At 69.1% G+C, this 54,869-nt stretch carries 57 protein-coding genes and 1 pseudogene (1 of these 58 running past the window's edge); 32 read left to right on the top strand and 26 right to left on the bottom strand.

Features of this window, described 5'->3' with window-relative positions; genetic code table 11:
- The 4 genes in view from ASG63_RS11540 to ASG63_RS11525 are tightly spaced (at most 4 nt apart) and all read left to right on the top strand, a layout consistent with a single transcriptional unit that may run on beyond the window.
- Positions 1–250, top strand: partial view of a DoxX family membrane protein gene (locus tag ASG63_RS11540; RefSeq protein ID WP_056216168.1) — the 3' portion only. 245 nt of this gene lie to the left of the window's left edge; only the last 250 of its 495 coding nucleotides appear in the window; its start codon lies beyond the left edge, outside the window; the stop codon is at positions 248–250.
- A complete protein-coding gene (locus ASG63_RS11535) occupies positions 247–705 on the top strand; it encodes a hypothetical protein (protein ID WP_056216166.1) in 459 nt (152 codons plus the stop codon). Before ASG63_RS11540 ends, ASG63_RS11535 begins: the two co-directional genes overlap by 4 nt.
- A 4-nt stretch (positions 706–709) precedes the next feature.
- A complete protein-coding gene (locus tag ASG63_RS11530) occupies positions 710–1,630 on the top strand; it encodes an SMP-30/gluconolactonase/LRE family protein (RefSeq protein ID WP_056216163.1) in 921 nt (306 codons plus the stop codon).
- Entirely contained in the window at positions 1,627–2,472 is an 846-nt protein-coding gene (locus tag ASG63_RS11525) for a VOC family protein (RefSeq protein ID WP_156394165.1), read from the top strand. The genes ASG63_RS11530 and ASG63_RS11525 overlap by 4 nt, the downstream gene beginning before the upstream one ends.
- Before the next feature lie 62 nt (positions 2,473–2,534).
- On the opposite strand, the gene ASG63_RS11520 is transcribed toward ASG63_RS11525, so the two are convergent.
- Together ASG63_RS11520 and ASG63_RS11515 are read right to left on the bottom strand one after the other, a co-directional pair.
- A complete protein-coding gene (locus ASG63_RS11520) occupies positions 2,535–2,747 on the bottom strand; it encodes a hypothetical protein (protein WP_244479879.1) in 213 nt (70 codons plus the stop codon).
- A 62-nt stretch (positions 2,748–2,809) separates the two neighbouring features.
- On the bottom strand, positions 2,810–3,553 hold the full coding sequence (locus tag ASG63_RS11515; protein WP_056216157.1) for a Crp/Fnr family transcriptional regulator: 744 nt from the start codon (positions 3,551–3,553) through the stop codon (positions 2,810–2,812).
- Positions 3,554–4,015: 462 nt separating this feature from the next.
- Here ASG63_RS11515 and ASG63_RS25240 point away from each other — a divergent pair, with 462 nt between their 5' ends.
- From ASG63_RS25240 to soxA, 9 genes are all read left to right on the top strand, one after another.
- Positions 4,016–4,189 (top strand): hypothetical protein, encoded by a 174-nt coding sequence (locus ASG63_RS25240; RefSeq protein ID WP_156394164.1) that lies wholly within the window; start codon positions 4,016–4,018, stop codon positions 4,187–4,189.
- 625 nt (positions 4,190–4,814) lie between these two features.
- Positions 4,815–5,276, top strand: a complete 462-nt coding sequence (locus tag ASG63_RS11510) for a (2Fe-2S)-binding protein (protein WP_056216155.1) — start codon at positions 4,815–4,817, stop codon at positions 5,274–5,276.
- A 10-nt stretch (positions 5,277–5,286) separates the two neighbouring features.
- On the top strand, positions 5,287–7,473 hold the full coding sequence (locus ASG63_RS11505; RefSeq protein ID WP_056216153.1) for a xanthine dehydrogenase family protein molybdopterin-binding subunit: 2,187 nt from the start codon (positions 5,287–5,289) through the stop codon (positions 7,471–7,473).
- A gap of 119 nt (positions 7,474–7,592) precedes the next feature.
- Positions 7,593–7,784 carry a c-type cytochrome gene (locus ASG63_RS26435; RefSeq protein WP_244479878.1) on the top strand — a complete coding sequence of 64 codons (192 nt, stop codon included), beginning with the start codon at positions 7,593–7,595 and terminating at the stop codon, positions 7,782–7,784.
- Complete coding sequence (locus ASG63_RS11495; RefSeq protein WP_056216149.1) at positions 7,781–9,031, top strand: NAD(P)/FAD-dependent oxidoreductase; 1,251 nt, start codon at positions 7,781–7,783, stop codon at positions 9,029–9,031. Before ASG63_RS26435 ends, ASG63_RS11495 begins: the two co-directional genes overlap by 4 nt.
- Positions 9,032–9,036: 5 nt before the next feature.
- Positions 9,037–9,522: a sulfur oxidation c-type cytochrome SoxX gene (gene soxX / locus ASG63_RS11490; protein ID WP_443189790.1), complete on the top strand. Its 486-nt coding sequence runs from the start codon at positions 9,037–9,039 to the stop codon at positions 9,520–9,522.
- Between the two features lie 8 nt (positions 9,523–9,530).
- Complete coding sequence (locus tag ASG63_RS11485) at positions 9,531–9,995, top strand: SoxY-related AACIE arm protein (RefSeq protein WP_056216147.1); 465 nt, start codon at positions 9,531–9,533, stop codon at positions 9,993–9,995.
- A gap of 6 nt (positions 9,996–10,001) precedes the next feature.
- Positions 10,002–10,322 carry a thiosulfate oxidation carrier complex protein SoxZ gene (soxZ, locus tag ASG63_RS11480; protein WP_056216145.1) on the top strand — a complete coding sequence of 107 codons (321 nt, stop codon included), beginning with the start codon at positions 10,002–10,004 and terminating at the stop codon, positions 10,320–10,322.
- Positions 10,323–10,339: 17 nt separating this feature from the next.
- Positions 10,340–11,092 carry a sulfur oxidation c-type cytochrome SoxA gene (gene soxA, locus ASG63_RS11475; RefSeq protein WP_056216190.1) on the top strand — a complete coding sequence of 251 codons (753 nt, stop codon included), beginning with the start codon at positions 10,340–10,342 and terminating at the stop codon, positions 11,090–11,092.
- Between the two features lie 3 nt (positions 11,093–11,095).
- Here the strand turns inward: soxA and chrA are convergent, their stop codons facing one another.
- Positions 11,096–12,355, bottom strand: a complete 1,260-nt coding sequence (chrA, locus tag ASG63_RS11470) for a chromate efflux transporter (protein ID WP_056216142.1) — start codon at positions 12,353–12,355, stop codon at positions 11,096–11,098.
- 308 nt (positions 12,356–12,663) lie between these two features.
- Between chrA and ASG63_RS11465 the strand changes: the two genes are divergently transcribed.
- The 5 genes from ASG63_RS11465 (at position 12,664) to ASG63_RS11445 (ending at position 19,933) form a co-directional block, all read left to right on the top strand.
- Complete coding sequence (locus ASG63_RS11465) at positions 12,664–14,007, top strand: flagellin N-terminal helical domain-containing protein (RefSeq protein ID WP_082487493.1); 1,344 nt, start codon at positions 12,664–12,666, stop codon at positions 14,005–14,007.
- A gap of 1,476 nt (positions 14,008–15,483) precedes the next feature.
- On the top strand, positions 15,484–16,470 hold the full coding sequence (locus ASG63_RS11460) for a helix-turn-helix domain-containing protein (RefSeq protein ID WP_082559269.1): 987 nt from the start codon (positions 15,484–15,486) through the stop codon (positions 16,468–16,470).
- 420 nt (positions 16,471–16,890) lie between these two features.
- Positions 16,891–17,574, top strand: a complete 684-nt coding sequence (locus tag ASG63_RS11455) for a TadE/TadG family type IV pilus assembly protein (RefSeq protein WP_244479877.1) — start codon at positions 16,891–16,893, stop codon at positions 17,572–17,574.
- A 1-nt stretch (position 17,575) separates the two neighbouring features.
- Positions 17,576–18,253 carry a TadE/TadG family type IV pilus assembly protein gene (locus tag ASG63_RS11450; RefSeq protein WP_082514059.1) on the top strand — a complete coding sequence of 226 codons (678 nt, stop codon included), beginning with the start codon at positions 17,576–17,578 and terminating at the stop codon, positions 18,251–18,253.
- A 24-nt stretch (positions 18,254–18,277) separates the two neighbouring features.
- A complete protein-coding gene (locus tag ASG63_RS11445; RefSeq protein WP_244479876.1) occupies positions 18,278–19,933 on the top strand; it encodes a TadE/TadG family type IV pilus assembly protein in 1,656 nt (551 codons plus the stop codon).
- Positions 19,934–19,992: 59 nt separating this feature from the next.
- Here the strand turns inward: ASG63_RS11445 and ASG63_RS11440 are convergent, their stop codons facing one another.
- The 13 genes from ASG63_RS11440 to ASG63_RS11385 form a co-directional block, all read right to left on the bottom strand.
- Positions 19,993–20,784 (bottom strand): FadR/GntR family transcriptional regulator, encoded by a 792-nt coding sequence (locus ASG63_RS11440; RefSeq protein WP_056216136.1) that lies wholly within the window; start codon positions 20,782–20,784, stop codon positions 19,993–19,995.
- Positions 20,781–22,283: a M81 family metallopeptidase gene (locus ASG63_RS11435; protein ID WP_056216134.1), complete on the bottom strand. Its 1,503-nt coding sequence runs from the start codon at positions 22,281–22,283 to the stop codon at positions 20,781–20,783. The genes ASG63_RS11440 and ASG63_RS11435 overlap by 4 nt, the downstream gene beginning before the upstream one ends.
- A gap of 23 nt (positions 22,284–22,306) precedes the next feature.
- A complete protein-coding gene (locus ASG63_RS11430) occupies positions 22,307–23,554 on the bottom strand; it encodes a Zn-dependent hydrolase (protein WP_056216132.1) in 1,248 nt (415 codons plus the stop codon).
- A 23-nt stretch (positions 23,555–23,577) separates the two neighbouring features.
- On the bottom strand, positions 23,578–24,291 hold the full coding sequence (locus ASG63_RS11425; RefSeq protein WP_056216130.1) for an ABC transporter ATP-binding protein: 714 nt from the start codon (positions 24,289–24,291) through the stop codon (positions 23,578–23,580).
- Complete coding sequence (locus tag ASG63_RS11420) at positions 24,288–25,076, bottom strand: ABC transporter ATP-binding protein (protein WP_056216128.1); 789 nt, start codon at positions 25,074–25,076, stop codon at positions 24,288–24,290. The genes ASG63_RS11425 and ASG63_RS11420 overlap by 4 nt, the downstream gene beginning before the upstream one ends.
- Entirely contained in the window at positions 25,073–26,128 is a 1,056-nt protein-coding gene (locus ASG63_RS11415) for a branched-chain amino acid ABC transporter permease (RefSeq protein ID WP_082514061.1), read from the bottom strand. The genes ASG63_RS11420 and ASG63_RS11415 overlap by 4 nt, the downstream gene beginning before the upstream one ends.
- Positions 26,129–26,141: 13 nt before the next feature.
- The gene (locus ASG63_RS11410) at positions 26,142–26,996 is read right to left on the bottom strand and encodes a branched-chain amino acid ABC transporter permease (RefSeq protein WP_082559268.1); all 855 of its coding nucleotides are present in this window, start codon (positions 26,994–26,996) and stop codon (positions 26,142–26,144) included.
- 152 nt (positions 26,997–27,148) lie between these two features.
- Positions 27,149–28,366, bottom strand: a complete 1,218-nt coding sequence (locus tag ASG63_RS11405) for an ABC transporter substrate-binding protein (RefSeq protein ID WP_056216126.1) — start codon at positions 28,364–28,366, stop codon at positions 27,149–27,151.
- 394 nt (positions 28,367–28,760) lie between these two features.
- On the bottom strand, positions 28,761–29,111 hold the full coding sequence (locus tag ASG63_RS11400; RefSeq protein WP_056216124.1) for a hypothetical protein: 351 nt from the start codon (positions 29,109–29,111) through the stop codon (positions 28,761–28,763).
- Positions 29,112–29,156: 45 nt separating this feature from the next.
- The gene (locus tag ASG63_RS11395) at positions 29,157–29,972 is read right to left on the bottom strand and encodes a transglutaminase-like domain-containing protein (RefSeq protein WP_056216122.1); all 816 of its coding nucleotides are present in this window, start codon (positions 29,970–29,972) and stop codon (positions 29,157–29,159) included.
- An 83-nt stretch (positions 29,973–30,055) separates the two neighbouring features.
- Positions 30,056–30,319, bottom strand: coding sequence for a hypothetical protein (locus tag ASG63_RS11390; RefSeq protein WP_056216120.1), 264 nt, complete (start codon positions 30,317–30,319; stop codon positions 30,056–30,058).
- Between the two features lie 385 nt (positions 30,320–30,704).
- Entirely contained in the window at positions 30,705–30,878 is a 174-nt protein-coding gene (locus tag ASG63_RS25950) for a hypothetical protein (RefSeq protein WP_200917584.1), read from the bottom strand.
- A gap of 11 nt (positions 30,879–30,889) precedes the next feature.
- Positions 30,890–31,102, bottom strand: coding sequence for a hypothetical protein (locus tag ASG63_RS11385; RefSeq protein WP_244472697.1), 213 nt, complete (start codon positions 31,100–31,102; stop codon positions 30,890–30,892).
- Positions 31,103–31,538: 436 nt separating this feature from the next.
- Between ASG63_RS11385 and ASG63_RS11380 the strand changes: the two genes are divergently transcribed.
- Entirely contained in the window at positions 31,539–34,682 is a 3,144-nt protein-coding gene (locus ASG63_RS11380; RefSeq protein ID WP_082559267.1) for a polysaccharide deacetylase family protein, read from the top strand.
- Between the two features lie 157 nt (positions 34,683–34,839).
- Complete coding sequence (locus ASG63_RS11375) at positions 34,840–35,223, top strand: hypothetical protein (protein ID WP_056216114.1); 384 nt, start codon at positions 34,840–34,842, stop codon at positions 35,221–35,223.
- Here ASG63_RS11375 and ASG63_RS11370 read toward each other — a convergent pair.
- Positions 35,204–36,517 (bottom strand): MFS transporter, encoded by a 1,314-nt coding sequence (locus ASG63_RS11370; protein ID WP_056216112.1) that lies wholly within the window; start codon positions 36,515–36,517, stop codon positions 35,204–35,206. The genes ASG63_RS11375 and ASG63_RS11370 overlap by 20 nt on opposite strands.
- A 70-nt stretch (positions 36,518–36,587) precedes the next feature.
- A complete protein-coding gene (locus ASG63_RS11365; RefSeq protein WP_056216111.1) occupies positions 36,588–37,610 on the bottom strand; it encodes a helix-turn-helix domain-containing protein in 1,023 nt (340 codons plus the stop codon).
- Positions 37,611–38,054: 444 nt separating this feature from the next.
- On the opposite strand from ASG63_RS11365, the gene ASG63_RS11360 reads away from it, so the two are divergent.
- Positions 38,055–38,270: a hypothetical protein gene (locus tag ASG63_RS11360; protein WP_056216109.1), complete on the top strand. Its 216-nt coding sequence runs from the start codon at positions 38,055–38,057 to the stop codon at positions 38,268–38,270.
- A complete protein-coding gene (locus ASG63_RS11355) occupies positions 38,267–39,058 on the top strand; it encodes a hypothetical protein (RefSeq protein WP_244472698.1) in 792 nt (263 codons plus the stop codon). Before ASG63_RS11360 ends, ASG63_RS11355 begins: the two co-directional genes overlap by 4 nt.
- Positions 39,059–39,080: 22 nt before the next feature.
- On the opposite strand, the gene ASG63_RS11350 is transcribed toward ASG63_RS11355, so the two are convergent.
- From ASG63_RS11350 to ASG63_RS11340, 3 genes are all read right to left on the bottom strand, one after another.
- Complete coding sequence (locus ASG63_RS11350) at positions 39,081–39,650, bottom strand: hypothetical protein (protein ID WP_056216106.1); 570 nt, start codon at positions 39,648–39,650, stop codon at positions 39,081–39,083.
- Between the two features lie 379 nt (positions 39,651–40,029).
- Positions 40,030–40,317 (bottom strand): hypothetical protein, encoded by a 288-nt coding sequence (locus tag ASG63_RS11345; RefSeq protein WP_443189789.1) that lies wholly within the window; start codon positions 40,315–40,317, stop codon positions 40,030–40,032.
- Between the two features lie 71 nt (positions 40,318–40,388).
- Entirely contained in the window at positions 40,389–40,640 is a 252-nt protein-coding gene (locus ASG63_RS11340; protein ID WP_056216104.1) for a hypothetical protein, read from the bottom strand.
- A 255-nt stretch (positions 40,641–40,895) separates the two neighbouring features.
- On the opposite strand from ASG63_RS11340, the gene ASG63_RS11335 reads away from it, so the two are divergent.
- Positions 40,896–41,621, top strand: a complete 726-nt coding sequence (locus ASG63_RS11335; RefSeq protein WP_082501400.1) for a YoaK family protein — start codon at positions 40,896–40,898, stop codon at positions 41,619–41,621.
- A gap of 20 nt (positions 41,622–41,641) precedes the next feature.
- On the opposite strand, the gene ASG63_RS11330 is transcribed toward ASG63_RS11335, so the two are convergent.
- The gene (locus tag ASG63_RS11330; RefSeq protein ID WP_156394163.1) at positions 41,642–43,546 is read right to left on the bottom strand and encodes a hypothetical protein; all 1,905 of its coding nucleotides are present in this window, start codon (positions 43,544–43,546) and stop codon (positions 41,642–41,644) included.
- 59 nt (positions 43,547–43,605) lie between these two features.
- The gene (locus tag ASG63_RS11325; RefSeq protein ID WP_056216099.1) at positions 43,606–45,108 is read right to left on the bottom strand and encodes an NAD(P)/FAD-dependent oxidoreductase; all 1,503 of its coding nucleotides are present in this window, start codon (positions 45,106–45,108) and stop codon (positions 43,606–43,608) included.
- A 161-nt stretch (positions 45,109–45,269) separates the two neighbouring features.
- On the opposite strand from ASG63_RS11325, the gene ASG63_RS11320 reads away from it, so the two are divergent.
- Complete coding sequence (locus ASG63_RS11320) at positions 45,270–46,031, top strand: DUF3750 domain-containing protein (protein ID WP_056216097.1); 762 nt, start codon at positions 45,270–45,272, stop codon at positions 46,029–46,031.
- 74 nt (positions 46,032–46,105) lie between these two features.
- On the top strand, positions 46,106–46,288 hold the full coding sequence (locus ASG63_RS11315) for a hypothetical protein (RefSeq protein WP_056216177.1): 183 nt from the start codon (positions 46,106–46,108) through the stop codon (positions 46,286–46,288).
- Positions 46,289–46,313: 25 nt separating this feature from the next.
- On the opposite strand, the gene ASG63_RS11310 is transcribed toward ASG63_RS11315, so the two are convergent.
- Positions 46,314–46,493: a hypothetical protein gene (locus tag ASG63_RS11310; protein ID WP_056216095.1), complete on the bottom strand. Its 180-nt coding sequence runs from the start codon at positions 46,491–46,493 to the stop codon at positions 46,314–46,316.
- Between the two features lie 455 nt (positions 46,494–46,948).
- Here ASG63_RS11310 and ASG63_RS25235 point away from each other — a divergent pair, with 455 nt between their 5' ends.
- From ASG63_RS25235 to ASG63_RS11295, 4 genes are all read left to right on the top strand, one after another.
- Positions 46,949–47,155: a hypothetical protein gene (locus tag ASG63_RS25235; RefSeq protein ID WP_156389756.1), complete on the top strand. Its 207-nt coding sequence runs from the start codon at positions 46,949–46,951 to the stop codon at positions 47,153–47,155.
- A gap of 61 nt (positions 47,156–47,216) precedes the next feature.
- A complete protein-coding gene (locus tag ASG63_RS25230) occupies positions 47,217–47,438 on the top strand; it encodes a hypothetical protein (protein ID WP_056216093.1) in 222 nt (73 codons plus the stop codon).
- Positions 47,439–47,491: 53 nt separating this feature from the next.
- Positions 47,492–47,809: a hypothetical protein gene (locus tag ASG63_RS25225; protein WP_082514081.1), complete on the top strand. Its 318-nt coding sequence runs from the start codon at positions 47,492–47,494 to the stop codon at positions 47,807–47,809.
- A gap of 945 nt (positions 47,810–48,754) precedes the next feature.
- Positions 48,755–49,021, top strand: coding sequence for a hypothetical protein (locus ASG63_RS11295; protein WP_244479875.1), 267 nt, complete (start codon positions 48,755–48,757; stop codon positions 49,019–49,021).
- A 109-nt stretch (positions 49,022–49,130) separates the two neighbouring features.
- Here the strand turns inward: ASG63_RS11295 and ASG63_RS11290 are convergent, their stop codons facing one another.
- Positions 49,131–49,412: a hypothetical protein gene (locus ASG63_RS11290; RefSeq protein WP_056216088.1), complete on the bottom strand. Its 282-nt coding sequence runs from the start codon at positions 49,410–49,412 to the stop codon at positions 49,131–49,133.
- Positions 49,413–49,956: 544 nt separating this feature from the next.
- On the opposite strand from ASG63_RS11290, the gene ASG63_RS11285 reads away from it, so the two are divergent.
- Positions 49,957–52,566: a bifunctional diguanylate cyclase/phosphodiesterase gene (locus ASG63_RS11285; RefSeq protein WP_162248642.1), complete on the top strand. Its 2,610-nt coding sequence runs from the start codon at positions 49,957–49,959 to the stop codon at positions 52,564–52,566.
- 85 nt (positions 52,567–52,651) lie between these two features.
- On the opposite strand, the pseudogene ASG63_RS24150 reads toward ASG63_RS11285, so the two are convergent.
- Positions 52,652–52,911, bottom strand: a pseudogene (locus ASG63_RS24150) (IS481 family transposase); the annotation flags it as partial.
- Between the two features lie 71 nt (positions 52,912–52,982).
- Here ASG63_RS24150 and ASG63_RS24145 point away from each other — a divergent pair.
- The gene (locus ASG63_RS24145) at positions 52,983–53,630 is read left to right on the top strand and encodes a transglutaminase-like cysteine peptidase (protein ID WP_162248641.1); all 648 of its coding nucleotides are present in this window, start codon (positions 52,983–52,985) and stop codon (positions 53,628–53,630) included.
- A 130-nt stretch (positions 53,631–53,760) separates the two neighbouring features.
- Complete coding sequence (locus ASG63_RS11280) at positions 53,761–54,816, top strand: right-handed parallel beta-helix repeat-containing protein (RefSeq protein ID WP_156394161.1); 1,056 nt, start codon at positions 53,761–53,763, stop codon at positions 54,814–54,816.
- Positions 54,817–54,869 lie beyond the last annotated feature (53 nt).

The raw sequence follows: 54,869 nt of genomic DNA, 5'->3' as shown, positions 1-54,869 counted from the left end.
CTATTGCGGCGTCACGGCGCTCCTGTGGAAGCAGTTCTGGCGCCCGGGCGACTTCTGGGCCGGCGGCGACAGCAAGGGCCGGGGCCTGTTCTGGGACTTCCTCAAGAACGTCGCCCTCGCCGGCGGGTTTCTGCTCATCACCTTCGGCACCGGGGCCGACACGGTGCGGCTCTTCCTGGCCGACCCGCTGGCCTCCTCGCAGCCCTACCGCACCACCCCCGTTTCCACCCCCGTCAGGACGAGCCCATGAGCGACGAGACCGCCCCCGAAAAACCCCGCGTGCCCTACTGGCACCTCTGGACCGACGCAGAGGGCGTCAGCCACCAGACCCGCTGCGCCCTGACCGATTTCGACATGAAGTCGATGCAGCCGCCGGCCGATCCGCAATGGCAGGGCACCAAGACCCATGACGGCGCCACCGTGATGGTCACGGTGCAGCCGGTGGGCTGGACCGGCGCCTGGCACGAGAACCCGAAGCCCCAATGGATCATCCCGCTCTCGGGGCGCTGGTTCGTCGAATCCATGGACGGCACCCGGGTCGAGATGGGGCCCGGCGAGATCTCCTTCGGGGAGGACCAGAACACGAAGGCGGTGGACGGGCGCCAGGGGCACCTCTCCGGCACGGTCGGGCCTGAACCCGCCGTGCTGATGGTGGTGCAGTTCGATGCGCCGCCCACCGTCGCCACCCCGTGCCGGTTCCGGTAGCCCCATGGCGTCCACGCGCGAAGATCCGGGGTTCGAGGTCGTCGATCCGCGCTTTGCCGGATACCTGCTGGGCAATGCCGAACTGGAGGAGATCGCCACCGGCTTCCGCTGGATCGAGGGGCCGGTCTGGTTCGGGGATGCCGACTGCCTGCTGTTCCAGGACCTGCCGCGCGACCGCACCCTGCGCTGGAGCGAGGCGGAGGGGCTCTCGGTCTACCGGGCGCCCTCGCACTTCGCCAACGGCCAGACCCGCGACCGCCAGGGCCGGCTGATCGCCTGCTCGCACCGGAACCGCTGCCTCACCCGCACCGAATACGACGGCGCCGTCACCACCCTCGCCACCCACCATGCCGGGCGCCGCCTCAACGCCCCCAACGACGTGGTGGTGGCCTCCGACGGCGGGATCTGGTTCACCGACCCGGTCTACGGCATCGCCACTGACTACGAGGGTGGGCGCCAGGATTCCGAGCAGCCGCCGGCCCTCTACCGCCTGGACCCGGATTCGGGCGCCGTGCGCGCCATGGCCACCGATTTCGACGGGCCGAACGGGCTCGCCTTTTCCCCCGACGAGCGGAGGCTCTACGTGGCCGAGACCGGCGACCAGAGCCGGCCGAACCCGCGCCAGTACATCCGCGTCTTCGACGTCGGCTCCGACTTCGCGCTGTCGGGGGGCGGGGTCTTCCACACCGTCGCCCCCGGCTACTGCGACGGGATGCGGGTCGACGAGGACGGCAACGTCTGGAGCAGCGCCGCCGACGGCGTCCACTGCATCGATCCCTCCGGCCACCTGATGGGCAAGATCTTCGTGCCCCACCGGGTCTCGAACCTGACCTTCGGCGGCCGGATGAAGAACCGCCTGTTCATCGGCGGCTCGCACACCCTCTACGCGATCTTCCTCAACCGGCGCGGCGCGCAGACCCCATGACGGGGGACGTAAAGCCGGATAGCGGGGCCGGACCGCTGCGCCTGGACCGGATTCGCCTCGTCAGCGCCGATCCTGAAACGCTGGCGCGGTATTTCACGGCGGCGCTCGGGTTTTCCCGCGTGACCTCGACACGACCTCTGGTCGACCGGCGAACCACTTTTGGCGAAACCGTCGTGTCCCTCCGGCTCGGCGCGCAGGCCGTCGACCTCGTCGGGTTCGACCGTCCGGGGCGGCCCTATCCCGACGCCGTGCCGGGCTGGAGCCCCCTGTTCCAGCACATCGCCATCGTGGTCTCGGACATGGCGGCCGCGGTCTCACGCCTGTCGGCGACGCCGGGCTGGCGCCCGATCTCCACGGCCGGGCCGGAGCGCCTGCCGGCGGCCTCGGGCGGCGTCACCGCCTTCAAGTTCCGCGACCCCGAGGGGCATCCCCTTGAATTCCTTGCGTTTCCCCCCGGGCAGGTACCGGAGGCCTGGCGCAGCGGCGGCCCCGATCCCTGCCTCGGCCTCGATCATTCGGCGATCTCGGTGACGGATACCGCCGCGAGCCTCGCCTTCTACGCGGGCCTCGGCTTCAGGGCGGCGTCGCGCTCCACCAATGTCGGTCCCGCGCAGGCCCGCCTCGACGACGTGCCGGACCCGCACGTCACCGTGACGGGCCTGAGGCCGCCGGGGGCACCGACACCGCACGTCGAACTCCTTGACTATGCAGGGGAATTTTCCCGCGGCGGTCACGTCTGCGACGACCGCGACATCGCCGCCACCGTCCTGGTCTTCGCCGGCGCCGATGGCGCGCCCCGCCACCTCCGGGACCCGGACGGCCATCGGCTTCGGCTGACCTGAGATCCTCGTCCGGAGCGGCCCGCCCGTGGGGCGCAGCGCCGAATGCGCCCGGAACCGGAAATTCACCGCCTGCGGACCCCGTCGCGCACGCCCTCGCCGGACGGCGTGTCCGCCTGCGTCGCGATCCAGGCCAGCGCTGCAGCCAGATCGCGGAAAGGCGCCGGCCTCGGAGAACCGAGGTTGCCGAAACCCACCTCCAGGAACCAGTGTCCGGCCTCCGGGCCATGGTCGGCCGAGAGTTGGATCAGGATCGCGACGAGGAGCCCCTCGTCCATGACCAGCCGGCCTTCCTCGTCGCTGCTCCCTGTCCGGATCCGGATGGACTGGAGGCTCAGCGTCATGGGCCGGGTGGCCGCTTCTGATGCAGGTAGGCCGGGTCGAATTCCGCGCGGTTCGTCAGTGCGTCCCAGTCGTGGATGACGAGGCGCTGCCCCTGAAGGGTCAGCAGTCCCTGGCCGCGCAGATCCTGTAGGACGCGGTTGACGTGGACGTTCGAGACGCCGATCGCATCGGCGATGTCACCTTGGGTGAGGGGCATCTCGCAGGCGAAGTCCCGCGCCAGTCCCATGCCGTGCAGCTTCAAGTAGATCTCGCAGAACAGGTGCGTGATCCGGCCGAGCGTCGAGCGGCGTCCGATATTGGTCATCCACTCCCGGAAGATCGCCGCGTCCACGAGGGTATCCCGCCAGAGGGCGGCCGTGATGCCGGGATGGTTGCGGGTGAGGTCGAGCATCGCCTCGTGCGGGATGAAGGCCAGGGTGCAGGCCGTCAGGGTGCTGAGGCTATGATCCATCACCGGCAGGTGCAGGCTCTGCAGGTCGGGGATGTCCCCGGGGATGTGGACCGACAGGATCTGCCGCTTGCCCTCGTCGAGGAGCTTGTAGCGGAAGGCCCACCCTTCGAGCAGGAGGCAGCATTGCTTGGGATGGTCGCCGTCGCGCACGATGTCCTGATGGGCGCTCAGTTGCCGGCGCGTGACCGGCAGGCGTTCGATCGCCCGACGCTCGAGGTCCGAGACGGTGATGATCGTCTCCAATTTTCGAACGAGCAGGCTGAGATCGGTGCCGGCGGCAAGGCTCATTGCGCAAGTGCCTTTCTCGGGCAGGTTTGGCGTGGGCAGGAGTGACGCATCGGAACTCCGTAGACCGGCCGGACCGCGCAATCCTCACCTACTAACATGAAGACAGGTGGGGAGGTGCCCGCGTTGGCCGGGTCTGCCCGCGGGTATCGACCTCGCCCTCTCGCCAGGGGGTGTTCCCGAATGGGCCTGCTTTAACAAGGCGAACGCCGGCGCATTAACAAATATCAGTGACAGGCCTGACTACGCCGATCAGTCTGAAAGTATCACGCGGATGTGAATGGGCCCTTCGCTGGTGGAAGCGATCCCCGATCTTACCGAAGAACGTGGCGGGGGCGTGAGAGACCCGCGCCGCTTCGTTCAAGTCCAGATCGGCCACACCCCCTGGGGGCATGCGACCCTGCCCCTGCAAATCCGTCTGGCTCGCGGATTCTCATGTCGCATGACCGGGTGGGCAGGGATGAGATGCCCGTCACCCACGCATTCCTGGCCCAGACCCTGGGATCCCAGCGCCTCGGCACGACCCTCAGCGTGCAGGCGCTCGAGGCGCTCGTCGCCAGCAGCAACGGACCGCCCGAGGGCGAATATCACCGGCTCATTCCGCAGGGACCGGACCCGGAGCGCGGCGCCGGGATCTGAGCCGGTGTGTCCCGTCGGATGCGCGCGGCCTGACGCGGGTCTGAAAGGCGGGGCTGGGCGGTTGCAGCTGTTGAGACTCGAGCCGCCCAGCCCCTATCGGAGCGCGGACCTTGGGAAGGAGGCACTTCGATCGGGGGGGGAATCTGCATTCTGATGGAACGCGATCACCCACGATTACGTCGCACCACGTGATGTCCGCGGAGCGCCTTTTAGAAAGTCGGAGCCGACGCAGGCACGTGCGGCCACATCTTCAGTACGTCGGCATCACGGCTACCGGATTCAAGCGCATCGAAGTCCGGGCCTCATGGAGGACCCGCCTCTCGCCAAAACTCAGTCGTTATTCTGGACGAAGTCCCATGCGAATGGTTGGGAGGCGGTCCGAATTGAGGCAAGATCTCATGAATATTCAAAGATAAATTTGAATAACAGAAATGCATGAAGATAATCGGTCGCGGGGCGGATTTGGAAGATTCCATGGCAGGGGCCGACCTGCACACGGTTCGCGACGAGAAATGCCTGTGGACTTGGTCGACCACGGCACCGTACAACCATTCCAAAGACGGGGCCGCCGCCGCGGACATCCGGCGGAGCACGACTCACGACTGGGCAACACGGCAGGAAACGCATGATCCGTTTGAATTTGAACGGCGCCATCCGCGAGGTCGAGGCCGAACCCGACACGCCGCTCCTCTGGGTCATCCGCGAGCAGGCCGGCCTCACTGGCACCAAGTACGGCTGCGGCATCGCACAGTGCGGCGCCTGCACGGTGCATATCGACGGCACGGCGGTGCGCTCCTGTTCGATGCCGGTCTCCAGCGTCACCCCTGACCAGAAGATCGTGACGATCGAGGGCCTGTCGAAGGATCGCTCGCACCCGGTGCAGAAGGCCTGGGCCGAACTCGACGTGCCGCAATGCGGCTTCTGCCAGTCTGGAATGATCATGGCGTCGGCGGCGCTGCTGGCGCAGAACCCGCACCCGAGCGAGGCGCAGATCCGCTCCGAGATCACCAACATCTGCCGCTGCGGCACCTACAACCGCGTCCTGGCCGGCATCAAGCTCGCCGCCGATGGCGGCCAGGCCGGTTGAGGAGACAGCCATGAATGCCCTCGCGAACAAGCCTTCCCGACGCGCTTTCGTGGCCGGCGCCGTTGCCGCCGGCGGCCTCAGCCTCGGATTTCACGTGCCCTTCCCCGAGGCTGCCGCGCAGGAGGCTCCGCCGGCGCTCACGCCCGAGGTCAATGCCTGGGTGGTGATCAAGCCGGACGAGACTGTGGTGATCCGCATCGCCCGATCCGAGATGGGCCAGGGCACTCTCACGGGCCTCGCCCAGCTCGTCGCCGAGGAGCTCGGCTGCGACTGGAGCAAGGTGGTCACCGAGTATCCCACGCCGGGCCAGAACGTCGCCCGCGGCCGGGTCTGGGGCGATTTCGGCACGGGCGGCAGCCGCGGCATCCGCGAGTCCCAGGACTATGTTCGCAAGGGGGGAGCCGCCGCCCGCATCATGCTGGTCGAGGCCGCCGCCCAGGGTTGGGGCGTCGCTCCTTCGGAGTGCCGGGTCGAGAAGGGCGTGATCAGCCATGGGGGCTCCGGCCGCACCACCACCTTCGGTGCGGTGGCGATGGCGGCAGCCAAGGTCACGCCGCCGAAGGACATCGTCCTCAAGGATCCGAAGGACTGGACCATCGCCGGCAAGCCGGTGAAGCGCCTCGATACCGTCGAGAAGACCGACGGCAGCCAGATCTACGGCATCGATCTCACCATGCCTGGCCTGCTGAACGCGGCAATCCGCGACTGCCCCGTCTTCGGCGGCACCGTGAAGAGCTTCGACGCCAAGGCTGTCGAGGGTATGCCCGGGGTCAAGAAGGTCGTCGCGGTGGGCGATACCGGCGTGGCGGTCATCGCCGACACCTTCTGGCGTGCCAAGACCGCCGTGGAGGCCCTGCCGATCGTCTGGGACGAGAGCCCGAACGGCCAGGTTTCGAGCGAGACCATCGCGGCGACCCTGCGCGACGGCCTGGACGCCGAGGACGCCTATGTGGGCAACAAGGGCGGCGACGTCGCGACCGCCCTGAAGGGCGCGGCCCGGGTCGTGGAGGCGACCTACGGCGTCCCCTTCCAGAACCACGCCACCATGGAGCCGATGAACGCCACGGTGCGCTGGACCCCGGAGCGCTGCGAGGCCTGGGCACCGACCCAGAACGGCGAGGCGGCGCTCGCCGCCGTGGCCGAGGCCGCCGGCCTCTCGGCGAAACAGTGCGACGTCTACAAGCTCCTGCTTGGCGGCGGCTTCGGCCGGCGCGGCGCCACCCACGACTGGCTGCGCCAGGCCGTCCTCATCGCGAAGGAGATGCCCGGGACCCCGATCAAGCTGATCTGGACCCGCGAGGAGGACATGACCCACGGGCGCTACCACCCGATCACCCAATGCCGGATGCGCGCCGGGCTGGACGACGCCGGCAACGTCACCGGGCTGCACATGCGCATCTCGGGGCAATCGATCCTGGTCTCGGTGGCGCCGAACCGGATGGTGGACGGCAAGGATCCGGTGGTGTTCCAGGGGCTCAATGCCGGCGGCGCGGAGGCCGCGATCGGCTACGCGATCCCGAACATTTTGGTCGACCACGCCATGCGCAACCCGCACGTCCCGCCGGGCTTCTGGCGCGGCGTGAACATGAACCCGAATGCGATCTACCTCGAATGCTTCATGGACGAGCTCGCCCATGCGGTGGGACAGGATCCCCTGGCCTTCCGGCTGAAGCTGATGGAGCAGCACCCCAAGCACCGGGCGGTGCTGCAGGCGGTGGCGGACAAGGCCGGCTGGGGCACGAAGCCCCCCGCAGGCGTCCACCGGGGTCTCGCCCAGATGATGGGCTTCGGCTCGTACGTGGCAGCGGTGGCCGAGGTCTCCGTCGGCGAGGATGGGACGGTCAAGGTTCACCGCATCGTCGCGGCCACCGATCCGGGCCATGCCCTCAACCCACAGCAGATCGACGCCCAGATCGCGGGTTCCTTCGTGTACGGCCTGTCCGCGGCGCTCTACCAGGAATGCACCGTCAAGGACGGCCGCATCGAGCAGACGAACTTCGACACCTACCCCGTGATGCGGCTTCAGGAGATGCCCGTGGTCGAGACGATCGTGATGCCGTCGGGCGGCTTCTGGGGTGGGGTCGGCGAGCCCACCATCGCGGTGGCGGCCCCCGCTGTGCTGAACGCGATCTATGCGGCCACCGGCAAGCGCGTGCGCCAGATGCCGGTGAAGAACACGGACCTGCGCCGGGCGTGATGCGCCCGGCTGTGCTCGCGGCCTGGCTGCTCGCCGGGTCCGTCGGGATGGTCCTGGCGAGGGAGCGCCCGCCGCCGGGGGCTTCCTCTTGCGCCGGGTGTCACGCCGAAGGGGCCGCGATGGGGGCGATCGACGGTCGCCCGGAGGCCGAAATCGCGGCGGCGCTCGCCCAGTACCGTTCGGGCGTGCGACCCGCTAGCGTGATGAGCCGCATCGCCAGGGGTTTCTCGGAGGAGGAGTCCCGAGCGATCGCCGCCTACCTGTCGCGGCAGCGTCCGGCCGCCCCCGAGACGATCCAGGAGCGGCCATGAGCCGGACGCGCCGGGCGTTCCTCGCCACCGGGGCAGCCTTCGCTTTGGGGCGGCCGGCTCTGGCTCAGGCCGCGCCGAAGGTCGTGGTGATCGGCGGCGGCTTCGGCGGCGCCACCGCCGCACGCGCGCTCCACGGCGGCGGCCTCGACGTGACCCTGGTCGAGGTGAATTCGACCTACGTCTCCTGCCCGTTCAGCAACGAGGTCATCGCCGGGCTCCAGCCGATGGCGGCGCAGCGGTTCGGCTACGAGGGCCTTGCCCGTGCCGGCATCCGCGTCGTGCACGCCGCTGCCACCGGCATCGACGCGGATGCACGCCGGGTGACGCTCGCAGACGGCACCGCACGCCCCTATGACCGGCTCGTGCTCTCGCCGGGGATCGACCTGCGCTTCGACGCCATTCCCGGCTACGACGCGGCGGCGGCCGAGCGCATGCCCCATGCCTGGAAGGCGGGCGAGCAGACGCTGCTCCTCGCCCGGCAGCTCGCCGCGATGCCCGAGGGCGGCACCGTGGTGCTGGCGGTGCCGGGCAATCCCTATCGCTGCCCGCCCGGCCCCTACGAGCGCGCGAGCCTGATCGCCCATGTGCTCAAGACCACCAAGCCCCGCGCGAAGCTGATCCTCCTCGACGCCAAGGACACCTTCTCGAAGCAGCGCCTGTTTCAGTCGGGCTGGAAGGCCCTCTACCCGACGCAACTCGAATACGTCCCCCTGGCGGAGGGCGGACAGGTCACTGCCGTCGACCCGGACGCCATGATCGTCCACACCGACTTCTCGGACTACAAGGCCGACGTGGCCTGCATCATCCCGCCCCAGCGGGCGGGGCGGATCGCCGCCGTCGCTGGCGTCGCCGACCGCAGCGGCTGGTGCCCGATCGATCCCGTTACCTTCGAATCCCGGCTGGTGCCCGGCATCCACGTCATCGGCGACGCGGCCATCGCCGGGGCGATGCCGAAATCCGCTTTCTCCGCCAACGCCCAGGCCAAGGTCTGCGCCGACGCGGTGATCGACCTCCTGGCTGGCCGCGCACCCGAGACGCCGAAGCTGATCAACACCTGCTACAGCCTGGTGGCGCCCGGCTACGGCATCTCGATCGCGGGCGTCTACCACCCGGCGGGCGGCGTCCTCGCCGACGTGGAGGGGGCCGGCGGCATCAGCCCGGTCGACGCGTCGATGGCCCTGCGCAAGCAGGAGGCCCTCCACGCCGCCGACTGGTACCGCACCATCACCCGGCAGGTCTTCGGGTGAGGCGCGTGCCCAGATGGGTCTGGATCGGCTGCACGATCCTGGCCGCGCGGACCGCAGCCGCGGCGGGAGCCGAACCGGGCGCGGAGCCCCTGCGGCCCGTCACCGTCGTCGACCGCGCCATTCCCGCCAGCCTGACCGGCGTGCCGGGGGATCCCGCGCGGGGCCGGGCCCTTGTGACCGACCGCACCAAGGGGCTCTGCCTGCTCTGCCACGCCGGGCCGTTCCCCGAGGAGCCGTTTCCCGGCAATCTCGGCCCCGACCTCGTGGGCGTCGGCGACCGGCTCGCGCCCGGAGCCCTGCGCCTGCGCCTCGTGGACGGCCGGGTCTTGAACCCGGACACCATCATGCCCTCCTATTACAGCCTCGCGGGCACCACGCGGGTCGGCGCAGCCTGGCGCGGTCGGCCGGTGCTGGCATCCCAGGAGATCGAGGACATCGTCGCCTTCCTTGCGACGCTACGCGAAACCCCTTCGGAGAGGCCGGCGCCGTGAGCCCGCACATGTCCCACCACCCGAGCCGACGCGGCCTCCTCGCCCTTGGACCCGGCCTCGCCGCGACCGTCGCCCTGCGCCCGGTGGCGGCCGGGGCCGCGATCCGCACCGAGAGCACGGCCGAGGCCATCCGGCGCTTCGCAGGCGAGGCCGAGATCCTCCCGGGGCGCGTCCGCCTCGACCTGCCGCCGCTGGTCGAGAACGGCAACGCGGTGACGATCACCGTGGCGGTGGACAGCCCCATGACGCCGGAAGACCATGTCCGCCGCATCGCGGTGTTCAACGACAGGAATCCGCAGCCGAATGTCATCACCGTATACCTAGGGTCGCGTGGAGGTCGCGCTGCGATCACGACCCGAATCCGCCTCGCCGACACGCAACGCATCACCGCCATCGCGGAGACCAGCGACGGGCGCTACTGGTCGACCACGGCCGACGCCATCGTCACCCTCGCCGCCTGCCTGGAGGGCTGAGCCGCCATGGCCCGCACCCTGATCAACGTGCCGAAATCCGCCCAGGTCGGCGAGGTCGTCACGATCAAGACCCTGATCTCGCACCCGATGGAGACCGGCTTCCGGCCGGGGGCCGACGGGCGCATCCGCCCGCGGGACATCATCACGGAGTTCGCCTGCCTCTACGACGGCGAGACGGTGTTCCGGGCCGAGCTGTTTCCGGCCACCGCCGCCAACCCCTACCTGACCTTCAGCCTGCGGGCGACGCGGACGGGCACGCTCACCTTCACCTGGCGCGGCGACAACGGTTTCTCGCAGACCGAGACCGCGACCCTGACGGTGACGTGAGGCGGTTCGCGCTCCTGATGGTCGCGGTCCTGTCGGCGGGGCCGGGGCGGGCGGACGGGAGTCCCGCCGCCGCGCGGCGCTCGGGCTTCGACACCATGAGCCCCGACATCCAGGCGATGCAGCGCGACGGCATGGCCAACCCGGCCCTGCTCTGGCTCGCGGACGGCGCCGACCTCTGGGGCAAGCCGCCGGCCCCGGGCCGGGCCGCCTGCGCCGGCTGCCACGGCGAGGCCGGGACCACGATGCGCGGCGTCGCCGCCCGCTACCCGGCCTGGGACGCCGAGACCGCGGCCCCCCTCGACCTCGAGGGCCGGATCAATGCCTGCCGGCGGCGCCACCAGGGCGCGGAGCCCTATCCGTACGAGAGCCGTGAGCTCCTCGGGCTCGCCGCCTACGTCGCCGCCCAGTCCGCGGGCCTGCCGATCACGGCCCCGGACGATCCCCGCCTCGGTCCCGCCCGGGCGGCCGGCAAGGCGCTGTTCACGCAGCGCATGGGCCAGCTCGGCCTGTCCTGCGCCGCCTGCCACGACGACAACCCCGGGCGCCGCCTCGGCGCGGCCCTGATCCCGCAGGGCCACCCCACCGGCTATCCGCTCTACCGCCTGGAATGGCAGGGGGTCGGGTCCGTGCAGCGGCGCCTGCGCAACTGCATGACGGGAATGCGGGCCGAGCCCTTCGCCTACGGCGGGGAGGAGTTCGTCGCCCTGGAGCGCTACCTCATGGACCGGGCCGCGCCCCTGCCGGTGGAGACCCCGGCGGTGCGCCCGTAGGGGTCAGCTGAGTCGGGCCAGCACGAGCCCGCCGGCCGCGGTGAGCAGGACGACGATCCAGGGGGGCGCCCGCCCTGCGGTGAGCAGCACGAAGGCCAGGACCGCGAGGGCGAAGTCGCGGGCATCGCCCACGGCGCTGACCCAGACGGGATCGTAGAGGGCGGCTCCCAGGATGCCGACCACGGCGGCGTTGGTGCCGCGCATCGCCGCCTGGGCGCGGGGACGGGCGCGCAGGCCGTCCCAGTAGGGCAGGGCGCCGTAGACCAGGAGCAGGCCCGGCAGGAAGATCGCCACCAGGGCGATGACCGCCCCGGGCAGGCCGTGCGGCACCGGGCCGACCGCCGCGCCGAGATAGGCCGCCACGGTGAAGAGCGGCCCCGGCACCGCCTGGGCGGCGCCGTAGCCGGCGAGGAACCGGGCCGGATCGATCCAGCCGGGGCCGACCACCTCCGCCTGCAGCAGCGGCAGCACCACGTGGCCGCCGCCGAACACCAGGGCGCCCGCGCGGTAGAAGGCGTCGAACAGGGCGAGCCCCTGGCCTGCCGGACCCGCGGCGCCGCTCGGGGCGAGCAGGGCCGGCCCCACGAGGGTCGGCCCCACGAGCAGCCCCGCGAACAGGATCAGCGCCACCGCGCCCGCCCGGCGCGAGACCGGCACCGCGAGGCGGCCGACGGTGGCGGCGGGCGCACCCCGGCACAGGATCAGCCCGGCCGCGGCCCCGAGGGCGATCACCAGCACCTGTCCGACGGCGCCAGGCAGGAAGACGACCCCCATCAGCGCCGCGACGGCGATCCCGGCGCGGGGCCGGTCGGGGGTGAGCGTGCGGGCCATGCCCCAGACCGCCTGGGCCACCACCGCCACGGCCACGAGCTTGAGGCCGTGCAGCACGGCCTCCGCCCAGGGGCCTGTCAGGGCGCCGGCCCCGAGGGCGAAGGCGAGGAGCACCAGCGCGGAGGGCAGCGTGAAGGCCGCCCAGGCGGCGAGCCCGCCGAGGAGGCCGCCGGCCCGCAGCAGCCCGAGGGAGAAGCCGACCTGACTGGAGGCCGGCCCCGGCAGGAACTGGCACAGGGCGACGAGGTCGGCATAGCCCGCCTCGTCGATCCAGCGCCGGCGCTGCACCAGCTCGTCCCGGAAGTAGCCGAGATGCGCGATCGGACCGCCGAAGGACGTCAGGCCGAGCTTGAGGAACACGCCGAACACCTCGGCGGCCCGGCCGGGACCCGGACGCGTCTTGGGGAATGGAGGCTGTGCCTGCCCGTTCACGCGGTGATCCTCATCGTCGACACGTCTGCAGCACCCATCCCGCTCTCGATCGACCATGGACCGGTTCGGCGGGCGGATACCATCCGGCGCGGCCCAAGTCGCGGCGATTCCCACCGGCCGGCCCGTCCCCGGGGCGCGGCGCACCGGCGGACCGCAGGCGCGCCGCGCGGGAAACGCCCAAACGAGGCGCAGAGCAATCAAGTCTCGCTATAGTACGCATCGTCCTAAGTAAAGTACGGATCATCAACTAATCAATTGACTGGAAGGTCTGTACTTACAAATTCATAAACCAATTCCGGTCGAGATTGATGTGCCTAGACGGCATCGATGGCTCCAAACCTGGATTGCATCTCATGGACTATTCTGTTGGTCTAACTCAGGCTGCGCGTGACAATGTGCTCTCTCTGCAGAACACCGCGTCGCTGATGTCTACCAATCAGGAGCGCCTGACGACTCGAAAGAGCGTCAACAGCGCCCTGGATGATCCGGTCAAGTATTTCACCGCGCAGGCGCTCACGGATCGCGCCGGCTCCCTGACGAGCCTGCTCGCAGGCATGTCCAACGGCATCCAGACCATCAAGCAGGCGTCGAATGGCCTCGACACGATCAGCACCTACGTGAAGTCGATGCAGGCGGTGGTGCAGCAGGCCCAGAGCAGCGCCGCGCAGAACCTGCCCAAGATTTCCGGGACCGCCGTCCTCGGTGCTCCGAACTTGGCCACTGCCGCGGGCATGAGCGTCCGTGACTACTCCCTCGGCATGACCCTGATCGCTCCGGTCGCCCCGGCCAAGGCCGGTGCCAACGGAAACGTCGGGCTGGCGACGACCGTCAACACCCTGCAGATTTCGGCTGGCAACGCGAGCTACAGCTACACGATCACGGCGTCCGACACGGTCGCCGACCTCGTCAGCCAGATCAACAAGTCGGGCCTCGCCACCGCGTCGGTGGACAACCAGGGTTTGATGCAGGTGGTCGGCGAGGGATCCGATCCTCTCACCATCAATCTCGGTGCCGCCGCGACGCCGCCGGCGACCGGCTTCACCGCCAACACGACGGCGACGACGCGGATCTTCGGTGCGAAGTCGAATGCCGTCGTCGGCGGCCTCACCTCGGCGGCCCGCTCGGCTCTGGTCGAGCAGTTCAACACCTTGCGCACCCAGATCGACTCCGCAGCCAAGGATTCCGGCTTCAGTGGCATCAATCTGCTCAACGGCGACAAGACCTCGGTCGTCTTCAACGAGTTGACCGGGCCGGACCAGTCAAAGCTCGTCGTGCAAGGCACGGTGACCAACTCAGCAAACCTAGGGATCGGTCTGATGCAGGATATAGCCACGTCCGCCGGTGGGTCGAACTTCGGCATCCAGAACAATGCGGACCTCACGAAAGCGGCGGACGCGCTGACCGGTGCGCTCAACACCCTGAAGACCCAATCGAACGTGCTCTCCTCGAACATGTCGATCATCCAGACCCGCCAGGACTTCACCAAAAGCATGACCAACATCCTCGCGACCGGCGCCTCCAACCTGACGGCGGCGGATATGAACGAGGAGGTTGCCAACTCGCAGGCCCTGCAGCTTCAGCAGTCGCTCGGCGTCTCGGCGCTGTCCCTCGCCAATCAGGCGAACCAGAGCATCCTGCAGCTCCTGCGCTAAGCGGACCCGGCAACTCGGCGCGGTTCGATTGACCGCGCCGAGTTGCGCCCGGGGTTCGCGCATGCCGGTGCGACCGCGGCCCCTCTCCCAGCATGATCCGGCCGGCCATGGCTCTCGCTTCCGAACTGTCCAGATGGCTTGCCGCAGGGGCAGCGCTGACGGGTGCCATCGTGATGATGACGCAGTCCGCCCCCTCGTGGGACGGTGTGCGGATCGGGCTCGTGTGTCTCGTCTCATGGGCGATCTTCACGACAATCGGGTTTGCAGGCGGGTTTGCGGCACTCGTTACCGGCCGGACGCGCAAGCGGGCCGGACGTTCATCGACCGGGCGCCCGGCAAAACCGGACCCGGCCGGGCCCCTGACGGACGGCCCTGCCGCGAACGAGCGGACATCGCCGGAAGCCCCGTCCCCGCCTGCTCCAGCCTCGTCCGCCGCATCCCTTCCGGCCCATCGGAAGCGGATTCTACAACGGAGATTTCTCTGATCCATCCGGTCTGACAATATTCAGTCTCATCTATGTTCAAATAACTCTGTTTCGTCTCAGCGTAGATTACAGGTAAGTGTAGATTACTATCAGGTCTCTGGGCCGCTGATCGCGGGCTCGTTCCGGAATTATTCTGTCGAATGCAGGGTCGACCGCGATGAAAGACGAGCCTGATCCGTTCCGTTGCTGTTGGAATAGTTCCAAGGTCATACGCCGGTGACCTCCTGGATTATCCTCCGGCGGGCCGCGATCGGGGCTTCCGGTCGGCACCATCGTTCTTGGACCGTCCCGCGTTGCGCGTGCTCCACTCTCCCGGCGTTCGAGCTTGGCAGGCTTCCGTCCGAGGGGCGGAGCGACCCGTCAGACCACCCGTCCGGTCCGGACTAGGAAATAGTCTTTCTGTTTCCAAGATGAGGTTCGAAGTCGCAGTCTATAGGCCAACTTATAATGTAAATTATAGATATATCTGAATCTTATGGAAGATAGATACGGCGCCTGATCTTTCTCTATCCCAGTCGGGAGGAGCGATTGCATGGTGTGCCCATTCGACCGAGATCGCAGGCGCTGTCCGCGGCCTCCGCGTCGCCCGTCGATGCGGGTTCCGCACCCTGGGCGCCCTTTTCCGAGGATGGGCTTCGCCGAGGGAATCCGCCGCAGGCACGCGCCTGGTCGGGCGGCACGCGTCGACGAGTCCGACCGGGACGCACGCATCTCCGCGAACCGACTCAGGGCCGTTTCAGTCAGCCAAAACCGCGCGCGTGCACGCAAGACGGGTGCAGCGCAGCGCGCGCGGCGTTCTGAGACTGACGATGGCGTGTGCACGGACGGACGTTCCGTCCTTCAATCCAGACAATCCATCCCGGAGCGTGCGGATCCGCTGTGGCGCTATTCACTGCGCGAAGAGCGAACAATAGATTGTCCGGGAGGCGTACTCCGGGATATCCGGACTGTTTTAGGTCAATCGAGAGGGCCATAGAACTGGATCGGATAGATGATAGAGTATCTTTTCCAGAGCATCGCCGACAACAATACGCGTCGAAGAGCCTGGATTGATGCCTTGTCGGATCTATTCGAGGTGCATTGCGAGCAGGACGTCTTTGTTCCGTGCAGTGTATACCAAAGATATTATAATCTGAAGAAAATGATGTTTACCGAGACCGACGGCTTCAAGCAGGTCGCGGAGAGAAAATCGTCTCAAATCGCGAACCAGAACATCGATCACATCTGCATCTCCCTCCAGCTCTCAGGTCGGAAAAAGATTGCAACCGAAAGGTGCGTTTCGGAAATCGAGAAGGAGATGCTGGTCGTCTTCGATCTTTCTCAGGAGCTCTCGATCGACCGCGCGGGCGGGGGCGCCGAATTGGGGGCGATCGTGCCGCGCCGTGTCCTGGATGATTGGCGCGGCGATCCGTCGAGCTGGCATGGACGGGTCATCCCTCCGACGACCACACCCCTCACCCTTCTGCTCGCCGACCATCTGAAAGGCTTGCGGACCTGCCTTCGGACGGCGGCCCCGCTGCAGAAGAACAGGCTCGCCGAGGCCTCCATCGCCCTCTGCAACGCGGCGTTCATCGCGGAGGCGGACAGCGCCTACAATCACACCGGCGTCCTCGGGATCGCCGTGCGCCAGGAGATCGACCGAAACCTCGCCGCGATCGACGCCGAGATGCTGATGGCCAAGTTCGGCCTGTCGCGGACGCCCCTCTACAAGCTGTTCGAGGCCGATGGGGGGGTCTACGCCTATATCCGCAGCCGGCGCCTCGCGCACGCCATGCAGCAGCTCGCCTGCGCCGCCGGCGGGCGGCGCCCGAGGATCGCGCAACTGGCGTTCGAGAGCGGTTTCGAGAACGAGCAGGTGTTCAGCCGGGCGTTCCGGCGCAAGTACGGCCTGAACCCGAGCGAGGTCGACGCCACCTGCCAGGTCTGCCCGCACGACGACCGCGCGTCACGCCTGCTGTCCTGGCTGCGTGAACTCTAGCCGATCGCGGGTCCTGCTCACGGCGCCGCGCCGTTCGCGCCCCGTCGGCTCAGCAGGTCCTTGCGGAACTTGGCATCGAGGCGCTGCAGGAAGTGCCCGGCGCAGCGCATGTGCTCGTGCATCTCGCGCCCGACACGTCGGCGCCCCGGGACCGAGCGGCGCTTCGATCCCAGGGCCCGCCTCGTCCCGGATGCGCGGGAATCGGTGTCCGGAGAAGCCCCGGTTGGGCACGGGCGGACCGCCCGCGGACTGGCCGGTGCTCAATTCGCAGGAGTCCGAAGGTGCACGAAAGCAAAAATTCGAAAAACGGATTCATACATTGTGAATTGCTGGCCCGTATGCCTGTAGCGCGTAAGATTTAAAAATCGAGCCGCATGCAACTTCTGCGTTATAGAGCTTGTATCACAGAAACTTGTTCCGATGCTGTTCGATCAGAAAACCTTTCGAAAGATGGTCTTGAATCGTACAGGACATCCCTGCCAGCCTGAAACGACCGGAAAAGCCGACGTTTTTCTCAATGTGCGTGCGGTTGCGCTGCTCGAACGATTCCGCTCGGACAGTCGTGGCGCGACCGCCGTCGAATTCGGGCTCGTCGCAATTCCGTTCTTCACGATGCTTGCGGCGATCATCCAGATCTCGTTTCAGGTCTGGGCTGCGCAGAACCTCGACTATGCTGTGCAGAAGGCAAGCCGAGCCATTCTGACGGGATCCTTTCAGGTGGCCAATAGCGGGCAGCGGGACCCGGCCGTTCTGTTGGGACGTCTGCGGGACAATCTCTGCAACTCCGGCGCGCTGATGCCGGCCTTCGACTGCCAGTCGATCAAGCTCGACGTCACGCTGAGCGGGTCCTACGGCAGCGGCAGCGTTTCCAGCCCGTTCGACTCGAGCACGGGCGGCTGGTCCCGCACGGCCGGGACGCAGTTCAGCTGTCCGCAGCCGGGCGCCATCGTCATCGTTTCGGCGGCCGCGAAGTTTCCGGTGTTCTTCTCGTTCCTGAAGCTGAGCCCGAATACCTTCGCCGATGGATCCCAGCTGATGCTGTCGACGGCCGTCTTCCGGACGGAGCCCTACCAGACGACATCGACCACGGGCTGCAACACCTGACATGGGTTCGCCAGGCTCCTTCCCGCCACCTGCCCGGAACGTCCACGCCGTCCGGATCCGTGCCCGTTCGTTCGGGCGGGCGGCCGGCGGCGTGTCGGCGGTGGAATTCGCCCTCATCTTCCCGATCATGCTCCTGCTGCTGGTCGGCATCATCGAGCTGTCGAATGGTGTCGACAACTGGCGCAAGGTGACCCTCCTGTCGCGGGCCGTCGCGGATCTCACGTCGCAGGGCGACAAGCAGAACCCGATGACGGATGCGGCGATGGCCGACATCCTGAAGTCGGCCAAGCTCATTCTTCGTCCCTTCGACACCACGAACGTCAAGATCGTCGTGAGCGCGCTGGGGGTCGACCTGAAGGGCTTCTCCCTGAGGCCCGTCGTCTGTTCGAGCGCCGCCACGGACAACGCCAAGGCGCGCGCCACCGGGGCCGCCGCGGACCTGAGCGTTCCGCAGGGATTCCAGGTCACCGGCACCCGCTACATCCTCGCGGAGGTGACGATGCCCTACGCGCCGATGCTGGGCAGCGCCCTGGTGAACCAGCTCGGCGGGACCAACGGGCAGATCACCCTGACCGTCAACACGCCTTGGCCGACCCGCGGCGGCCAGCCCTACGGGGTGAACCCCTACAGCGAGGTGGTCCTGCCCAAGGGATCGCCCTGCCCCGCCCCCGTGACCTGAGTGCGACGAGGTGAGGAGATGATCGTGCGTCGTCCTGGTTTGGTCCAACGCTTCCACGGCGATCGCCGCGGGAACGTCGCGGTGATCTTCGCGCTCGCGAGCCTGCCGCTGCTCGCCTTCGCGGGGGCCGCCCTCGATTACGGAACCGCCACGCGGATGCAGGCCAAGCTCCAGGCGGCCACCGATGCGACGGCCCTGAGCCTGTGCCAGAGCCCGAGCACGACGACCACGGCCCAGATGCAGGCCCAAGCCCAGGCCATGATGGCCGGCTACATGGGAGCCGCCGGATTGACGGTCGATCCCATCAGCGTGACGACGAGCCCGCGCAAGATCGTCCTGGCCACCCATATCAGCTCGCCGGCCCTGTTCGGCCAGGTCTCCAAGACGCTGGATCTGAATCCCACCGCCGTCGCCCAATGCGCGACGCCGCTTCCGAAGACGTTCGAGATCGCCCTCGTGCTGGACACGACCGGCTCGATGAGTTCGAGCGGCGGCAGCACGACGAAGATGCAGGCCGCCCAGCAGGCGGCGAACAACTTCATCGACTACGTGCACAACAACCCCGCCTTCACCGCGGATACGCGGATCTCGATCGTTCCCTTCGCGGCGTCCGTCGCGGTCAATCCGGTCACGTACCGGAACGCGGCCTGGATCGATAAGCTCGGCAAATCCTCCTACCACTGGAACAACGTCAGCGGCGCCACGGCGGCCGGGTTCACCAGTCGGTTCGGGATCTTCGATTCCCTCAAGACCGTCTCGCCGAGCTGGGGCTGGGGCGGGTGCCTGGAGACCTTGCCCTATCCGCTGAACGTCCAGGACGGGCAACCGGGGGCGAGCGCCGATTCCCTCTACGTCCCGATGTTCGCACCCGACGAGCCCGGTCAGGGGACGACGTCCTATACGACCTATGCGGGGAACTACACGTTCAACAGCTACCTGAATGACGCGACGGGCTCCAATTCCTGCAAGGCGGACACCAGCCTGAGCTTCGCCGCCACCGAGGCGCGGGCCTGCAAGTACGTCAATCCCCAGGGCGCGGCGCCCACGGAGAGCTCCTACCTCGCCCTGCCGAACGGACCCAATTTCGGCTGCACCAGTCAGCCCCTGCAGCGGCTGACCAACGACGTCACGATCCTCAAGTCGCTGGTCTCGAGCCTGAAGCCGCAGGGCGCGACGAACATCCTCGAAGGCCTGATGTGGGGATGGCGCACGGTGTCGCCCAACAGCGTCTTCGGCGATGGCGGCTCCTACGCCTCGGCGAACGTCAACAAGATCATCATCCTGATGACGGACGGGGCGAACAGCTGGAGCGACAACCCCTACCAGAACTACAACGGGACGTTCTTCTTCTCGATGGGGTATTTCAAGAACGCCGACGGCTCGACGCCGAACGGGCGCCTGCCGCCCAACTACCAGAATCTCACGACCACCACTCAGGCGCGCAACGCCCTGGACGCCCTGACCCAGACGGCCTGCACCAACGCCAAGGCGGCCGGCATCCAGCTCTACACGATCGGCTTCAGCACCGCGGGCGATCCGATCGACAGCCAGGGCCTGAGCCTGCTGAACGGCTGCGCGAGTTCGCAGAGCCAGGCGTTCATCGCCAACACCTCGGACGCCCTCATCGCGGCCTTCGACCAGATCGGAAAGAGCATTGGAACGCTGCGCCTGACCCAGTGAGGGCACCCGTCCCTGGGCCGGCTCCCAGACGCTGAGGGCCGTCGTCCCGGGCCCGACCCTCACACACCCGCGCCGTTCGCGCCCCGTCGGCTCAGCAGGTCCTTGCGGAACTTGGCATCGAGGCGCTGCATGAAGTGCTCGGCGCAGCACATGTGCTCGTGCATCTCGCGCCGGACGGCCTCGGCGTCCTCGGCCCGGTAGGCGGCCACGAGGGCGCGGTGGCTTTCGAGGTTGTGGGCGCCGAAGGCCTCGTGCTCGGTGAGGCTGTCGCTGCGGAATTCCACGAGGTCGCGCAGCAGGCTGTTGAGGAACCGGCACATGAAGGCGAGGAGCGGGTTGTCGCTGGCGTCGCACAGGATGTCGTGGAAATCGACCTCGACCACCCGGCCGAGGCCGCGCTGGTCGCCCGCGTTGGCGGCCTCGCAGGCTGCCATGTTCGCCTCCAGGCGGCGGAACTCCGCCTCGCCGAGGCGGCCGACCACGCTGACGCCGAGCGTCACCTCCAGGCTGCGGCGCAGGGCGTAGACCTGGGCGAAGTCGAGCTCCTGGAAATGCAGGAACCGGCGCAGCTGCTGGGCGGCGGCGTCCACCGAGATCGGGCGGATCTCCGGGCCGCCGTTGGGGCCGGACTGCATCGTCACCAGACCCTGGACCTCCAGGGCCTTCAGGGCCTCGCGGATCGTGCCCTTGGCGCAGCCGTAATGCTGCATCAGGGCGCGCTCGTTCGGCAGGCGGTCGCCGGGGGCCAGGCGTTCGCGGGCGATCCGGTTGCAGAGATCCTCGGCGATCTGGTCCGACAGCTTGATCCGCCGCATCGGCGCGGGCGGGCCGTCCACCTCGGGCGTGGTCATCGGGGAGCCGGACTCGGTGGAGCCCAGGCCGCGTCGGCGTCGAGGGGGAAGATCGGGCGGGCGAGCTTGGCGAACGGGAACAGGCCGTAATCGGAGCTGGTGACGCCCCGGCTCGCGCACTCCACCACCGCCCGGGCGAGGGGCTCGAAGACCGGCCGGCAATACATCCGCGACTTCAGGATCAGCACCCGGGCCGCCGCCGGGTCGAGGCCGAGGCTGGTGAACACGCCGAGGTCCCAGGGCTCGTGCGGCTCTTCCGTGACGAGGATGCGGGCCGCGCCCGTGTCGAGCACCGCCGCCCGGCCCATGCGGCAGCGTTGGCCCGTATAGGTCGGGCCGGTGATGACGTAGTCCCCGTCGCCCAGCGCCGTCACCGTGCCGGCGAGGGGGAGGGGGGCCTGGCGCGGGAAGCCCGGCAGGGGCACGCGGTTGCCGAGGCCGCAGGCGACCCGGGCGCCCACGCCCGCCGCGTGCAGGGCGGCCACGGCCTCCGGATCGCAGATCGGGCCGGCGAGGATGCCGTCCATCCCGGCCTCGAGGGCGGCGGCGAGCACGTCCATCACGTCGCAGGTGCCGCCCGACATGCAGTTGTCGCCGTGGTCGAGGAGGAGCACCGGGCCGTCGCCGGGCTGCGCCAGCGCGGCTTGTCCCGCCGCGATGGACTCGGCCAGCGGCGCCTCCGCGTAGACGAAGGCGTCCCGGGCGTCCCAGAGCCCGGCCGCGAGGTCGCGGGCCGCCGCGTCGGCGGCGCCCTGCGTCTCGGCCGTGACCGTGACCGAGACGCCGGCCTCGGCGAGGTCGGCCAGGGAGAAGCCGCCGAAGATCGTGGCGGCGAGCACGCCGGGGCGGGCCTCCGCCGCCCGGGCGGCCGCCACCGCCGCCTGCATCGGGCCGGGTACGCGGGTGTCCATGCGCAAGGTGTGGGCGAGCATCGGCGGGTGGACCCAGGCGCGGTGGGGCCTGAGGCCTTCGTCGAGCATGCGCCCGACGATCCCGGCGACGCGGGCGCCGGTCTCGGCCATGTCCACGTGCGGGTAGGTCTTGAAGCCGGCGAGCGCGTCGCACTGCGCCACCATCGCGTCCGTGATGTTGCCGTGGAGGTCGAGGGCGACGCCGAGCGGCACGCCTGGCGCCAGGGCGCGGATGCGGGCGAGCAGCGCACCCTCGCCGTCGTCGTGGCTCTCCGTCACCATCGCCCCATGCAGGTCGAGGAGGATGGCGTCGCAGCCCGGGCGGATCGCGTCGAGGATCGCCGCGCAGAGCGTCTCGAAGGCCGCGTCCGCCACCGGGCCGCTCGGGTTGGCATGGGCCGAGACCGGCACCGCGACGGTGGCGCCGCGCGCCTCCGCGAAGCGGATGAAGGCGCCCAGCGCCGTGGTGCTGTCGCGGCCCGCCGCCAGGGCCGCGTCGCCCCAGAGCGGGTGGAAGGCGGCCAGCGGGGTGGCCAGGGGCGAGAAGGTGTTGGTCTCGTGGTTCACCCGGGCGGTGACGATGCGCATGGCGGCAACTCGTGTCGTTGGGGTCAGGCCGCGGCGCTGTGGCGGGCGTCGTAGTCGAGCACCGCGTCGAGCAGGACCTGCGCGCCGGCGGCGCATTCGGACGGGGCGGTGGATTCGGCCGGGTTGTGGCTGAGGCCCCCGGCGCTCGGCACGAACACCATGGTGGTGGGCACCAGGCCGGCGACGTGGGCGGCGTCGTGGCCGGCCCCCGAGACCATGTCGCGGGTGGCGTGGCCGCCCTTCGCGGCCGCCCGCCGGACGGAGGCGATGCACTCGGGGTCGAAGGCGACGGGCGCGGTCCGGGCGATGGCCTGCAGGCGGGTCTCCAGCCCGAGCTCGGCGGCGACGCGCGCCACGGCCACCTCGAGTTCCGCCTCCAAGGCGTCGAGCACCGCGTCCTGCGGGTGGCGCAGATCGACGGTGAGGAAGACGTGGCCCGGGATGACGTTGTTGGAGTTCGGCGTCACCGTGAGGTGGCCGACGGTGCCCACCGCGTCGGGGGCGTGCGCCTGAGCGGCGGCGTCCACCGCCTCCACCAGCCGGGCGGCGCCGACCAGCGCGTTGCGGCGCAGCGGCATCGGGGTCGAGCCCGTATGGGCGGACCGGCCCTCCAGGGTGACCTCAAACCAGCGCATGCCCTGCACGCCCTGCACCACGCCGATGGTGGCGCCTTCCGCCTCCAGGATCGGGCCCTGCTCGATGTGCAGTTCGAACATCGCCCCGAACGGCACCGCGCCCGCAGGCGCCGTGCCGCGGTAGCCGATGGCGTCGAGGGCTTCGCCGAAGCGCGTGCCGGCGCTGTCCTGGCGCGCCTCGGCCCAGTCGCCGGCATAGATGCCCGCATAGACGCCGGAGCCGAGCATGGCGGGGGCGAAGCGCGCGCCCTCCTCGTTGGTCCAGTTCACCAGCAGCAGCGGCGCCTCGGTGACGTAGCCGGCCCCGTCCAGGGTGCGCAGCACCTCGAGCCCGGCGAGCACGCCCAGCACCCCGTCGAACTTGCCCCCCGTGGGCTGCGTGTCGAGGTGGCTGCCGAGCGCGATGGGCTGCAGGTCCGGGTTCCGGCCGGGGCGCAGGGCGAACATGTTGCCCACCGCATCCACCGTGAGGGTGCAGCCCAGGGCCTCGACCTGGGTCCGCAGCCAGTCGCGCACCCGGCGGTCCTCGTCGCTCAAGGTCAGGCGGGCGATGCCGCCGTCGGGGGTGGCGCCGATGGCGGCGGTCTCGGTCAGGGTGTCCCAGAGGCGTTCGGCGTTGATGGTGAGGTTCGACATCGGTGTTTCGGAGTCCCTGCTGCTCACGCCGCCTTCACGCCGAGGAAGCGGTCGCGCGCCGCCTCGTCGGCGACGAAGTCGGCATTGCCGGCCGCGTAGGCGACGCGGCCGAGTTCGAGGATGTAGTGGCGGTCGGCCAGGCTCGTGCAGACCGCCAGGTTCTGCTCCACCAGCAGGATCGGGACCCCGGCCTCGCGGATGGCGCGGATTTGGGCCACGATCTCCTCGACGATGACGGGGGCGAGGCCCTCCACCGGCTCGTCGAGCATGAGGAGCTTCGGCCCGGAGAGGAGGGCGCGGGCGATGGAGAGCATCTGCTGCTCGCCGCCCGAGAGCTGCGCGCCCCCGTTGCGGCGGCGCTCTTCGAGACGCGGGAACATCGCGTAGATGTCCCGCAGGCCCCAGGGCGAGCCCTTGCGCACGGCGATGGCGAGATTCTCCGCGACGCTGAGCAGGCTGAAGATGCCCCGGTCCTCCGGCACGAGGGTGAGGCCGGCCCGGGCGATGCGGTGGGCGGGCCAGCCCGCCACGTCGGTTCCGTGGAACTGCACCCGGCCGCCGCGCGGGGGCAGGAGGCCGCTGATCGCCTTGAGCGTCGAGGTCTTGCCGGCACCGTTGCGCCCGAGCAGGCAGACGATCTCGCCGTCGCGCACTTCCAGGCTGACGCCCTGGAGGATGTGGCTCTTGCCGTAGAAGCCCTGGACCGCGTCCAGGCTGAGGGCGACCGGGCCGCTCACGAGGCGTGCGCCCGGGCGGGCGTGAGGTCGCCCGTGATCATGTTGCCGAGATAGGCCCGCCGCACCTCCGGGTCGTCGCGGACCCGGGCCGGCGGCCCCTCCACCAGCACGCGGCCGGCGCGCATCACCGTCACGGTGTCGGAGATGTTCATGACGATGCCCATGTTGTGCTCGATGAACAGGACGGTGTGGTCGCGGCCGAGGTCGCGGATCAGCGCCGTCATGGCGGCGATGTCGTCGATGCCCATGCCGGAGGTCGGCTCGTCGAGGAGGATGACCTTCGGCGCCGCCGCCATCGCCATCCCAACCTCCAGGCGCCGCTGCTGGCCGTGCGAGAGCGCGCCCGCAGCGCGCAGGGCCACCGCGGTCAGGTCGAGGCGTTCCAGCATCGCCTCGGCCATGGCCAGCGCCGGCCGGTTCGCCTCGGCCCGGCGCCAGGGGGCCAGCGCCTGCCAGGGCGTCTTGCCCTGCGCGGCCAGCCGCAGGTTCTCACGGACGCTCAAGGTCGGGAACAGGCTGGTGACTTGGAAGGAGCGGGCGAGGCCGAGACGCACCCGCTCGTGGTCGGCGGTGCGGGTGATGTCCCGGCTGCCCAGGGTGATGCGCCCGGCCGAGGGCGCGATCCGACCGGTCAGCGCGTGGAACAGGGTCGTCTTGCCGGCGCCGTTCGGGCCGATGATCGAGTGGACGCTGTTCTCGGCGATGCGCAGGGTCACGTCCTGCAGGGCGACGAAGCTGCCGTAGCGGACGCCCAGGGCGTCGGTGGCGAGGATCGGCGCGCTCATCGGGCGACCTCCGGTGCGCGGCCGGTCTCCGCGCCGGGAAGAGCCTCCGGCGCGGGCGCGACCTCGGGGGCGGTCACCACGGGCCGGTCCGGCGCCGGATCGTCGACCGGCGGCGCCCGCGTCACGAGGGCGACGGCGTGCTCGATCAGGCCCCAGAGGCCGCGCTGCAGGAACAGCGTGATGACGATGAGGAGGAGCCCGAGGAGGAGGAGCCAGCGCGGCCAGATCGCCGAGAGGGCGTCGGCGGCGAGCAGGTAGGCGCCGGCCCCGAGGAGCGAGGCGAACAGGTTGGCGCTGCCGCCGATGATCGTCATGATCAGCAGGGTCTCGCTGGTATGGTAGTCGATGTTCGAGAGGGGCGCGACGCCGATCAGCATGGCGTGGAGCGCGCCCGCGAAGGCCGTCACCGCCCCGGAGATCGCGAAGGCCGCGACCTTGAAGGCGCGCACCGGATAGCCGATCGCCCCGGCCCGGCCCTCGTTGTCGCGGATGGCGAGCAGGGTGCGCCCGAAGGTCGAGAGCGCGACCCGCTGCAGGGCGGCGAAGAGCCCGAGGAAGAGCACGGCCACGAAGGCGTAGTAGGTCCAGGGATCGGCCAAAACCGTGCCGGCGAGGCGCGGGCGGGGAATGTCGAGCAGGCCGTTGTCGCCGCCCGTGAGGCCGCTGAAGGTGTAGGCCAGGAAGTAGAACATCTGCGAGAAGGCCAGCGTCAGCATGACGAAGTAGACGCCCTGGCGCCGGATCGAGACCCAGCCCACGGCGGCCGCCACCAGGGCGCCCAGGGCCAGGGACAGCAGCAGCATGACGGGGGCGGGCAGGCCGGCGCGGACGAGGCCTAGCCCGGCGACGTAGCTGCCCAGGCCGAAGAAGATGCCCTGGCCGAAGGAGAGGAGGCCGGTATAGCCCAGGAGCAGGTTGCAGGCGGCGACCGCCAGCCCGTAGATCAGGATCTCGCTGGCCAGCGTGCCGGAGCGCATGACGAGCGGCAGGACCAGCACGGCGGCGAGCGCGAGGCCGAACTGTACGAGAGGCCGGTCGAGAAGAGGGACCATCGCGAAATCCTCCTCAGGCCCGGCCGAACAGGCCGCGCGGCATCGCCATGATGATGCCGGCCATGCCGAGATAGATGACGAGGCGCGCCCCCTCGGGCCACAGGGTGGCCATCAGGCTCTGGGCGATGCCGACGAGGAGGCCGGCGGCGAGCGCCCCGGCGTAGCTGCCCATGCCGCCGATCACCACCACCACGAAGGCGATGCCCAGCGCCTCGACGCCCATGAAGGGCTCGACGCCGCGGATGGGGGCGGCCAGCGCCCCGGCCAGCCCTGCGAGCCCCGCGCCGAGGGCGAAGACGGCGGTGTTGATGCGCAAGGTATCGTAGCCGAGGAGCGCCATGTTCGCGGGCGATTCCGACCCCGCCCGCACGATGGCGCCGAGCCGCGTCCGGTCGAGGAGCCACCACAGGCCCGCGGCCAGGAGCGCCGTGAAGCCGATCACGAAGAGCCGGTACTCCGGATAGACGAAGTCGCCGAGGATCATCACGCCGCTCAGTTCCTCCGGCGGGGCGACGTTCCCGCCGAGGGGTCCCCAGACGATGATGACGAGTTCCTGCACCACCAGGGCGAGGCCGACGGTGACGAGGATGTGGAAGGTGTGGGGCAGCTTGTAGACCCGGCGCAGGAGCAGCCGCTCGGTCAGGGCCGCCAGCCCCGCGACGACGAGGGCGGCGAGCGGCATCGCCACCCAGAAGCTCAGGCCCCGCTCGACGCCCTCGTAGGCGAGGTAGGCCCCCAGCAGGTAGAACGCCCCGTGGGCGAAATTCACGAACTGCAGCAGCCCGAAGATGATGCTCAGGCCCACCGCCAGGAGGAAGTAGAGCATCCCGAGCCCGAGGCCGTTCAGGATCTGGAACAGGTAGGTCACGGAGTCTCCCGTTCAGCCAAGGTGTCGTCCGCGTCGCGGGTCGGGTGAGGGGTGCGCGCTGTCCGGAGAGGTCGCCCCCTCGCCCGGTCGCTCCGCGACCACCCTCCTCCGCGGAGGGGGGAGGGTCGGAGCCAGCCCTCACGCCATCTTCCTCACGCCATCTTGCAGCCGGCGGCCTCGGGCGAGAGGAACGACTTGCCGGACTGGATGACGTCGGCGAAGTCGTCCTTGTCCTTCATGGCGGACTTCGCCTTGCCCTTGAGCAGGTAGTAATCCTTGATGACCTGGTGGTCGGCGGCGCGGATCTCCTCCTCGCCGGTCAGGCCGGCATAGCGCATCCCTTCGAGGGCCTTGATCACGGCGGGGCCGTCGGCGCTGCCGGCCTTGGCGGCGGCGTCGAGGAGCAGCTTGGTGATCTGGTACGAGCCGGCGAAGGAGTAGTTCGGCGTCATCCTGGCGGTCTCGCGGACCTTGGCCACCAGGGCCTTGTTCAGGGGCGAGTCGATGCCGTGCCAGTACTGCGCGCCGAAATAGACGCCCTCGCAGAGATCGGCACCCAGGGCCTCGAACTGCTCCAGGCCCGAGGCCCAGGCGAGCACGATGGTCATGCGCTTCTTGAGGCCGAAGCTCACCGCCTGGCGCAGGGCATCCGAGGATTGCGAGCCGAAGTTGAGGAGCAGCAGCACGTCGGGTTTGGCCGCGATCGCGTTGGTCAGGTAGCCGCTGAACTCCTTCTCGGCCAGCGAGTGATAGCTGTTGCCGACATGCTCGATGCCCTTCTCCTGGAAGACCGCCTTGGCTGCGCTCAGCAGGCCCTCGCCGAACACGTATTGCGGAGTGATGGTGTACCAGCGCTTGGCGTTGGGCATCTGCGCGATGAGGGGCCGCACCGTCTGTGCGATGGCGCCGAAGGTCGGCACCGTCCAGCGGAAGGTGCTGCGGTTGCAGTCCGAGCCCGTGATCTCGTCGGCCCCCGCCGTGGTGATGAAGACGCCGTCGGACTTCGCCGCCTCCTTGCCCATCACCAGGGCCTCGGAGGAGAGGATGCCGCCGGCGAAGAGCCGGGTGCCCTGCGCCATCGCCTCCTGCACCTTGCGGGCGGCCGGCGCCGGCTTGCCCTCGGTGTCGATGTCCGCGACCGTGACGGTGCGTCCGAGGACCTTGCCGGCCTCCTGCGCCGCGAACGCGGCGCCGAGCGAGGCGTACTTGCCGTTGGCCGCGAAGGCGCCGGAGATCGGCAACGGGGCGCCGATGACGAGAGGCCCCTCCGCCGCGTGGGCGCCGCGCAGGACACCGGACACCGGGAGGCCGGAAGCCCCCAGGGCGGCCGCCGTCAGCGAGGTCTTCAGAAACGCACGACGATCACGCATGGCACCGCTCCTCGCTCTCGCGCCGGACAAACTATCCAAACTATACGCATAGAATATGCGCGTGTTCGATCCGTCAAGCGGTCGTGGATGTTGCGCTGCACTTGTGCAATTGCGGGTCGTGAGCCGGGATTTCAGGCAGGCGATGCTCGTTATCGCTGCAGGATCGACCGGGTCTTGGCGCGCTTGACCGGGCCGAGTGCGAAGGTCGATTCGATCGAGGCGACGTCATCGTGGCGGCTGAGGTTGTGGTTGGGGAAGCGCGCCGCCTCCCGGTGGCGACGCCGGCGGGCTTCGCACGCCCGCCTCAGGCCGGAGCGCGCCAGCCGATCAAGGCGTCGCCGATCGGTCTGGGGCTGGACGGACGCGCCGATCCGACCCCGAGGGGGAGGCCGGTTCAGACCCCGATCGCGCCGTTGTGCAGGGCGCGCAGCTCGACGTAGCTCATAGTCTCGCTGCTCCAGCTCGGCCCGTCGCAATCGTGGAGCCGCTTGGGGAGCGGCTTGTGCTTGTCGCCCTGGTAGAACCCCAACACGACGGTCTGGCCGTCGGTATCGTCGCGCTCGATCCGGTAGGCCGGCCGAACCTCCGATCCGAGGCGGCTGATCCGAACCCGCAGGGTCGGATTGCGCGCCTGGTCGGGGACCATGTTGCGGTAGACGCCTCTCAGGTACTCGAGGCGGTCGGCGTTCCGGCCCGCGAGATCCGCGATGGAGACGTTCTCGGCGAGCATGGCGGGGGAGGTCATGGGGTTCGGCTTTCGGTTGGGAGCGGGGGCGCTTCGCAGCGCCGGTCAGGCGACGGCCGGGGCTTCCTCGGTCGTCACAACGAATCGGGTCAGGGTGTTGGGCCCGAAGGTCAGGGTGAGCGGCACGTCGGCCGCATCCCGGCCGTAGGCGATCAGGATGCGGCCGATCCGCGACGCATTGTTGCGCGGATCGAAGGTGTGCCAGCTTCCATCGAGGAAGACCTCCATCCAGGCCGCGAAGTCGCCCGGTGCGTGCGGGAGCGGCAGGCCGATGTCGCTGACGTAGCCGTTGCAGTAGCGCGTCGGGATGTTGAGGCAGCGGCAGAAGGCGATGGCGAGGTGCGCGTAGTCGCGACAGACGCCGCGCTGCTCCTCGAACACCTCGAAGGCGGTCCGGGTGGCGCGGGCATGCTCGTAGCCAAAGGTGATGCGGTCGTGCACGTAGTCGCAGATCGCCTGGACACGGCTCCAGCCGGGCGGCAGATGGCCGAACAGGTCCCAGGCGATCTGCGAGAGGCGGTCGGTCTCGCAGTAGCGGCTGCCCAGGAGGAACAGGAGGCTGTCGGTCGGAAGCTGCGCGATGGGCGTCTCCGCCGCCGTCGGGTGCGGATGGTCCCCGCGGCCCCCGTCGCGCACGATCGTCTCGGTCTTCAGCGTGAACGCGCCGGCCGGAGCCGTCATCCGCTGGCACCAGTTGCCGAAACTGTCGCGATAGCCCTCCAGCGGCACCGCGGGCTGCGTGACGAGGTGGTCCGGGCGCTCCAGGTCCGAAACCCGCGAGGCATGGACGTTGAGGGTGGCGATGACCGGGGTGGGCTGGGGGAAGGTGTAGGTCATCTCGCAGCCGACGAGGATGCGCATGGGGTCTCTCCGGGATTGTCGTCGCGCGCGGGAGGGGGCCGCCGGGCCGCGAGGGGGCGGTTCCGCTGGCCGAGGGGCTTCCCTCAGTGCAGGGTCGGCGGCGGCTCCAGGAACACGCGCATGCCATCGCCCGCCTCGACGGCCTCAGTGAACGCGTCGAGGGCATCCGCGTCGCAGGCGAAGGTGGTGTCCCAGAGGGTCGACCATCCCGTCGGATCGATGACCTCCAGCGTCCAGGGATCCTGGGAGCCGGCGAAGCGGTAGACGTTCACCGTCACCGTGATGCCGTCCTGGGTCGCCTGTCCGGTCAGATCCGAGAACTCCATCGTCGGTTTCTCGTAGGGCATGCGGTGTCTTTCTCGATGGACGAGGTCACCGCAGGAGCCCGGACGGGTCCCTATCTCATGAGCCGAATAACAGGTCTTTAGCAGAGTTCGGGTCGCAACGGTTCGAAAATCGCAATCTACCGCAACGATGCGTCGTCTCATCGGCCCTGCACACTTTAGTCCAGTCCTCGTCGATCTCGGACCGAGAGAAAGTTCGCTGATCCGACAGGGCTGCATCGCGAGGCCGATGCGTCTGTGAACGTTCGGCCGCGAAGTCCTGTCACGGAGCGACGCGTTCCCAAGACACGGGCCAAGACACGGGCCAAGACAGAGGCCAAGGCACAGAGCCCGTCCCGCGCGCCGGTGCGGCCGGGTCGATGACGGAAGGCTACCCGGCCTGGGCCAATTATCCAGTCTTGGCCAACAGAAAGAGCCCGGTGCCGATGGCGAGCAGGGTTCGGGACACCCGGGAGAAGGCGAGGGCGCCCGCGCCGTCCTCTAGGGATCGCAGATGGGCGACCTGGGCGAACAGCGCGGCCCAATAGGCGGCCCAGAGGCCCAGGACGGAGATCAGCCCCATCGGCCCGGCGGCTAGGCTTCCACCCGGCGCTCGTGCCGCCACAGTGCGATGGCGTGCCGGCGCGCTTCGTAGGCCCGCCGCATGGGCGTATCGACGGCGCCTTGCCCCTCCGGACGGTAGCCGAAGCGGAGGACGCCGTCCGAGCCGTAGAGACGCGTCATCTCGGAACGCCACACCTGATCCGTGCGGGTGAGAACCGCCTCGGTCTCGGCCAATCGGTTCATGGGCATCGGGGCTCGCTGATGTGAAGTGATCTTCATCTCAACGCGCGCGGACGCCGGAGGCTCCGGGACGCGTTCGGCACTTTCTGGCGCCGCCAGGGCCCCTCGCAGCCGTCGAACGCCCCTCCGGCCGCAGGGCGCCCCGCTCCGACATCCGGCCTGGGCCCACCCTGACCGGAACCGGGTGTAGCCATTGTCGGGTATCCGGACTGGCCCCCTGGAGGTAATCCCCTTGGCGGAATTACTTTATCCGATCAACTGAGTATGATTCGAGACATGCGGGATTCGTTCCAGATCTGACAGTTGTGGATGCCATCACGATTGCCGATGGATGGCATCATCGAATCATTGATCTGCGTTGGCCGAAGAGAAAAAGCCTGAGGGATTTGTCCTTTCGGCGCTGGACCAATTTTCTACTCTTGCGAGGGGACGCTTTGTCATGCCCACGGTTGATGGCAACCTGAACGATTGGACATCGTCGGCTCGGCTCAATCCCGCAGGCACGACAGCGGCCGGATACAGTTTGTATGGCGACCTGTCGGGCGGTGTCCTGACCTTCGCCCTCCAGGCGCCGACGGGGACGTCGATCGGGGCGTACACGACGATCTGGCTGAACACCGACAAGAATGCCACCACCGGCTACAGCATCTGGGGTCTGTACGGGGGCTACGACTACAACATCAATATCGCTGCCGACGGAAAGCCGTACCTCTATCGCGGGGGCGACGGACAGACGCTCGTGTCGGCGACGCCGCTGACCGCCGTCTACAATGCCGATCGCACGGTGCTGGAGGTCAGCGTCTCGGCGGCGCAGATCGGGACGCCGAAGAGCCTCAACGTCCTGGCCGACGTGAATAACAGCGTCTTCCTACCGGGCGATTACGGGGCCGGCCCCTACACGGTCTCGGATGCCAGCACCCTGCCGGCCCGGACCTATACGGGGCACAAGGTCGGGATCGTCTACTCGGAATCCACGGCGGCGAACTACTTCAGCCCGATGGCGTATTCGCAGCTCTACATGGCGGCGCAGAACCAGGCCGCGGCCGCGGGCGTCCCCTACGACCTCCTGTCGGAATCGGATCTCACCGATCTGGCGAAGCTGTCGAACTACGACACGCTGATCTTTCCCTCGTTCCGCAACGTCGCCGCCGCGAAGGTCGCGGCGATCACCGACACCCTGACCAGCCTGGAGAAGACCTACCACGTCGGCATCATCACCGCCGGCGACTTCATGACGAACGACGAGAAGAACGCTCCGCTCTCCGGCGATTCCTACGCGCGCATGAAGGCGCTCTTGGATGTCAGCCGCGTCGACGGGGTCAACGGCGCGAACGTCGAGGTCAAGGCGGCGGCCACGACCAATCCCGTCATGGCCGGGTACACGGCCGGCGAGTCGATCCACCAGTACACGAACATCAGCACCTCCTACTTCACCAGTACGGACGGGCTGGGAACGACGCTCGCCAATCAGATCGTCAACGGGCAATCCAACATCGCGGTGATGGCGACGCAGACCGGGGGCAAGAACGTTCACTTCGCCACGGACGGCATGCTCGCCGACAACAACATGCTGGCCCACGCCCTGGATTGGACCATGGCGCCGGCGACGGGGCCGGATGTCAGCCTCCACATGAGCCGGAACAAGGCGATCGTCGCCGCCCGCGTGGACATGGATCAGGCCATGTACACCGATGATGTCCGGCCGGCCTCCGGATCGGGAATCTACGACAAGCTCCTGCCGATCCTGACGCAGTGGAAGCAGGCCTACAACTTCGTCGGATCGTACTACATCGATGTCGGCAACAATCCGGCCGAGGGCGAGGTCACGGACTGGACCTACTCGAAGAAGTACTACAACCAGATGCTGGCGATGGGGAACGAGATTGGCTCGCATTCCCTGACCCATCCCGAGAACACCAACCTCCTCACCGCGGCCCAATTCCAGACCGAATTCCAGCAATCCCGCGCGATCATCGAGCAGCAGCTCGGTCTGACCAATATCGGTGCCGCCGTTCCCGGGGCGGGAGAAAATCTCGCTACCGCGCGGCAGATCGCGCAGTACTATCCCTACATCTCCGGCGGCGCCTCCCTGATCGGCGCCGGGTATCCGGGGGCGATCGGCTATCTCAGCCCGATGGCAACCGATATGAAATCGGTCTACATCGCGCCCAATACCTCCTTCGACTTCACCCTCGTGGGCTACCAGCACCTCACCGCCGCGCAGGCCTCCGCAGCGTGGGCCAAGGAGTGGGCGACGCTGACGGCGCATTCCGACCTGCCGGTCGTGGTCTGGCCCTGGCACGATTACGGTCCGACGAATTGGCTGACCGATACGACGGATGCCGGCTACACCCAGCAGATGTTCACGGATTTCATCGCACGGGCCGCGCAGGCGGGCTCGGAATTCGTGACCCTGAACGATCTGGCCCAGCGCACCGCGACCCTCGAGAAGTCCGACGTCAGCTACAGCTTCGATGCGGCCGCGAACGTCCTCACCGCGTCGGCGACCACCGCGGCCGGAGATCTCGGCAAGTTCGCCCTCGATATCGGCAGCGGCCATACGATCAAGAACGTGGCCGGCTGGTACGCCTACGACAGCAACAGCGTCTTCGTGCCGAAGGCGGGCGGGACCTTCAAGATCGCCCTCGACGGCACGCCGGACGACGTCACCTACCTGACGACCCTTGCGGACCGGTCCGACCTCCTCAGCGTGACCGGCGACGGCACCAACCTCAGTTACTCGGTCGTCGGTGAGGGCCACGACATCATCCAGCTGAAGTCCCATGTCGGGCAGATGGTGCAGATCACCGGAACGGATGGCGCGAGCCTCTCCGGCGCCAACCTGGATCTGACCCTGACCGGACTGGGACAGCACAACGTCTCCATCGTCCTCGCGTCGGCGCCGGTCGGAACGACCGCGAGCGATTGGATCTTCGGAACGGACGGCGCGGATACGATCAATGCCGGGGCCGGCGCCGACACGCTGCAAGGCCTCAGCGGCAACGACACCTACATCGTCGACAACTCCGGAGACCGGATCATCGAGGCCGTGAATGCGGGGATCGACACCGTTCAGAGCGCGGTGACCTACACGCTGGCGGCGAATGTCGAGAAGCTCGTCCTGACGGGGACGAACGCCATCAACGGAACGGGCAATGCCCTGGCGAACGTCCTGACCGGAAACAGCGCGGCGAACACGCTCGCCGGCGGCGACGGCGCCGATATCCTGGAGGGCAAGGCCGGAAACGATATCCTGACGGGCGGGCTCGGCGCCGACGCCTTCCTCTTCAGCAAGGCCGGTCAGGGCATCGACCTCGTGCGCGACTTCTCGCGGGCGCAGGGCGACAAGATCCAGGTGCACGCCTCCGACTACGGGCTTCCCGTCGGCACGCTCGCGAGCGACTGGTTCGAGACGAGCGCCACCGGTCTCGCCACGAAGGCGCACGCGGAGTTCGTCTTCAATTCGGGGTCGCACACGCTGAGCTGGGACGCGGACGGCATCGGGAGTGCGGCCGCCCTTCAGGTGGCCACCTTCTCCAACAACCCGCTTCTCCAGTATCAGGATTTCGCGATCGTGGTCTGATCGCGCGATCGACCCGGACGGATCCGAAGCGCCCGGCGCGGGCGGCCCGGCATTCGGTCCCGGCCAGGGGGCAATCCGGCGGACGGACGATCGCGGCTCCCCGGGTGTTGCGCTTTTGTTCTAGGCCGCGACGGGCCGGACGGCCATACTCCCCTCCATGTCGATGACCGTCCGCTCCGCCTTCCTGCTGATCAGCCTCGCGCCACAGGCGGCGACGGCGCAGGTGCCTGGCCGGTCCGAGGCCGGGCTCGCCGCCCTCGAACAGACCTGGCACGCCTGCGTGCGGGACGCGTTCGCGCAGCAGCCGCGGACGCAGAGCCGCGCCGGCTCCCAGCGCAACGCCCTCGATGCCTGCCAGGCCCAGGAAGATGCCTTCGTGGCCGCGGCGATGACGGAGGTCGATGCCGGATCGCGCGAGGCGCGCGCGGGCGAGCCGGCCCGACGTCCCGCCCTGACCGAGCGGGCGCGCGCCTGGGCCGCCTCCGTCGCCAGCGACGTCCTCGATCCGGTTTCGTCCTGGCTCAGCGCCCTGCGCCGGTGAGTGGACGGCCCATCCGGGCCGCCCGAAAGGCCAGGAGGATCCCGGGGACGCCCACGAGGCCGTACAGCACCATCAGGGCTCGTCCGAGGTGTTCGGCGCCGAAGACGGTGTCGGCCAGGAACCCCAGGAGGGGCGGCCCGGTACCCGAGGCCGTCAGGGTCACGGCGGCGATGAAGAGGGCGCTGACCCGCCCGCGGAGGCTGACGGGCGTGAGGAGCTGCACCCCCGTCACGGCGGGGGGGGCGGTGAACCCGATCACGGCCGTGAGGAGGGTGAAGGCGGCGAGCGAGAGCGTCCGGTCGGCGGCCACCGCCATCACGATCGCGGGCGGCAGGGCCGCCATCAGGCCGAGACCGAGCAGGCGCGAGGCGGCCGCACGCCGGCGCGCCCGCGCCACCCGGTCCAGGAGCAGGCCTGCGGACAGATGGCCGAGCGGACCGCCGATCAGCAGCAGGCCGCCCAGAACCACGCCGCTCTCCGCGGGGCTCATGCCGTGGTTTCGCACGTAGAGGGTCGGCCCCCAGGCGGCCAGGGTCCGACCCATCAGGACGGCGCAGGCCGCGGCCGCGAAGTGGGGCAGGTAGATCCGCCGCCGCCGCAGGATCCACGCCCAGGCGGGGTTCAGCCCCGCCCTGGCGGCGGGTGGCGCCCGCGGAAGCCGGACGGCCACCGCGCCGAGGATCAGCACGAGGTTGGGCAGGCAGGCGAGCAGGAACAGGGCGCGCCAGGGCGGCAGCGGGTCGAGGCCGGGAAACGCCAGGCCGCCGCGCAGGACGAGCCAGGCCAGGACCGCACCGCCGGCGAGCAGGGCGAAGCTCTGCCCGAGGCTGCCTCCCGCCGTGTACAGCGACACGTTCCGGGCCATGCGGCCCTGCTCGGAGCCGTGGGCGATGAGCGACAGCGAGGCCGGCGCGAGACCGGCCTGTCCCAGTCCGAGGACGAACCGGCTGAGGAACAGCACCGCGAAGGAGCCCGCGAGTCCGAATCCGAGGGTCGCCAGGGTCCAGAGGCCGATGCTGGCGAGCAGGATCGTGCGCTGGTGCCCCCGATCCGCCAAGCTGCCGAAAAGCGGCATGGTCAGCGCGTACAGGATGACGAAGGCCGAGCCGTGGAGCAGGCCGAGCTGGGCGTCGCTGAGGGCGAGGTCCTGCTTCACCGGGGTCGTCACGAGGGTGATCAGGAACCGGTCGCTGGCCGCCGAGAGCTGCGCCAGGATGAGCAGGACCAGGGGGCCGAACCCCAGGACCCTGCGTGCCGGAGCCGTGAGCGGGCGCCGTCCGGCGGTCTCGCTCATACGGTCCGCGACGCGCGAGGGGCGGTCCGCGACGCGCGAGGAGGCCGACGCACGCCGGAGTTGAGGGGCATCAGTAGAGCTCGCTGTGCCAGGCCGCGAGGGGCCAGGATCGATCGCCCCGGGCATGCGGGTCGCCGCGCAGCTGCTGGATATGGGTCCGGAACTGTCCGGGTGGGCGGCCGAACGCCGTCCGGAAGGCGCGGTTGAAATGCTGCTCGCTGGCAAAGCCGTAGGCGTAGGCGAGGGTGGCGATCGAGCGCGTTTCGCCCTGGCGCCGGAGGGCATCGCGCACCCGTTCCAGGCGGCGCTGCTGCACGAAGCGCGCGACCCCGCCATCCGGCAGGAAGGCCCGGTAGAGGCGACTCCGCGAGATCCCGAGTTCCGCCGCGATGGTCTCGGCGCTGAGGTCGCGATCCGCGAGGTGCCGCTCCACGTGGGCCTCGGCCTCGCGGCGGCGGGCGGCGTCGTCGGGGCCATCGTGGACGGCGGCCCAGACGATCGCCTCGGTGGGGGCGGCATGGCCGCGCAGCGCGGCGGCCAGCAGCATGCCGAGGACCGCGCTCGACCGCGAGACCACCGAACCGTCGAGGGTCTCCGAGCGGCGGGTCAGGGACACGATGAAATCGGCCACGAGGCCGCCCACGGTCTCCGGAAGGATCGCCCCATGGAATTTGCGCAGGTCGGGGACCAGGGGCTCGATGAGCTCGCGCGCCACCGGCGTCGAGATCTGCCGCACGCGGTGCGCCCGGCTCTGGTGCGGCAGCGTGTTGTCGCAGACCAGGATCTCCCCCGGTCGGACGCGGCGCTCGTGCCCGGGCGGGCCAGCCAGGAGGTCGCCCTCGAGGAGCAGGTGGAGCGTGATATGGTCGAAGCCGTCCCGGCGCACCCGCTGCGGGGATCGGCTGTGCTGAAGCCCGTTCAGCTGGCGCTTGAACAGGATCATCCGATCCAGCCGGTAGGCCTGCACCTGCGCGGAGAAATCCGGGCCGATCCGTGCGACATCGGCGCCGCCGGCATAGAGGTCGCGATATGCCTCGAATGCGAACTCCGCACCGACCTCCTGGGTGGAAAAGGCAAACGACGGAAGCGACACGTCTGACTGAACCCGACCGGATGGATCAGAGGGCCCATCGGACAAATCCCAATCGACCCATTCTCACACCCCCCGGGATGGGCGTTCCGAACGCGCGAGACAACTCACGGTTCTGTGATCGATGCAAGAGATCAGTATGAGGGCGCGCCATCCCAGTTGAGCGCGCTGCCGGCGCGGCGGCAAAGGCTTCTTGGTGCCAGCGCCGTCGGCCCAGGACAATAAAGCGTTCCGCCTCAGTTTCCAGGATGGCGGATCACGACATACCATCGTCGAGGCCGTCGAGGCTGCCGCCGCGCCCGACACGCAAGCAATCGGACGCGCTGCGATCGGCGACCAGGATAAGACCTTCTCCGGGGCCGCCGCCCCCGCACGGCAACGCCTCGGTAACCGTTACGCCCTAACTCTCGCGAACCCCGCCGCCCACCAAACTCCGCGATCCGCACGATGACCAGAGACCAGCTTGCCGCCGAGTTGCTTCGTATTTCCAAGCTGCAACTCAGCGATATCACCCGTGCCGTCAAGAATGGCGAGAAATCCATTGCCTTGAACGAGGTCATCGATCTGGGTCGACGCCTGAACCGCCTCGCGGATGCGGTCGCGGGACGCCCGGCGCCGGTCGCCACGCCCGCGCCCGCCGACGACAGCCTCGTTCAGGCGTGAGCGCCGCATCGGAGTGGCGGGCCGAGCGGAACGTCGCCGCGCGCGCGCGCCTCGACCGCGCCCTGCCGGGAATCTTCCCGGCCCCCGTCCTGCGGCACGCCCTGTCGCGCCCGCTGATCCCGCCGACGCCGCGCCTCGCGGTGGAGAGCTACTGGCGTGCGCATCTCCTGCGCGCGGACCGGCTGGCGCGGGCCCTCGCCACCCGCTCGGGCCATCCCGAGGGCTGGACCTGGCGTCTCGGCACCGAGAAGGGATCCGGCCTCGCCGCCACCTTCCGGATGCCGCCCTCGCCCTTCCGGGAGCCGGCCCATGCGCGCGGCAAGGGCCATTGCTGCATCTGCGGGCAGCCGGTCTTCCGCTTCGGTTGGCACCGGGATCTCTGGGGGGCGGGCGTCCCGAACAAGAATGCGCGCTGGCACGCGGCCTGTGTCGCCGCCTGGAAGCTCTGGGTGGCGCCCAGCGACCAGGTGAAGGTTCTGAAGGCGCATCAGCGCCACCGCTGCGCCGCCTCGGGCAAGCGGTTGTTCAAGACCGCCGAGGTCGATCATCGCGTGCCCCTCTACCGCGTCTGGCGGGAGCACCGGGACGATCCCTGGCCGACGCTGCTCGGCTTCTGGGGTGCCCCGAACCTTCAGGTCGTCAACCGCGGGGTCCACGTGGAGAAATGTGGCCGCGAGGCTGGCGAGCGGGCGCTGAGCCGGCAGGTGGCGCTCCTGCGCACCGCCTTCCCGGCGGATCGCGCCGAGGAGGCCGCACCGGAGCGCCTGCCGGTCGACGGGACGGGCTGACGGGCCGGGCGGCCCTGGCCGCTCAGAGGATCCCCTCGATCAGGTCCAGTTCCCGCGCCTCGCCCGCCTCGATGTACCAGTTCTCGGGAGCCCGCTGCAGCACCGTGTCCAGGGTCACCTGCGAGCCCCGGATGAGGTTGGCGAAGCCCTCGTTCTGGATCGCGATGGAGCATTCGATCTCGTGCAGGGCGGCCTTCACGCTGGCGATGCAGGTCGTGAGCGGTCCGTTGAGGACCACCTGCTTGTCGAGCTTGCGCTCGTGGATCATCAGCCGCGTGCCCCGGGTGAGATAGCGGTTCGACCGGGCGAAGAAGCTCATGAAGGTGGTCCCGGCCGAGTAGATCGCGGCCTTGCCGAGGAAGACGAACCGGCGATCCGTCAGCAGGCCGGTTTTGAAGCGGATGTCCTCGCCCATCATCCGGGCGACCTCGGGATCGCCGCCGAGCGTCGTCAGCTCGACCACCACGAGGGTTCGGTCGCCGACCGCGTCGAGCTGGCGGCGGAAATCCCGGTACATCTCCTGGTCGACCGTCCCCGACAGAAGGATGGCGGGGGCGTCGAACGCGGATGGCGGCAGGGCGGGGGTATCCATGGGGCACTCCTGGTGGCCGAGGCGCGGCCGTCGCGGCAAGAACGCAAGTTCCCGGCCCGGGATCGGTTGCGTCAGCCGCGGACGGAATGCGTCGGCCCGCCCGCGCCTGTGCCCGCATGGACGAGGAGGCGAAACCGCGAGTCGATCGTCGCCACGCAGATACGGCCGCCTGCCGCCAACCGGCGCGTTTCCCATTCGATCGGACCGGACCCGCTCTACCTCCGGCAGGGCATGGGCGCCGGCGGATTCCGGGTCTGGCGCCGCTCGTCCCATGGGAGCGTGCCGCAGACGGACCCTTCCGATCCGATCCTCTCGGGACGGAGAGCCTCGGACCCCCTCGGCGCCGCTCCCTCCGCACCGGTCGACAGGGCGTGCCGTGTCAGTACGGCGTGCCGTCATAGGGCTGCCGGCTCGGGCGAGGGCGCGCGCGAACCGGCCGATCGTAGCGGCCCTCGTAGGCGCCCAGATACGGGTCGAGGGCGGGATCGCGGTAGTTGCCGTTGTTCACGCCGGCCGAGCGGTCGTTGCCGCTCAGGGCGGCGTAGGGCGACAGGCCGTCGCCGCCGCTGCCGCCCCGGGCCAGCGCGCCGCCGCCGAGGCCCAGAACGAGGGTGGCGGAGAGCGTGGTGCGTCGGATGGCTGTGGCCATCATCGCATTGTGCGCCATGAGGACCTCCTGTCGCGTTGAGAACGGACGCGTGGCACGGACGTTCGGGCCGGGGCCGCGCGGCCGGAGGATCAGCGCTCGGCCCGCAGGCTCTTGAGGAAGCGGCGTGCGACCTCGCGCACGGCCTCGTCGTCCCGGGTGTCGTCGTCGGCCTTGTCCCAGAGGTGGTCGACGCTCGCCTCCAGGCTCTTGAGCAGGTCAGGATGTTCCTGGGCCAGGAACCGGATCGTTCCGAACAGGAGGTGCTCGGTCGCGAGTTCACGGTGGCGCGCGTCCGCGATTCGGGACTCGGCGGGGGCGGGATCAGTTGCAGCATGGGTCATGCCGACACAACGAACGGCCCCGCCAGCGGTTCAGGGACTTCTGCGGTCGTCGTAAGCTTTCTTTGGCCTCTTCGAAGGATTCCACCCCGTTCCGCGAGGAGGGTCACGGGTCGAAGCACGCAGGCTCAAATCCTCCGACCATGATCCCGTACCCCGATGCTTCCGTTTCGCCGCGGGTTCGGCGAGAACCGGCGGCGCATGGGGGGTCGGCCGATTCGACATCCCTCCACCCTGGATCCTCAGCAGACGCACCGGATGGCACCGATCTCCTCTTCGAACGAGCGTTCCCGCACGCGCCGGTCGGGCCCCCTCCGCATCGACACGGACCTCGCCGCCGGGATCGGTCTCGCCTTCGTGGCCGGCTTCGTCGACGCGGCCGCCTTCATCGCCCTGACGGGCCTGTTCACCGCCCACGTGACCGGCAACTTCGTGCTGCTGGGGGCCGAACTCGTCTCGACCTCGACCGGCGTGGTCGCCAAGCTCCTCGCCCTGCCGGCCTTCGTGGGGGCGGTCGCGGCCACCCGGCTCCTCGCCCTGGCCCTGGAGCGCCGCGGCCGGGCGCCCCTGCGCTGGCTGCTGGCCCTTGAGATCGCCTTGCTGGCCGCCTTCTGCGTCGTCGGTCTCGCCCTCTCGCCCCTCGGCTCCCCCGATGGCGCGGCGGCGGTGACGGTCGGGATGCTCGGCGTCGCGGCGATGGGAGTCCAGAACGCCATCGGGCGCCTCGGCCTCGCGCATCTCGCCGCCACCACGGTGATGACGGTCAACGTCACCCAGGCGGTGATCGACCTCGTCGACTGGGCGCGGGGCGCCGTGCCGCCGGACGGGGCTGCGCGGGGGCGGATGCGCCGGATGCTGCCCGCGGTGCTGGCCTTCGCCGTCGGCGCCCTCGCGGGGGCCTTCGGCGTCGCCGCCGTCTCGTTCGGCTGCCTCGTCATCCCGATCGCGGTGCTCACGGTCCTCGTGCTCCTTCGCGGGGATTGAGCCGCGGCGTGGGATCGGACTCAGGCGCGGCAGGTGAGCAGCCCGTAGGCGGTCACGCGCTGCCAGCCCATGCCCTCGACCGTCGCCATCGGTCTCACATAGGGTTCCGCGAGCGGGAAGACGCGCGCTCCGTCCGGCGGCGCCTGGCCCTCCCGCAGGGGCACCACGATCCAGGCGGGCCCGTCCGCAGCCGCACAGAGCGTCGCGACCGCACCGGCCGGCAGGTCGTCGGCCCGCGGGGGCACCGGAGGCGCGAACGGCCTGCGCTGGGCCTCGGTGGCGAGGCCGAGGGCGATGAGCCGGTCGATCCGCTCGGACCACAGCATCGCCAGAGGGCGCGAGAAGACGATGCTGGCGCCCTGCAGGTTGGTGATCCAGCTCGGGCGGCCCAGCGTCAGCCAGGTCTCGGCCCGCCCGTCCAGCCAGAGCACCTCGCCTGGCCGGCGCGCGATGGCCTCGACGAGACCGGGCAGCAGGGTGCGGTCCTCGATCCGCCGGAACGCCCGCGCGCGCTCGTCCCAGAGGCCCAGGAGGGCGATGACCAGCGCCACGGCCAGGACCGGCCGCGCGACCCGGGACCGCTCGGCGGCGAGCCACGCGAGGCCGGCCCCGAAGGCGAGCGAAGGCACGATCGGGAAACTTCGGATCAGGCTAAGGCCGAGATGGGCGCCCTCGGTCCGGTTCGCGGCGAGCCAGCCGAGGGCGAGCGCTTCGAGGAGGAGGCGGCCGGCGACGAGGAGGCCGACCAGACCCAGGGTCGCGCGCATCAGGCCGCGCGACGGCGCCAGCCGGTCCTGGCGGAGCGCCGCGTGGACCCCGACGGCGAGGAGGCCGGCGGCCGCCGCGATGGGCAGGTCGGTGGAGAACACCCAGGCGAGCCCCAGGAGGGCGAGGGTGATCCGGTCGCCCGGCGTCCCACGCGGGAGGGTGCTGGCGCACAGGCCCAGGGCGGCGGCGCCGAGGACGGAGGTCACCCAGAGGAAACGCCAGGGCTGGACCTGGATCACCAGGAGCGACGACCATTGCTCCTCGAACACCGTGGTGGCCGCCACCCCGCCGGCGCCCGCCAGGAGCGCGGCCAGGAGGAGCCTCCGAGCCCGGATCGGAACGCGGGTCGCGGCGACGAGGATCGTGGCGGCCTGCACGAGGGGCGGACCCCAGGCCTGGCTCGGCCAGAGCGTGGGGAAGAGGTCGGCACAGCGCTGGCGCAGGATCTCGAGGAAGGCGGGATCGACGGGCTGCAGCAGGCGCGCGAACAGCGGCACGCCGAGGCGGGCGGCCACCAGGATGGCGAGGAGACCCGGGACCAGGACCAGCAGCCAGCGCCGGTTCTCCGCCACCAGGGCGAGGACGAGCACCGCCAGGCCGGCCAGCCCCATGATCGGGTGGACGAGGCCTCCCAGGGCCATGAAGGCCAGGGCCCCTGCGCGGCGGCCGGACAGGCTCGCCGCGAGACCGGCGAGGACCGCCGCCTCCGCGAGCGTCCGGGGCGTCGCCAGCGCCTCGCCGACGCGGAAGATGCCGGGATAGCCGTAAGAGGCGGGCAGGACCGCCATCGCCGCGAGGACGACCCAGCGCCGCCGGCCGGCGCCCAGGGCCGCGGCCAGGGCCGATGCGGCGCAGAACCAGGCGATCAGCCCGACGAGGCTGACGGCCAGGGCCGCCGGACCGGGCCCCAGCGCCCCCACCAGCGCCCGTAAGGCGACGGGGAACAGGCTGAAGCGCGACTGCCCATCATGGGTGAACATGAGGTCGCGTCCGACCCCGTCCGGATCGAGGTCGGCGAGGGCCCGCCCCACGTAGATGCGGGCATCGCCGTCGATCCCCTCGTAGGGATGCAGCAGGAGATAGAGACCCGCCATCCCGAGCGCCGGCCAAGCCGAGCGGCGCAGGACCGCCGCCCAGCGCGGAACGGCTCCGGGCATGGGGACGGTATCCGGGACGGCCACCAGGGGGTCGGAGGTCCCGGACGCCGCGCGCATCGTCAGGCTGCCCGGCGCGGCACCATGCGCTCGCTCGTCAGGGCGTCCTGTGCGCCCGAGACGCCCGCCTCGGTGTATTCCGCATCCTCGTTCACGCACCACGGATCGTAGCGGCGCTCCCCGGCGAGGATGTTCTCCACCGTGAGCATCGCGGTCATCATCGCGTGGTCCTGGTTGTTGTACTTGTGCATGCCGTTGCGCCCGACGAGGTGCAGGCTCGGATAGGCCTGTTCGAGGTCCCGCCGGATGGTGGCGACGTGGGCCTTGTAGTCCTCGTCGTAGACCGGATAGGCCTTGGGCTGACGCACGACGCAGGCGTCGACCACGTCCTCGGAGCGGATCAGCCCGATCTGGCCGATCTCGCGCTTGGCCAGGGCGATGAGGTCGGCATCGGACTGCGCCCAGAGCCCGTCGCCCTCGAAGCAGAAATACTCCAGGCCAAGGCAGGTATGCGCCGCGTCCGGCACCATCTCGGGCGACCACGAGCGGAAGTTCTGCACGCGCCCGACCTGCACGGACGGATCGTGGATGTAGATCCAGTTGTCGGGGAAATTCCGGTCCGAACGCGCGATCAGCGCCACGGTGAGGAAGTCCCGGTACTGCAGGGCGCGGGCCTGGAAGGTGCTGATCGGCGCGGGCGAAAGCGATCCGACGAGTTCGCGCAGCGGCGCCGAGGAGATGACGTTGCGCGCCGTGAAGGTCTCGCGGGTGCCGTCGGCGGCCTTGGCCGTCACGGTCCAGAGGCCGGTCCGGACCTCGTAGTGCAGGCCGTCCACGCCCCGGTCGAGGCGCAGCGTTCCGCCCTGGGCCGCCACCTTCGCGGCGGCCGCCTCCCACATCATGCCCGGCCCCTTGCGGGGATAGCGGAAGGACTCGATCAGCGTCTTGATCACGGGCTCGCCGGCGCGCGGCGCCCTGCGCAGGCCGAGGGAGCGAACCAGCGCGTCGCGGATCGCAGCCCCGAGATCGAGTCCGTTGATGCGCTGGGCCGCCCAGTCCGCCGAGATGGCGTCGCAGGACATGCCCCAGACCTTCTCCGTGTAGGTCTTGAAGAAGATCGAGAACAGACGTTCGCCGAAGCGGTTGCGGACCCAGTCGTGGAAGCTCTTCGGCTCCGCGATCGGACGGGCGCGGGCATAGAGGTAGGAGGCGACGCAGGCGGTGCTATCCAGGATCCCGAGGTTGCGCAGGGCCTCGAAGGCCTTGAGCGGATAGGCGTAGTACTTGCCCTTGTAGAAGATCCGCGACAGGCGCGGCCGCTCGATGAAGTCGTCCGGCAGCAGCTCGTCCCAGAGATCCACCACGGCCTTCGATTTCGAGAAGAAGCGGTGACCGCCGATATCGAACAGGTAGCCGTTATGCGCGACCGTGCGGCTGATGCCGCCGACCTGGGCCGGATCCTTCTCCAGGACCGTCACCGAACGCCCGGCCTTCGTCAGCAGATAGGCGGCGGTCAGGCCGGCGGGTCCCGCCCCGATCACGAGCGTTTCCGAGTGGTGGCTCATCGGGCAGGACCGTCAAGTTAACCGAAGGACGACACATCTCCGGGATAGCGCGCGAGTGGTTAAGGAAGCCCTGTCCGCGCCGGGCCGGGGGCCTCCGCGCGCAGGGCCCCCGGGGTCCCGCGGTGCGCGGTGGCCCTCCCGCCGTCGACCCGGCGCCCCATATGCGCACGGTCCTCCCGCCGTTCGGAACCGCCTTGCTCAAGATCGCCGCTCTCGCCTTCGTCCTCCTCTATCTCGCGCCCATCGCGATCTCCGCCGCCCTCTACGCCCGCCAGACCCGCGGGGACTGGCGCTCCGCCGACCGGTCCAGCACCGGCCTCCTGCCGCCGGCCGCGACCCACCCCGAGGCGATCGTCCGGATCTTCTCGGCGCGGACGGTGAGTTGGCGCGGCATCCTCGCCACCCACAGCTGGATCGTCGTCAAGGAGGCGGGGGCCTCCGCCTATCAGCGCTTCGACTACACGGCCTGGGGCCAGCCGATCTGGATCGACCGCTTCGTGCCCGACGGGCGCTGGTTCGGAAGCGTTCCCGACACCATCGTGGCCGCCGACGGTCCCACCGCGGAGGCGATGATCCCGCGCATCCGGGAGACGATCCGGACCTACCGCTACGCGCAGCCGGGCGATTACACGGTCTGGCCGGGTCCGAACTCGAACACCTTCGTGGCCGCCGTGATGAGCGCGGTGCCCGAGATGGCGGCGAGCCTGCCGGCCACCGCGATCGGCAAGGACTTCCCCTACGACGGCCGCTGGATCGGCCTGACGCCGTCGCGAACCGGCCTGCGGCTCAACCTCGGCGGCTATCTCGGGCTGACGGTGGCTTGGGTCGAGGGCCTCGAGGTGAACCTGCTCGGTGCCGTGGCGGGACTCGATCTGCGGCGACCGGCCCTCAAGCTTCCCGCCCTCGGTCGCGTGGGATGGTGACGGGCTCGGCCCCCACCGGGCTCCCTCGAACCATCCGACCGATGGACCGTTTCATGGCATCGGGAGGTGTGCTCATGACCGTCGTGGCTTCGAACAAGATCTGGCTGGAAGGCAGTACCGCCCGGACCGATGGGCTCCCGGTCTCCGCCAATCCCTATCCGGCCGGATCGCAGGAGAGCGCGGACTGGCTGGAGGGCTACACCACCGTCGAGGCCGAGCAACTCGGCGTCAGTCCGGATGCCGGCGAGAACATGTAGGCCCGGCAGGGGCGGGTGATCTCCGCTAGCGCGTCAGGCTCGCCTTCACCGTTCCGGTCGTCGCCGGCTCGGCCAGGGCGGCGGCGAAGGGATTCAGTCCCCTCTGGTCGACCACGCTGGCCGAGTACAGCGACAGGGCCGCCAGCAGACCGATTCCCAACGTGGCCTTCAGAACCGTCCAGAGGCGGCCGGTAGCGGAGCGCATGGTTCCATCCCTGACGTGGCGTTCAGGCTGCTTCGGCCGGGTTCGTGGCGCCATGATGGCCGGCCGCGGGAAAGCGCTGCCCCGAGGGGGCGACGGGGGCCAGGGTCACGGGCGGCTTCGGGGGTCGCGGATGGCCACGGGACACCATCCCGAGCAGTCCCGGTACAGCGACGGCAGCGCGGAGGCGAGGCATCGCGATCGACGTGCGTCGGCGCACCCGGATCCGCGGCGCCGCCACGAGCGGCTCCTGGGTCCGTCGCTCGCGTCACCGGCGTCCCCGCCCGGGAATGCGCATCTTCGGCGGCGATCCGGGGCGAGGATGCGCCGAGTTCAAGGGCTCGGCACGGGCCGCGGCCTGCGACTCCTTGCTTGCGCGTCGGCAAGGAACGCCCGTCGCTGCGAGACATTCTCTGCTCACATTCAGACAGTCGTGGCATACCAACGGGGTTCCCCGCATGCGCAACCATATCACGCCCAACCATCGCGCCCTGTCGGGGCCATCGATCGAGGCGGGTCAGAACTCTGGTTCCGCCGCCTCGACCCAGCGCCTCGAGCGGCTTCACGACGAGCACGGCGGGCCTGCGGCCGGCCCACCGTCCAGGCCGTCCGGCGCCCGCGTCTCGCCGGCTTCCGACTTCGAGGGCTTCGGCTCGTTTTCCTGAGCCGAAGCCCGCACCGGACCGCGTCCCCGACGCGATCATTCGCCCTCACAGGATTTTTTCGATGACCACCCTGACCCATCTCGATGCCACACCCCGCCAGACCACGAACGATGTCCGCAACGTCGACGCCAATCGGACCGGGCCGCACAGCACGTCGATGAACCGCGAACACCGTGTCGGAAACACCGTCGACCAGGTGGATCAGGTCAGCAGCGTGACCCTGCTCGGGTTTGCGGTGGCGGGATCGATCGTGATGCTCGCCGCCCATTGGCTGGTGGGCTGAACCTCCGGGACGACCGGCGGTCGCCGATTGATCGTAGCTGCATGGACGGACCGATGACCCGCACCCTTCTGACCCCCGCCGCCTTGGCAATTGCCCTGTCCGCCTCCCCCCTGACGCATCCGGCCTCGGCGGAACCGCTCGCGCCCACCGGCGGAGCGGGAAATACCGGGGTCACCACGCCGTCCATGGCTCCGGGCGCCGCGCCGCGGGCCAGCGACGCCGTGGGTCGCCCCGCACCGAACGTCGTGGGCAATCCCAGCCCCAATTCCATTCCCGGAAGCAGCCCGGGCCTGAACATCGGCGGCACGCCAACCAGCGGGCCGCCCGGGACCGGTGGTGCGGCGGGCGGCCCTTCGATCGGCAACCAGTAGCGGGGCAGCCCGGCGCCGCCCCGGTTCAAGGGCGACACGCCCGGCCGCCGTCCACCGGATAGGGCGTGACGACGGCAATCCAGGTCGAGGCCCTGCCGCCCGCATATGCCCGACAGCAGGCACCCCGCGTCGGCGCGTCGCCCGGAGAGGCGCCATCCGGCCCACGGAGTTCGCGCATCCATCGGATGATTCCGGCTCGGCCGTTCGTCTATCTCATGCCTCCCGAAACCCGGGGGCTGTTACCTTGACACCCGCGCGGTTCACGCCGTGGCGGGTGTTTTTTCTGGCTTCGCCCTGGGACATCGTCAGGAATCGTCCGGCGTGACGGGCATTGGGCCGATCGACCGACCGGCCGGCTCGTCCGCCCTGCGCAGGATGGGCGCGCGACTCTATCGCTGAACGCGGCAACGCCCGTCGCGAGGAGGCGATCGGACGGGTCTGCGAGATCTGCGATGCCGCGCGAAGATCTGCGCAGCGCCGGCGTCCGATTGTTATCCGAGACAGGTCTCGAAAGGACAGGGGCCCGAGTAAGGCGATCTTCGCATGCGACAGCGAAGATCCCGGCCGTGCGAGCCGACCCTGACCGCCAATGGTCGGAACGCCAATCCATCGCGGGGATGCTGCCGGTGCGACGCACGTCCTCCTCGGTGCCAGCATCCGCGGGGGGCGTCCGTCGAATGCCTTCCCCGGTTCTGCGAAAGCTCCGACGCGTTTTTCGGTTCCTGTTGCTGGATTGTTGCTGCGAATCGTCCACGATTCGTGTCGAATTCCTCCGTTGAGGTCGACGCCCGATCAACCGTTAGGTCTCACCGCGCCCGCCCGGCTCCGGCCGCGGCGGGTTTTGATTGGCAAGTTCCGATTCGCAAGTTCCGATCGACAGGTTCCGATGGGAACGACGAAGACGGACCGACTGTTGCCCTGGTAATCTCGCCATCAGGACACCCCATGATCAGAACTGCCGCCCTCGCCCTCAGCGCCTCCCTCTTCAGCCTGTCCGCCCTGGCCCAGCCCGCCACGGCCCCTGGCGCCGTCCCCGGCCAGCCGCGCGGCACCGTGATCCAGGGCCAGTCGAACACCACGGGCAACGACCCGAGCGTGTCCGTCTCCCGGGGTGCGACCGGTGCCGAGACGGCGACGACGGACTCGGCCGCGGGTGGAAATGCCGGCAAGCCCGAGCAGGCCGTCCCCAACAGCAGCGCCGGCGGCCGCTGACGCCTGACGGCCTTCGGCAAGGCCTGTTCTTGACAAGTCCCGACCGACCCGCCCGGCTCCGGCCGCGGCGGGTTCTTCATGCCCGGGGGTCAAGCCACCGGGGGCCGCCTCAGCCGACGTCGACGTCGATGTCGAACGCCATGCCGCGGCCCGGCCCCTGGTCGGCATAGTTGACGAGGGCATAGCCGCGTTCCCGCAAGGCGGCCTCGAGACCGTCCCGGTGCTTTCGGAACGTCTGCCCGATCGCCAGAGGCGTCAGGCGCGGATGGCTCTGTCGAAGCTGGTCGACGCCGATGCTCAAGGGCGCGCCCTCGCGGTCGGCGATGCGGATGAGGGCGGATGCCAGATCCGCGGCCTTGGTCTCGGCCGCCGATTTCGCCTTGAATGCCATGATCGGATCCTCTTCTCGTATCATCCGTGATGAGGACCGGCCCGTGTGGATCCCGCCTCGTGCCGGCCACCCCATCGCCCCCGGTGATCGAGTGGGCGGTCCGCGCCCTGCTGGGTTCGCCGGGCAAACGGAACGCGCCGAGCGTCCGCGCCCTCCGGCCCTTTCACCCTGCGTGGGAGAGGGGCCGAGCGCCCGTGCCCGGATCAATACCGGGCCGGTGGCCGCCCCAACACATGTTCTTCCTTCGTTCTAGCAGATGACGGGGCGGGATGCACGGGAGAACCGGCAGTCCCTCCAGACCCGAGGCGCGCCGGTCGGGCCGGCCTTCACGGCAACCAGGAGCTCGACGATGATCGAGGAACGGGAAGGGCGGGGTCCTCTACAACTAGGCTATAGTATCCCAATCACAAAGTCGTGTCTGAGTATGCCGCCTTCAATCCGCGATAAAAGCCGCGGACGACCATGATAACATCAAGCAAGAGTAACGCGGCGTTCACTGAAGCTTTTGACGAAGACATAAGGTCTCCCGGGCTAAATGCATCCCATGATGCTCACCCTCGCAACGCTTCTGGAAAGCCAGGCCGTCGTCTCCGTCCTGGCTGCAGCGACGATCTGCACCCTGAGTGCCTGGCTGACGGTGCACCTGCTCCGGAAGGCCGAGGCCGCGCCGGCGACCCGACGCGGACGATGGCTGGTGGGCACGGCCCTCGCCGCCGGGCTCGGAGTCTGGACCACGCACTTCCTGGGCATGCTCGGATATCGGACCGACGTCATCTTGGGCTTCCATTCCGGGACTACGATCGCGTCCGCCCTGATCGCCGTGGTGGCGGTGGGCGTGCCCTTCGCGCTCTCGGCCCTGCCGAAGGGTCGCCCGGCCCGGGGCCTCCTGGGTGCCGTGGCGGGGCTCGGCATCGGCGCGATGCACATCACCGGCATGTCCGCCCTCGAAGGCTGCACCCAAAGCCAGTCGGACACGGCCAACGCCCTGGCCTACCTGCTGGGGGCGGGGGTGATGGCGGGGGCGCGCCTCCTCCCCGAGCGCCGGCCCTTCGATGCGATCGCCTGCGCGCTCATCGTCCTGGCGGTGTGTGGAACACACTTCACCTCCCTGGCCGGGACGGTGCTGGAGGGGCAACCCACCGCGACGCTCGGCCCGAACGTCCAGGTGGCGCTGAGCATCCTGACCGCCGCCGGTGCGGCGATCCTCATCACGGGTGCCTTCGTCGCCCTAGCGGCGACCCGGCGCTTCGAGGCCCAGGAACAGGCCCACCTGAACGTCCTGGCGACGGCGCTCCAAAACATGTCCAACGGCATCCTGAAGATCTCGTCCCAGGGATCCATCGAACTCTACAACCAGCGCCTCCTCGGCATGCTCGATCTGGCTCCGGACGCCGTCCGGGTCGGGATGCACCTCGAGGACTTTCTCAAGGCCACGGGTGATTCCAACGGATGGGATGCCGAGCGCACCGCCCGTGTGGCGGGCAACCATTGGCTCTGGATGGGCAAGGACGAGGAGACCCGGATCGAGCACCTCTTCGACGACGGCCGGATCCTGTCGATCGCCTGCCAGCCCGTCGCCGACGGCGCCGTCCTGACCTACGACGACGTGACCCGGGACCGGCGCGCCCAGGCGGAGATCTCGCAACTGGCCTATCACGACCCCCTGACGGGTCTGTGCAACCGGCGCGCGCTCAACGAGCGGATGCTCGCCGTGCATCAGACGGGGGCTCGATCCACCCTGCTCCTGCTCGATCTCGATCGGTTCAAATTCGTCAACGACACCTTCGGCCATGCGGTCGGTGACCAGTTGCTCGTCGCGGTGGCGGGCCGGCTGCGCGCGCTCATCGGCGAGGCGGACTTCATCGCCCGGCACGGCGGCGACGAACTCGCGATCCTCACGGCGGGCGATACGGCCTCGGCCAAGGCCCTGGCAGACCGGATCGTGGCGGAGATCGAGAAGCCCTACATCCTCGCGAGCATGACCGTGGTCGTCGGCTGCAGCATCGGCGTGTGCGGCCTCGACGACAGCACCAGTCCCAGCGACCTGATGCAGCGGGCCGATATCGCCCTGTACGAAGCCAAGCGCCGGGGCCGCGGGGTGGCGGTCGGCTACCAGCCCGGCATGATCGAGGCGATCGCCGCCCGCGGCCATCTCGAGAACGATCTGCGCGGGGCGCTCGCCCTGCGGCAGTTCTATCTCGTCTATCAGCCGATCCTGTCGCTCACGACCGACCGGATCGTCTCCTGTGAAGCCCTGATCCGCTGGAACCATCCGCATCGCGGACTGGTCTCGCCGGATGAGTTCATCCCCCTCGCCGAGGAGACCGGGCTGATCGTTCCGATCGGACAATGGGTGCTGGAACAGGCCTGCCGGGAGGCTGCGAACTGGCCGGACGCGCAGCATCTGGCCGTCAACGTGTCCGCGGTCCAGCTCCGTTCGCCCCTCCTGCTGACGCATGTCGCCGAAGCCCTGGCCGCGAGCGGCCTGCCTGCGAGCCGGCTCGAACTCGAACTCACGGAGACGGCGCTTGTCGAGGACGGGCGGCAGATCGCCCATACCCTGGACGCTCTGCGCCGGGTCGGCGTCAAGATCGCGATGGACGATTTCGGGACGGGCTACTCCTCCCTTGCCCACCTGCGCGATCTTCCCCTCGACCGGATCAAGATCGATCGCAGCTTCGTCGCCGCGGCGCTGGACGACCGGCAATCCCTGGCGGTCATCAAAGCGGTGACGCAGATGGGCCGCGACATGAACATCCCGACCCTGGCGGAGGGCGTGGAGAGCCGCGAGCAACTCGATCTCCTCCGGGCGATCGGCTGCGACGCGGTCCAGGGCTACCTGATCGGCCGGCCCTCCCGTCGCCAGACGGTTGGCTACCCGAATGGGACGAGGTGGCTTCGCGGCGGTGAACGACAGACCCTCGTGGCACATGCCTCTGGCGATTTCCCAGAGGGCGTGTCGGACCTTCATCAAGCGCCATGCGCGGGCGACGGTCGTGGTCTCGAGGAGGGCACCGTACCCAAGATCGATGTGATTGCAGGCCACCCACGCAGGCAGCAGCTCACAGAAGACGGGTTCGATGTCCCGGCAAGCGCGCTCCCATTCCCCTCCGATCTCGGGCGCCTTCCCGCATCTGTCCCCGTCGCGCGGTAGCGGGAGAAGCCTCGCCGAGCGAGCCGGACACGGGGATGCGCTCTGGCTCTTCGCCGGCGCGCCACGCATTTCATCGGGCGTTTCACGCTTCGGCGATCCGTTGCGTTGCGCGTCCGTGCTGTTCAAGGAAAGCGAAGCGGGCTTCAACGGTCCATGGCCACGAACCGATGCAGCTTGCCCTGTCCGGGGCTGACCTGCGCGATGCCGATGTGACGGTCGCGGAATCGGGTCGGCCTTGAAGCGCGAGCGCTGAGGCTTGTCACTGTCGACATCCGGCAGGCAGCGATGCAGCGACGAGTGGGTCGGATGCGGAAGGCTCGGCTGCTGCGCGGAGAGGTCGTCGTCGAACCTCTTCGTAACCTCTCACCTTTAGCGTCGCCTCCGAGGATGAGGTGGTTATGCGGCGCTCTACAGTCATGGCGGCCTTGTTTGTGGCCCTGTCGCCCCCTTCGGCCTCGGCCAACGGACACGCAGCGAGCGGAACCGCGCAGGCGGTCTTCATCGCAGACGGCGAGCCGACCTTGGCGCCGATGGCGTTTCTCAAATTCTGTCTGAAGTATCAGTCCCAGTGTGCGACACCTTCAGAGGAGACGCCCATCGTCATCGAGCTTACGCCAAATAATCTCGCCGAGATGCGGAGCGTCAATGCAGCTGTCAACGCGCGTATAGCACCGAATCCAGCCAAGGACGGTGATCATTGGTCACTGGAAACCCGATACGGCAACTGCAACGATTATGCGGTTCAAAAGCGGGATGAACTTGCGCGACGCGGTTTTCCAATTTCAGCCCTCTCACTTGCCACGGTCATGACGCGTGATGGCCAGGGCCACCTTGTTCTGACGGTGCGCACGAACAGAGGCGATTACGTCCTCGACAATCTGAATGCGGCCATCATGCCCTGGAACACCGTGCGCTACGCATGGCTGAAGCGGCAGTCGGCCGCAAAACCCCGCTATTGGGTCGACCTGAGTGGGAGCTCTCCTGCCCACCGTGCACAGACTGCATCGAGTCGTCCGCAGCCCGCGCATCGGAACCGCATCGCAAGCGCCGGAGCGCCCCTCTAAGCCATTCGATCGGTGGCATGCCGCGAGGGAACGACTGCGATCCAGTCCGCGCCGGAGTTCGACTGTCTGCCTTGACAGACGAAGGGGCCTGCACAAAGCTTCTGGGGGGTGCCCGCAAGCCAAGGTGAACGTGTCTTTTCCGCTCTTGTCCCGCCGTGAAGTGATCGCTGGCCTCGGTGCGGCCGGCTTCCCTCGCATCGCCTCGGCGACCGACAGGGAGGTCATCGTCAAGCCGGGCGACTCGATCGCTGCGGCGCTCGCTCAAGCTCCCGCCGGCACGACGCGGCGCCTGCGCCTCATGGCTGGTGGCCATGGGCCATTGACGCTTCAATCTCTGAAAGGTGGTCGGCTCGAACTGACCGGTGAAGACGGTGCGGTCTTGGGCCCGACGGTGGTGCGCGGATCCGATCAGATCGTTTTCCGCAACCTCGCGTTCAGAGGAGAGAAGGGCGGAGCGACCGTCCCAGGTCTGGTGCTGATAGATCCGAGTTCGCGGGATATTCTGTTCGAACGGTGCAGTTTCGCGACCTCCGACAGCGTCACGGGTTGGAGCAGCCGCGATTGGGTCGATCGGCCTTATCCGATCGGCCTGTTCGCACGCGGCCCGCAGGTCTCCGTGAAGGAAAGCCGCTTCTTCAACCTTCGCAATTGCCTGAGCGTGGCCGGCGATGGCGGAGTGGTTCAGGGTTGCAGTTTCGAAGCGTTCGGCAACGATGCGATCGAGTTCGGCGCCAACAATCTGAGGATCGTCTCCAACAGGATCCGAGGCGGGTACCATACGCAGGTAGACCCGCTCCATGCCGATGGTATTCAGGGTTTTCCGGCCCCAAATTCAGGGCAATACCAAAATATCTTGATCGACTCGAACATCATCGAGTTCGTAGGGCCCGGCGACTACATGCAGGGCATTACGATTTTTGATGGTTCCTGGCAGAATGTTCGTGTAACGAACAATAAGGTCAGTGTTAACGTCTGGAACGCGATCGCGTTGTATGGCATTTCTGGTGTTTTTGTTGAGGGAAATATTGTTTCTTCGACGGATCCGAAGATCCGGAACTGGATCGAAGTTCGTGCTTCGAAGACCGGCGTGAGATCGACCGACGTCGTTGTTCGCAACAACGTTGCGCCCCTGTTCAAGACGGATCGGGGAGCGACGTTGGCGAACAACCAGGTCCGGCTGCGCTGATCGGGCGTCCCCGGAGCGCCGGTGTGGGCTCGGCTCCGCCCGGGCCCGGGGCC

It is taken from the genome of Methylobacterium sp. Leaf94 (assembly GCF_001426045.1).
Classification (GTDB): domain Bacteria; phylum Pseudomonadota; class Alphaproteobacteria; order Rhizobiales; family Beijerinckiaceae; genus Methylobacterium.
Note: the sequence above shows the minus strand (reverse complement) of the source record. Positions and strands in the feature narration are given on the sequence as shown.

Excerpts from the sequence above, each read along its gene's own strand:
- ASG63_RS11535 (WP_056216166.1), top strand. The coding sequence starts at position 247 with ATGAGCGACGAGACCGCCCCCGAAAAACCCCGCGTGCCCTACTGGCAC.
- ASG63_RS11530 (WP_056216163.1), top strand. The coding sequence starts at position 710 with ATGGCGTCCACGCGCGAAGATCCGGGGTTCGAGGTCGTCGATCCGCGC.
- ASG63_RS11525 (WP_156394165.1), top strand. The coding sequence starts at position 1,627 with ATGACGGGGGACGTAAAGCCGGATAGCGGGGCCGGACCGCTGCGCCTG.
- ASG63_RS11520 (WP_244479879.1), bottom strand. The coding sequence starts at position 2,747 with ATGGACGAGGGGCTCCTCGTCGCGATCCTGATCCAACTCTCGGCCGAC.
- ASG63_RS11515 (WP_056216157.1), bottom strand. The coding sequence starts at position 3,553 with ATGAGCCTTGCCGCCGGCACCGATCTCAGCCTGCTCGTTCGAAAATTG.
- ASG63_RS25240 (WP_156394164.1), top strand. The coding sequence starts at position 4,016 with ATGCCCGTCACCCACGCATTCCTGGCCCAGACCCTGGGATCCCAGCGC.
- ASG63_RS11510 (WP_056216155.1), top strand. The coding sequence starts at position 4,815 with ATGATCCGTTTGAATTTGAACGGCGCCATCCGCGAGGTCGAGGCCGAA.
- ASG63_RS11505 (WP_056216153.1), top strand. The coding sequence starts at position 5,287 with ATGAATGCCCTCGCGAACAAGCCTTCCCGACGCGCTTTCGTGGCCGGC.
- ASG63_RS26435 (WP_244479878.1), top strand. The coding sequence starts at position 7,593 with ATGGGGGCGATCGACGGTCGCCCGGAGGCCGAAATCGCGGCGGCGCTC.
- ASG63_RS11495 (WP_056216149.1), top strand. The coding sequence starts at position 7,781 with ATGAGCCGGACGCGCCGGGCGTTCCTCGCCACCGGGGCAGCCTTCGCT.
- ASG63_RS11485 (WP_056216147.1), top strand. The coding sequence starts at position 9,531 with ATGTCCCACCACCCGAGCCGACGCGGCCTCCTCGCCCTTGGACCCGGC.
- soxZ (WP_056216145.1), top strand. The coding sequence starts at position 10,002 with ATGGCCCGCACCCTGATCAACGTGCCGAAATCCGCCCAGGTCGGCGAG.
- soxA (WP_056216190.1), top strand. The coding sequence starts at position 10,340 with ATGGTCGCGGTCCTGTCGGCGGGGCCGGGGCGGGCGGACGGGAGTCCC.
- ASG63_RS11465 (WP_082487493.1), top strand. The coding sequence starts at position 12,664 with ATGTGCCTAGACGGCATCGATGGCTCCAAACCTGGATTGCATCTCATG.
- ASG63_RS11460 (WP_082559269.1), top strand. The coding sequence starts at position 15,484 with ATGATAGAGTATCTTTTCCAGAGCATCGCCGACAACAATACGCGTCGA.
- ASG63_RS11455 (WP_244479877.1), top strand. The coding sequence starts at position 16,891 with ATGCTGTTCGATCAGAAAACCTTTCGAAAGATGGTCTTGAATCGTACA.
- ASG63_RS11450 (WP_082514059.1), top strand. The coding sequence starts at position 17,576 with ATGGGTTCGCCAGGCTCCTTCCCGCCACCTGCCCGGAACGTCCACGCC.
- ASG63_RS11440 (WP_056216136.1), bottom strand. The coding sequence starts at position 20,784 with ATGACCACGCCCGAGGTGGACGGCCCGCCCGCGCCGATGCGGCGGATC.
- ASG63_RS11435 (WP_056216134.1), bottom strand. The coding sequence starts at position 22,283 with ATGCGCATCGTCACCGCCCGGGTGAACCACGAGACCAACACCTTCTCG.
- ASG63_RS11430 (WP_056216132.1), bottom strand. The coding sequence starts at position 23,554 with ATGTCGAACCTCACCATCAACGCCGAACGCCTCTGGGACACCCTGACC.
- ASG63_RS11420 (WP_056216128.1), bottom strand. The coding sequence starts at position 25,076 with ATGAGCGCGCCGATCCTCGCCACCGACGCCCTGGGCGTCCGCTACGGC.
- ASG63_RS11415 (WP_082514061.1), bottom strand. The coding sequence starts at position 26,128 with ATGGTCCCTCTTCTCGACCGGCCTCTCGTACAGTTCGGCCTCGCGCTC.
- ASG63_RS11405 (WP_056216126.1), bottom strand. The coding sequence starts at position 28,366 with ATGCGTGATCGTCGTGCGTTTCTGAAGACCTCGCTGACGGCGGCCGCC.
- ASG63_RS11400 (WP_056216124.1), bottom strand. The coding sequence starts at position 29,111 with ATGACCTCCCCCGCCATGCTCGCCGAGAACGTCTCCATCGCGGATCTC.
- ASG63_RS11395 (WP_056216122.1), bottom strand. The coding sequence starts at position 29,972 with ATGCGCATCCTCGTCGGCTGCGAGATGACCTACACCTTCCCCCAGCCC.
- ASG63_RS11390 (WP_056216120.1), bottom strand. The coding sequence starts at position 30,319 with ATGCCCTACGAGAAACCGACGATGGAGTTCTCGGATCTGACCGGACAG.
- ASG63_RS25950 (WP_200917584.1), bottom strand. The coding sequence starts at position 30,878 with ATGGGGCTGATCTCCGTCCTGGGCCTCTGGGCCGCCTATTGGGCCGCG.
- ASG63_RS11385 (WP_244472697.1), bottom strand. The coding sequence starts at position 31,102 with ATGAACCGATTGGCCGAGACCGAGGCGGTTCTCACCCGCACGGATCAG.
- ASG63_RS11380 (WP_082559267.1), top strand. The coding sequence starts at position 31,539 with ATGCCCACGGTTGATGGCAACCTGAACGATTGGACATCGTCGGCTCGG.
- ASG63_RS11375 (WP_056216114.1), top strand. The coding sequence starts at position 34,840 with ATGTCGATGACCGTCCGCTCCGCCTTCCTGCTGATCAGCCTCGCGCCA.
- ASG63_RS11370 (WP_056216112.1), bottom strand. The coding sequence starts at position 36,517 with ATGAGCGAGACCGCCGGACGGCGCCCGCTCACGGCTCCGGCACGCAGG.
- ASG63_RS11360 (WP_056216109.1), top strand. The coding sequence starts at position 38,055 with ATGACCAGAGACCAGCTTGCCGCCGAGTTGCTTCGTATTTCCAAGCTG.
- ASG63_RS11350 (WP_056216106.1), bottom strand. The coding sequence starts at position 39,650 with ATGGATACCCCCGCCCTGCCGCCATCCGCGTTCGACGCCCCCGCCATC.
- ASG63_RS11345 (WP_443189789.1), bottom strand. The coding sequence starts at position 40,317 with ATGGCGCACAATGCGATGATGGCCACAGCCATCCGACGCACCACGCTC.
- ASG63_RS11340 (WP_056216104.1), bottom strand. The coding sequence starts at position 40,640 with ATGACCCATGCTGCAACTGATCCCGCCCCCGCCGAGTCCCGAATCGCG.
- ASG63_RS11335 (WP_082501400.1), top strand. The coding sequence starts at position 40,896 with ATGGCACCGATCTCCTCTTCGAACGAGCGTTCCCGCACGCGCCGGTCG.
- ASG63_RS11330 (WP_156394163.1), bottom strand. The coding sequence starts at position 43,546 with ATGCCCGGAGCCGTTCCGCGCTGGGCGGCGGTCCTGCGCCGCTCGGCT.
- ASG63_RS11325 (WP_056216099.1), bottom strand. The coding sequence starts at position 45,108 with ATGAGCCACCACTCGGAAACGCTCGTGATCGGGGCGGGACCCGCCGGC.
- ASG63_RS11320 (WP_056216097.1), top strand. The coding sequence starts at position 45,270 with ATGCGCACGGTCCTCCCGCCGTTCGGAACCGCCTTGCTCAAGATCGCC.
- ASG63_RS11315 (WP_056216177.1), top strand. The coding sequence starts at position 46,106 with ATGACCGTCGTGGCTTCGAACAAGATCTGGCTGGAAGGCAGTACCGCC.
- ASG63_RS11310 (WP_056216095.1), bottom strand. The coding sequence starts at position 46,493 with ATGCGCTCCGCTACCGGCCGCCTCTGGACGGTTCTGAAGGCCACGTTG.
- ASG63_RS25235 (WP_156389756.1), top strand. The coding sequence starts at position 46,949 with ATGCGCAACCATATCACGCCCAACCATCGCGCCCTGTCGGGGCCATCG.
- ASG63_RS25230 (WP_056216093.1), top strand. The coding sequence starts at position 47,217 with ATGACCACCCTGACCCATCTCGATGCCACACCCCGCCAGACCACGAAC.
- ASG63_RS25225 (WP_082514081.1), top strand. The coding sequence starts at position 47,492 with ATGACCCGCACCCTTCTGACCCCCGCCGCCTTGGCAATTGCCCTGTCC.
- ASG63_RS11295 (WP_244479875.1), top strand. The coding sequence starts at position 48,755 with ATGATCAGAACTGCCGCCCTCGCCCTCAGCGCCTCCCTCTTCAGCCTG.
- ASG63_RS11290 (WP_056216088.1), bottom strand. The coding sequence starts at position 49,412 with ATGGCATTCAAGGCGAAATCGGCGGCCGAGACCAAGGCCGCGGATCTG.
- ASG63_RS11285 (WP_162248642.1), top strand. The coding sequence starts at position 49,957 with ATGATGCTCACCCTCGCAACGCTTCTGGAAAGCCAGGCCGTCGTCTCC.
- ASG63_RS24145 (WP_162248641.1), top strand. The coding sequence starts at position 52,983 with ATGGCGGCCTTGTTTGTGGCCCTGTCGCCCCCTTCGGCCTCGGCCAAC.